The 56331-nt window shown below is 49.6% G+C and carries 66 protein-coding genes and 1 tRNA gene (2 of these 67 only partly in view); 59 read left to right on the top strand and 8 right to left on the bottom strand.

Annotated elements, in window-relative coordinates; all coding sequences use genetic code 11:
- The 4 genes from MCJ35_RS29460 to MCJ35_RS29475 form a co-directional block, all read left to right on the top strand.
- A protein-coding gene (locus MCJ35_RS29460; protein WP_025483922.1) for a DUF1848 domain-containing protein crosses the window boundary here: on the top strand, positions 1 to 781 show its 3' portion. 146 nt of this gene lie to the left of the window's left edge; 781 of the gene's 927 nt are visible here — the last part of the coding sequence; its start codon lies beyond the left edge, outside the window; the stop codon is at positions 779 to 781.
- A gap of 16 nt (positions 782 to 797) precedes the next feature.
- Positions 798 to 1706, top strand: coding sequence for a glycerophosphodiester phosphodiesterase (locus tag MCJ35_RS29465; protein WP_025483920.1), 909 nt, complete (start codon positions 798 to 800; stop codon positions 1704 to 1706).
- A 163-nt stretch (positions 1707 to 1869) separates the two neighbouring features.
- Entirely contained in the window at positions 1870 to 2523 is a 654-nt protein-coding gene (locus MCJ35_RS29470) for an undecaprenyl diphosphate synthase family protein (RefSeq protein WP_025483918.1), read from the top strand.
- Between the two features lie 255 nt (positions 2524 to 2778).
- Positions 2779 to 3510, top strand: coding sequence for a LytR/AlgR family response regulator transcription factor (locus tag MCJ35_RS29475; protein WP_008726325.1), 732 nt, complete (start codon positions 2779 to 2781; stop codon positions 3508 to 3510).
- 166 nt (positions 3511 to 3676) lie between these two features.
- On the opposite strand, the gene MCJ35_RS29480 is transcribed toward MCJ35_RS29475, so the two are convergent.
- A complete protein-coding gene (locus MCJ35_RS29480) occupies positions 3677 to 4033 on the bottom strand; it encodes a LytTR family transcriptional regulator DNA-binding domain-containing protein (protein ID WP_162158527.1) in 357 nt (118 codons plus the stop codon).
- Between the two features lie 20 nt (positions 4034 to 4053).
- Between MCJ35_RS29480 and MCJ35_RS29485 the strand changes: the two genes are divergently transcribed.
- The 6 genes from MCJ35_RS29485 (at position 4054) to MCJ35_RS29510 (ending at position 8271) form a co-directional block, all read left to right on the top strand.
- A complete protein-coding gene (locus MCJ35_RS29485) occupies positions 4054 to 4230 on the top strand; it encodes a hypothetical protein (RefSeq protein ID WP_162158526.1) in 177 nt (58 codons plus the stop codon).
- Between the two features lie 362 nt (positions 4231 to 4592).
- Positions 4593 to 4802, top strand: coding sequence for a hypothetical protein (locus MCJ35_RS29490; RefSeq protein WP_008726332.1), 210 nt, complete (start codon positions 4593 to 4595; stop codon positions 4800 to 4802).
- 103 nt (positions 4803 to 4905) lie between these two features.
- Positions 4906 to 6705 carry a phage tail sheath family protein gene (locus MCJ35_RS29495; protein ID WP_025483914.1) on the top strand — a complete coding sequence of 600 codons (1800 nt, stop codon included), beginning with the start codon at positions 4906 to 4908 and terminating at the stop codon, positions 6703 to 6705.
- A gap of 436 nt (positions 6706 to 7141) precedes the next feature.
- Positions 7142 to 7570 carry a phage tail protein gene (locus MCJ35_RS29500; RefSeq protein WP_025483913.1) on the top strand — a complete coding sequence of 143 codons (429 nt, stop codon included), beginning with the start codon at positions 7142 to 7144 and terminating at the stop codon, positions 7568 to 7570.
- A 267-nt stretch (positions 7571 to 7837) separates the two neighbouring features.
- Entirely contained in the window at positions 7838 to 8011 is a 174-nt protein-coding gene (locus tag MCJ35_RS29505) for a hypothetical protein (protein ID WP_165642847.1), read from the top strand.
- 14 nt (positions 8012 to 8025) lie between these two features.
- On the top strand, positions 8026 to 8271 hold the full coding sequence (locus MCJ35_RS29510) for a spore coat protein (RefSeq protein WP_008726341.1): 246 nt from the start codon (positions 8026 to 8028) through the stop codon (positions 8269 to 8271).
- Between the two features lie 56 nt (positions 8272 to 8327).
- On the opposite strand, the gene MCJ35_RS29515 is transcribed toward MCJ35_RS29510, so the two are convergent.
- From MCJ35_RS29515 to MCJ35_RS29525, 3 genes are all read right to left on the bottom strand, one after another.
- Complete coding sequence (locus MCJ35_RS29515) at positions 8328 to 8933, bottom strand: cytidylate kinase-like family protein (RefSeq protein ID WP_025483912.1); 606 nt, start codon at positions 8931 to 8933, stop codon at positions 8328 to 8330.
- Between the two features lie 116 nt (positions 8934 to 9049).
- Positions 9050 to 9496, bottom strand: a complete 447-nt coding sequence (locus tag MCJ35_RS29520) for a hypothetical protein (protein ID WP_025483911.1) — start codon at positions 9494 to 9496, stop codon at positions 9050 to 9052.
- 183 nt (positions 9497 to 9679) lie between these two features.
- Positions 9680 to 11044, bottom strand: a complete 1365-nt coding sequence (locus MCJ35_RS29525) for an N-acetylmuramoyl-L-alanine amidase family protein (RefSeq protein ID WP_025483910.1) — start codon at positions 11042 to 11044, stop codon at positions 9680 to 9682.
- 281 nt (positions 11045 to 11325) lie between these two features.
- On the opposite strand from MCJ35_RS29525, the gene MCJ35_RS29530 reads away from it, so the two are divergent.
- The 12 genes from MCJ35_RS29530 (at position 11326) to clpX (ending at position 28877) form a co-directional block, all read left to right on the top strand.
- A complete protein-coding gene (locus MCJ35_RS29530; protein WP_025483908.1) occupies positions 11326 to 13389 on the top strand; it encodes a thiamine pyrophosphate-binding protein in 2064 nt (687 codons plus the stop codon).
- Positions 13390 to 13460: 71 nt separating this feature from the next.
- On the top strand, positions 13461 to 14588 hold the full coding sequence (locus tag MCJ35_RS29535; protein WP_240299746.1) for an NAD-dependent epimerase/dehydratase family protein: 1128 nt from the start codon (positions 13461 to 13463) through the stop codon (positions 14586 to 14588).
- Positions 14589 to 14601: 13 nt separating this feature from the next.
- Entirely contained in the window at positions 14602 to 15735 is a 1134-nt protein-coding gene (locus tag MCJ35_RS29540; protein WP_025483905.1) for a class I SAM-dependent methyltransferase, read from the top strand.
- A gap of 114 nt (positions 15736 to 15849) precedes the next feature.
- Complete coding sequence (locus MCJ35_RS29545) at positions 15850 to 16017, top strand: hypothetical protein (RefSeq protein ID WP_155858422.1); 168 nt, start codon at positions 15850 to 15852, stop codon at positions 16015 to 16017.
- Between the two features lie 5 nt (positions 16018 to 16022).
- On the top strand, positions 16023 to 17072 hold the full coding sequence (locus MCJ35_RS29550) for an NAD-dependent epimerase/dehydratase family protein (RefSeq protein ID WP_275891649.1): 1050 nt from the start codon (positions 16023 to 16025) through the stop codon (positions 17070 to 17072).
- Between the two features lie 6 nt (positions 17073 to 17078).
- Positions 17079 to 18086 carry a glycosyltransferase family 2 protein gene (locus tag MCJ35_RS29555; protein ID WP_025483902.1) on the top strand — a complete coding sequence of 336 codons (1008 nt, stop codon included), beginning with the start codon at positions 17079 to 17081 and terminating at the stop codon, positions 18084 to 18086.
- Positions 18083 to 20296, top strand: a complete 2214-nt coding sequence (locus tag MCJ35_RS29560) for a glycosyltransferase family 2 protein (RefSeq protein WP_240299747.1) — start codon at positions 18083 to 18085, stop codon at positions 20294 to 20296. Before MCJ35_RS29555 ends, MCJ35_RS29560 begins: the two co-directional genes overlap by 4 nt.
- A gap of 7 nt (positions 20297 to 20303) precedes the next feature.
- On the top strand, positions 20304 to 21314 hold the full coding sequence (locus MCJ35_RS29565; protein WP_025483899.1) for a glycosyltransferase family 2 protein: 1011 nt from the start codon (positions 20304 to 20306) through the stop codon (positions 21312 to 21314).
- Positions 21315 to 21425: 111 nt separating this feature from the next.
- Positions 21426 to 22844: an undecaprenyl-phosphate glucose phosphotransferase gene (locus MCJ35_RS29570; RefSeq protein ID WP_008726389.1), complete on the top strand. Its 1419-nt coding sequence runs from the start codon at positions 21426 to 21428 to the stop codon at positions 22842 to 22844.
- A 92-nt stretch (positions 22845 to 22936) separates the two neighbouring features.
- The gene (locus MCJ35_RS29575; protein ID WP_240299748.1) at positions 22937 to 25717 is read left to right on the top strand and encodes an LCP family glycopolymer transferase; all 2781 of its coding nucleotides are present in this window, start codon (positions 22937 to 22939) and stop codon (positions 25715 to 25717) included.
- A 162-nt stretch (positions 25718 to 25879) separates the two neighbouring features.
- A complete protein-coding gene (locus tag MCJ35_RS29580) occupies positions 25880 to 27310 on the top strand; it encodes a S1C family serine protease (RefSeq protein WP_025483895.1) in 1431 nt (476 codons plus the stop codon).
- Between the two features lie 148 nt (positions 27311 to 27458).
- Positions 27459 to 28877 (top strand): ATP-dependent Clp protease ATP-binding subunit ClpX, encoded by a 1419-nt coding sequence (clpX, locus tag MCJ35_RS29585; RefSeq protein WP_025483894.1) that lies wholly within the window; start codon positions 27459 to 27461, stop codon positions 28875 to 28877.
- Positions 28878 to 28916: 39 nt separating this feature from the next.
- Here the strand turns inward: clpX and MCJ35_RS29590 are convergent, their stop codons facing one another.
- Positions 28917 to 30680 (bottom strand): S8 family peptidase, encoded by a 1764-nt coding sequence (locus MCJ35_RS29590; protein ID WP_008726399.1) that lies wholly within the window; start codon positions 30678 to 30680, stop codon positions 28917 to 28919.
- Between the two features lie 119 nt (positions 30681 to 30799).
- Here MCJ35_RS29590 and MCJ35_RS29595 point away from each other — a divergent pair, with 119 nt between their 5' ends.
- A complete protein-coding gene (locus MCJ35_RS29595; RefSeq protein WP_008726401.1) occupies positions 30800 to 31288 on the top strand; it encodes a signal peptidase II in 489 nt (162 codons plus the stop codon).
- Positions 31289 to 31458: 170 nt separating this feature from the next.
- Here MCJ35_RS29595 and MCJ35_RS29600 read toward each other — a convergent pair whose 3' ends face one another.
- Positions 31459 to 31818, bottom strand: coding sequence for a TIGR04086 family membrane protein (locus MCJ35_RS29600; protein ID WP_008726403.1), 360 nt, complete (start codon positions 31816 to 31818; stop codon positions 31459 to 31461).
- A gap of 152 nt (positions 31819 to 31970) precedes the next feature.
- Here MCJ35_RS29600 and scfA point away from each other — a divergent pair, with 152 nt between their 5' ends.
- The 5 genes from scfA to MCJ35_RS29625 all read left to right on the top strand — a co-directional run bounded on the left by scfA (position 31971) and on the right by MCJ35_RS29625 (position 35839).
- Positions 31971 to 32117: a six-cysteine ranthipeptide SCIFF gene (gene scfA / locus MCJ35_RS29605; protein ID WP_002566540.1), complete on the top strand. Its 147-nt coding sequence runs from the start codon at positions 31971 to 31973 to the stop codon at positions 32115 to 32117.
- Positions 32118 to 32256: 139 nt separating this feature from the next.
- Positions 32257 to 33657, top strand: a complete 1401-nt coding sequence (gene scfB, locus MCJ35_RS29610) for a thioether cross-link-forming SCIFF peptide maturase (protein WP_008726404.1) — start codon at positions 32257 to 32259, stop codon at positions 33655 to 33657.
- Positions 33658 to 33661: 4 nt separating this feature from the next.
- A complete protein-coding gene (gene tgt, locus MCJ35_RS29615) occupies positions 33662 to 34807 on the top strand; it encodes a tRNA guanosine(34) transglycosylase Tgt (RefSeq protein WP_025483893.1) in 1146 nt (381 codons plus the stop codon).
- A gap of 48 nt (positions 34808 to 34855) precedes the next feature.
- Positions 34856 to 35137: a preprotein translocase subunit YajC gene (gene yajC / locus MCJ35_RS29620; RefSeq protein WP_008726406.1), complete on the top strand. Its 282-nt coding sequence runs from the start codon at positions 34856 to 34858 to the stop codon at positions 35135 to 35137.
- An 87-nt stretch (positions 35138 to 35224) separates the two neighbouring features.
- The gene (locus tag MCJ35_RS29625; RefSeq protein WP_008726407.1) at positions 35225 to 35839 is read left to right on the top strand and encodes an HAD family hydrolase; all 615 of its coding nucleotides are present in this window, start codon (positions 35225 to 35227) and stop codon (positions 35837 to 35839) included.
- 1048 nt (positions 35840 to 36887) lie between these two features.
- Here MCJ35_RS29625 and MCJ35_RS29630 read toward each other — a convergent pair.
- Positions 36888 to 36961, bottom strand: a tRNA-Val gene (locus MCJ35_RS29630).
- Between the two features lie 243 nt (positions 36962 to 37204).
- Here MCJ35_RS29630 and ade point away from each other — a divergent pair.
- Positions 37205 to 38929 carry an adenine deaminase gene (gene ade, locus MCJ35_RS29635; protein ID WP_275891745.1) on the top strand — a complete coding sequence of 575 codons (1725 nt, stop codon included), beginning with the start codon at positions 37205 to 37207 and terminating at the stop codon, positions 38927 to 38929.
- Positions 38930 to 39039: 110 nt separating this feature from the next.
- Positions 39040 to 39933, top strand: coding sequence for a S8 family peptidase (locus MCJ35_RS29640; protein WP_008726421.1), 894 nt, complete (start codon positions 39040 to 39042; stop codon positions 39931 to 39933).
- A gap of 70 nt (positions 39934 to 40003) precedes the next feature.
- Here MCJ35_RS29640 and MCJ35_RS29645 read toward each other — a convergent pair whose 3' ends face one another.
- Positions 40004 to 40864 carry a class I SAM-dependent methyltransferase gene (locus MCJ35_RS29645; protein WP_025483891.1) on the bottom strand — a complete coding sequence of 287 codons (861 nt, stop codon included), beginning with the start codon at positions 40862 to 40864 and terminating at the stop codon, positions 40004 to 40006.
- Between the two features lie 297 nt (positions 40865 to 41161).
- Here MCJ35_RS29645 and MCJ35_RS29650 point away from each other — a divergent pair, with 297 nt between their 5' ends.
- The 29 genes from MCJ35_RS29650 to rpsM all read left to right on the top strand — a co-directional run.
- On the top strand, positions 41162 to 42520 hold the full coding sequence (locus tag MCJ35_RS29650) for a cell wall-binding protein (RefSeq protein ID WP_025483890.1): 1359 nt from the start codon (positions 41162 to 41164) through the stop codon (positions 42518 to 42520).
- A gap of 376 nt (positions 42521 to 42896) precedes the next feature.
- Entirely contained in the window at positions 42897 to 43214 is a 318-nt protein-coding gene (gene rpsJ, locus MCJ35_RS29655) for a 30S ribosomal protein S10 (RefSeq protein ID WP_002566515.1), read from the top strand.
- A gap of 204 nt (positions 43215 to 43418) precedes the next feature.
- The gene (gene rplC / locus MCJ35_RS29660; protein ID WP_025483887.1) at positions 43419 to 44054 is read left to right on the top strand and encodes a 50S ribosomal protein L3; all 636 of its coding nucleotides are present in this window, start codon (positions 43419 to 43421) and stop codon (positions 44052 to 44054) included.
- 28 nt (positions 44055 to 44082) lie between these two features.
- Entirely contained in the window at positions 44083 to 44703 is a 621-nt protein-coding gene (rplD, locus tag MCJ35_RS29665) for a 50S ribosomal protein L4 (protein WP_008726425.1), read from the top strand.
- A complete protein-coding gene (rplW, locus tag MCJ35_RS29670) occupies positions 44703 to 45002 on the top strand; it encodes a 50S ribosomal protein L23 (RefSeq protein ID WP_008726426.1) in 300 nt (99 codons plus the stop codon). The genes rplD and rplW overlap by 1 nt, the downstream gene beginning before the upstream one ends.
- A gap of 242 nt (positions 45003 to 45244) precedes the next feature.
- Positions 45245 to 46090, top strand: a complete 846-nt coding sequence (gene rplB / locus MCJ35_RS29675; protein ID WP_008726427.1) for a 50S ribosomal protein L2 — start codon at positions 45245 to 45247, stop codon at positions 46088 to 46090.
- 20 nt (positions 46091 to 46110) lie between these two features.
- Positions 46111 to 46395 (top strand): 30S ribosomal protein S19, encoded by a 285-nt coding sequence (rpsS, locus tag MCJ35_RS29680; RefSeq protein WP_008726428.1) that lies wholly within the window; start codon positions 46111 to 46113, stop codon positions 46393 to 46395.
- Between the two features lie 31 nt (positions 46396 to 46426).
- Positions 46427 to 46813, top strand: coding sequence for a 50S ribosomal protein L22 (gene rplV, locus MCJ35_RS29685; protein WP_008726429.1), 387 nt, complete (start codon positions 46427 to 46429; stop codon positions 46811 to 46813).
- 9 nt (positions 46814 to 46822) lie between these two features.
- A complete protein-coding gene (gene rpsC, locus MCJ35_RS29690; protein WP_008726430.1) occupies positions 46823 to 47479 on the top strand; it encodes a 30S ribosomal protein S3 in 657 nt (218 codons plus the stop codon).
- Positions 47479 to 47916, top strand: coding sequence for a 50S ribosomal protein L16 (gene rplP / locus MCJ35_RS29695; protein WP_008726431.1), 438 nt, complete (start codon positions 47479 to 47481; stop codon positions 47914 to 47916). The genes rpsC and rplP overlap by 1 nt, the downstream gene beginning before the upstream one ends.
- Positions 47906 to 48109: a 50S ribosomal protein L29 gene (rpmC, locus tag MCJ35_RS29700; protein ID WP_025483884.1), complete on the top strand. Its 204-nt coding sequence runs from the start codon at positions 47906 to 47908 to the stop codon at positions 48107 to 48109. The genes rplP and rpmC overlap by 11 nt, the downstream gene beginning before the upstream one ends.
- Positions 48109 to 48381 carry a 30S ribosomal protein S17 gene (rpsQ, locus tag MCJ35_RS29705; protein ID WP_008726433.1) on the top strand — a complete coding sequence of 91 codons (273 nt, stop codon included), beginning with the start codon at positions 48109 to 48111 and terminating at the stop codon, positions 48379 to 48381. Before rpmC ends, rpsQ begins: the two co-directional genes overlap by 1 nt.
- Positions 48382 to 48406: 25 nt before the next feature.
- Positions 48407 to 48775, top strand: coding sequence for a 50S ribosomal protein L14 (gene rplN, locus MCJ35_RS29710; RefSeq protein ID WP_008726434.1), 369 nt, complete (start codon positions 48407 to 48409; stop codon positions 48773 to 48775).
- Between the two features lie 13 nt (positions 48776 to 48788).
- Positions 48789 to 49094 (top strand): 50S ribosomal protein L24, encoded by a 306-nt coding sequence (gene rplX / locus MCJ35_RS29715; RefSeq protein WP_008726435.1) that lies wholly within the window; start codon positions 48789 to 48791, stop codon positions 49092 to 49094.
- A gap of 23 nt (positions 49095 to 49117) precedes the next feature.
- Positions 49118 to 49657, top strand: coding sequence for a 50S ribosomal protein L5 (rplE, locus tag MCJ35_RS29720; RefSeq protein ID WP_007869322.1), 540 nt, complete (start codon positions 49118 to 49120; stop codon positions 49655 to 49657).
- A 17-nt stretch (positions 49658 to 49674) separates the two neighbouring features.
- On the top strand, positions 49675 to 49860 hold the full coding sequence (locus MCJ35_RS29725) for a type Z 30S ribosomal protein S14 (RefSeq protein ID WP_002604691.1): 186 nt from the start codon (positions 49675 to 49677) through the stop codon (positions 49858 to 49860).
- A 130-nt stretch (positions 49861 to 49990) separates the two neighbouring features.
- Positions 49991 to 50392 (top strand): 30S ribosomal protein S8, encoded by a 402-nt coding sequence (rpsH, locus tag MCJ35_RS29730; RefSeq protein ID WP_008726436.1) that lies wholly within the window; start codon positions 49991 to 49993, stop codon positions 50390 to 50392.
- Positions 50393 to 50550: 158 nt separating this feature from the next.
- Positions 50551 to 51093: a 50S ribosomal protein L6 gene (gene rplF, locus MCJ35_RS29735; protein ID WP_008726437.1), complete on the top strand. Its 543-nt coding sequence runs from the start codon at positions 50551 to 50553 to the stop codon at positions 51091 to 51093.
- A gap of 17 nt (positions 51094 to 51110) precedes the next feature.
- On the top strand, positions 51111 to 51479 hold the full coding sequence (gene rplR / locus MCJ35_RS29740; RefSeq protein WP_008726438.1) for a 50S ribosomal protein L18: 369 nt from the start codon (positions 51111 to 51113) through the stop codon (positions 51477 to 51479).
- Positions 51480 to 51494: 15 nt separating this feature from the next.
- On the top strand, positions 51495 to 52004 hold the full coding sequence (gene rpsE, locus MCJ35_RS29745) for a 30S ribosomal protein S5 (RefSeq protein WP_008726439.1): 510 nt from the start codon (positions 51495 to 51497) through the stop codon (positions 52002 to 52004).
- A 15-nt stretch (positions 52005 to 52019) separates the two neighbouring features.
- Positions 52020 to 52202: a 50S ribosomal protein L30 gene (rpmD, locus tag MCJ35_RS29750; protein ID WP_008726440.1), complete on the top strand. Its 183-nt coding sequence runs from the start codon at positions 52020 to 52022 to the stop codon at positions 52200 to 52202.
- Between the two features lie 25 nt (positions 52203 to 52227).
- Complete coding sequence (rplO, locus tag MCJ35_RS29755; protein WP_008726441.1) at positions 52228 to 52668, top strand: 50S ribosomal protein L15; 441 nt, start codon at positions 52228 to 52230, stop codon at positions 52666 to 52668.
- Positions 52668 to 53984: a preprotein translocase subunit SecY gene (secY, locus tag MCJ35_RS29760; RefSeq protein WP_008726442.1), complete on the top strand. Its 1317-nt coding sequence runs from the start codon at positions 52668 to 52670 to the stop codon at positions 53982 to 53984. The genes rplO and secY overlap by 1 nt, the downstream gene beginning before the upstream one ends.
- A gap of 99 nt (positions 53985 to 54083) precedes the next feature.
- Positions 54084 to 54728 (top strand): adenylate kinase, encoded by a 645-nt coding sequence (locus tag MCJ35_RS29765; protein ID WP_008726443.1) that lies wholly within the window; start codon positions 54084 to 54086, stop codon positions 54726 to 54728.
- A gap of 3 nt (positions 54729 to 54731) precedes the next feature.
- Entirely contained in the window at positions 54732 to 55478 is a 747-nt protein-coding gene (map, locus tag MCJ35_RS29770; RefSeq protein ID WP_008726444.1) for a type I methionyl aminopeptidase, read from the top strand.
- A 13-nt stretch (positions 55479 to 55491) separates the two neighbouring features.
- Entirely contained in the window at positions 55492 to 55755 is a 264-nt protein-coding gene (locus MCJ35_RS29775; RefSeq protein WP_008726445.1) for a KOW domain-containing RNA-binding protein, read from the top strand.
- 14 nt (positions 55756 to 55769) lie between these two features.
- Positions 55770 to 55988, top strand: a complete 219-nt coding sequence (gene infA, locus MCJ35_RS29780) for a translation initiation factor IF-1 (RefSeq protein ID WP_008726446.1) — start codon at positions 55770 to 55772, stop codon at positions 55986 to 55988.
- A gap of 186 nt (positions 55989 to 56174) precedes the next feature.
- Entirely contained in the window at positions 56175 to 56288 is a 114-nt protein-coding gene (gene rpmJ, locus MCJ35_RS29785) for a 50S ribosomal protein L36 (RefSeq protein WP_003497809.1), read from the top strand.
- Between the two features lie 26 nt (positions 56289 to 56314).
- Positions 56315 to 56331, top strand: partial view of a 30S ribosomal protein S13 gene (gene rpsM, locus MCJ35_RS29790; RefSeq protein ID WP_008726447.1) — the 5' portion only. Its footprint extends 352 nt past the window's final position; only the first 17 of its 369 coding nucleotides appear in the window; it begins with the start codon at positions 56315 to 56317; its stop codon lies beyond the right edge, outside the window.

Here is a 56331-nt window from a genome sequence, read left to right on the forward strand (position 1 = left end):
GGACTGCTTTGTGTTCTGGACCAAGAATCCGGGGCCTATGATGGACCGGCTATCCATGCTGGATGATATGGGGTATCCATATTATTTCCAGTTCACACTTACTGCTTACGGAACAGACCTGGAACCAGGGGTCCCGGATAAGGATGAGATGATAAAGGTATTCCGTCGGCTGTCCCGGCGTATAGGGCAGGAGCGTGTTGTGTGGCGTTATGACCCTGTTTTGCTTGGCGGAAACTATACAATCCAGTACCATATGGAGTGGTTTGAGAAAATGTGCAGGGCTCTCTGCGGATATACCGGCTCCTGCGTAATCAGCTTTCTCGACATGTATTCCAGGATAAAAAAGAATATGGAATATCTGGGGGTTTTACCTCTGGGACAGGAGGATATCCGCCTTCTGGCATCTGTTTTAGGACCGGTTGCAGCCAGGTACGGTATTAAAATCAGCACCTGTTCAGAGGAAATGAATCTGGAAGAATATGGAATACAAAATGGAAAGTGCATTGATGACCGCCTTATCACATCGATTACGGGGCATCAGCTGGATGTAAAAAAGGATGATACACAAAGGGCCTCATGCGGCTGTGTGAAGAGCGTGGATATCGGAACGTACCATACCTGCGCACATTTCTGCAGGTACTGCTATGCGAACCTGAGCCCGCGTCAGGTGGAGGAGAACAGGAGACAGCATGATCCTGATTCGCCCTTTTTGATTGGCAGCCTTCGCGGGGACGAGAAGATAACGCCCCGGGTTATGAAGTCCGTGATAAAAAAGAGATAGATTGGAAAGACATTATATGAAGATGAATATCAGACAGATAACAGCTGCCGTGGTGTGCGGACTGATGATTGCGGGTGAGACTTCCATAGCCGCATGCGCAGCGGAACCCTGGAACGGGAATGTGGAAAACTGTAACATAAGTTCAGACGGAAGGAATACAAATGCGCAAATTCGGAGCGAAGATGCGCAAATCCAGAATGGGAATATGGAAAGCTGGGATGAAAATGTGGAAATCACAGCCCACAGAGGAGATTCATCAGAGGCACCGGAGAACACAATACCAGCATTTAAGGCGGCCATTGAAAGCGGGGCCGACTGGATTGAACTGGATGTGGGCGTTACAAAGGATGGCATCCTGGTGGTACTCCATGATGAGGATTTAAAGCGGGTTGCAGGCGATTCCAGAAAAATAGGGGAACTGACTTTTGAGGAGGTGCGCCGTCTGGATGTAGGCAGCCGCTTTGGCCCCAGCTTTAGCGGTATTGGGATACCCTCACTGGAGGAAGTTCTGGATTACTGTAAAGGCAGGATCATGTTGAATATTGAGATTAAATACAGGAAGGGTCAGGACCTGGCATTCATTCCCCGCCTGGTGGATTTAATACGTCAACGGGAAATGATGGACCAATGCATGATAACCTCCTTTAATTATGGCTGTCTGCAAATGGTGAAAATATTTGAGCCAGAAATCAAGACCGGTCTTATCAGCTCAAAACCCATTGCGCAGCCGGAGATTTATACGAGTGCGGATAATTTTGTCCTCAGCATTGAGCTGATTGAACCGGATACCGTGAACCGTATTCATGAACTGGGTAAGGAAGTCATTGCCTGGACGGTTAATGACCAGTTTTCCGTGGAGAAATGCAGGAAGGCTAGAACCGATAATATCATTACGGATTATCCGGATGCTATTATCTCGGATTGATTGGAAATGGCAGAATGCTGCTTTCAAATGAATTACCAAGACTACAATGATATACTATACGGACCACCATACCCGCATTCGCGCCCCATCAGGTATATATTTTCCATAAAAGCCCATACTATCCATATATTACCGGCAGTCCGCCGGAAATGGAGGAGAGATTATGAGATTACCGAAGCATATTGGGATCATACCGGATGGGAACCGCAGGTGGGCCCTGGACCGGGGAATGGAAAAAAAGGACGGATACAGACACGGTATTTCACCGGGGATGACGCTATATCATATGTGCCGTGAACTGGGGATTGAGGAAATGTCTTTTTATGGATTTACCGTGGATAACACCCAGCGTCCCAGCACCCAGCGCCAGGCGTTTACAAAAGCATGTGTGGCAGCTGTGGAGGAGTTGTCAAAGGAGGATGCCAGCCTGCTTGTGCTGGGAAATACCCAGTCCCCTATGTTTCCGCCGGAACTCCTTCCTTATACCAGGCGCCACGATTTCGGGGCTGGCGGAATGAGGATTAATTTTCTGGTTAATTACAGCTGGGAGTGGGATGTGGGATTCAAACCGGATAATTCAGGGAAAGCGCCGGCTGCTTCCGCTGCAATCGGACCGGTACTCAGAACAGCCGATGTTTCCCGGATTGACCTTGTAATCCGCTGGGGCGGCCGTCGCAGGCTGTCGGGATTCCTTCCGGTCCAGTCTGTGTATTCGGATATATATGTGGTGGATGACTACTGGCCGGATTTCAGGAAAGAACATGTGGAGGCTGCGTTAAAGTGGTATTCGGATCAGGATGTTACATTAGGAGGGTAAAAATGATAAGCGTGTGACAATGCAGGGATGCATGGTTGGCAGAGGGAATTTTTCAAATATAACCGTGAACAGCGCTTGGAAATGTATCTGCAATTCATCTGGATTGGCAGCGTATACATGTCCAGGCGCTGTTGTATATTAGCAGAGGAAAGTGAAATTTCTACAATAAAGCGACTGTTTTCAACATATATGGACAAAATGGTACAGGGGGGTGTAAAATATCATAAATAAATTTAGCAGTACGGGGAAAGTATTATGATACATATAGCAATTTGCGACGATGACATACAGCTATGTAACCAGCTGGAAGATTATATAAGGAAATGGAGAAAAGAAGGAAGGAAACTGGAGGCAGAGGTATTCAACACAGGGAAGGAATTTGAAAAGGCTCTGAAGGAACGGTATTTCGATTTGATTTTTCTGGATATCATCATGAAGGACTGCAGCGGGATTGAGTTGGGGCGGTTTATCCGCGAAGAGCTTAATAATGACAGCAGCATGATTGTATATATGTCCGGATATGGAGACGAATACGCTCTGGAGCTGTTTCAGTTCCAGCCCTTTCATTTTTTAAAGAAGCCGTTTAAGATTGAGGAATTTCAAAGCATTTTCTGTAAGGCGTGTGAGAGGATACAGGGAGATACGGGGATTTTTGAGTTTAAGTCCAGCCGGACCGTGTATCGGGTCCCGTTAAAGGATATCCAGTATTTTGAGGGTGATAACCGAAGGGTTAAAATTGTAACCGACACACACACGTATCATTGTTATTCTACCATCGAAAATCTGTTTTCCAAAATTGACATGGAGAAGGCGGGATTCATCCGGCTGCATAAGTCCTATGCAGTAAACCTGCGGTATGTGGCAACGTTCAGCGTCAGGATGGTAACCTTGTTTGACGGGGAGGAGTTTACGGTCAGTGCGCCGTTTAAGGAAAATGCTCAGCGGCAGTATGAAATTTACAGCGAAAAGATTGGCCGGACGAAGTGATTCTGTCGGATGGAGTGATTCTATAGGACGAAAAATGATTGAACGGAAGATACGCAGATATGGACAGGGAGCCTGCACGGGTTGATATAGTGCGGGCTTTCTGGCGTTTTGATGTATATGGGCCTGTCCGCAAATCCGTCCTATGTCTTCAGCCAGCACACCACCTTCATACACGGCCTTTCTGGAGTCGGAAGCTGTGTCCCATTGCTCTGCTCCAGCCTATATCATATCGGTAGATATGCCGCACATACTGTTGGTTTACAATGAAACTGTGGTGGGTGCGCATGAAATAGGAAGGAAGATGTTTCTCCATACTGCTGACGGACTGGCTGGCCAGTATCCGGCCAGAACAGCAGCACATATTGCTGTATGTGTTGGACGCCTCGATGTACGCGATATCTTCAGTGCATATGTGGTATACTTCGGCATGACGGCCGGATATGGAGAGGAACCCAATGGAAACAGAAGTGGATGAAGCGGGTGATATGTGTACACATACCAGCTTCAGATAACCCTGGTACATGTTCCGGATGGTCCTGGTACATGTTCCGGATGAAACTGGAACAGTATGGATGCTCCGGTTCGTTCTGGGAAGGAACATTGTATTCACAGATTACAGCAAAGGCGTCCGGGGTCAGGGACATGAGATGTCTGTGGCTGAAGGTAATCCGGTATTGCTGCGGTCTGGGCATTTTAAACAGGCTGGAAGAAACGCTGTAATATCCGTAGGGATACTGACGGGTCAGGTTGTTAATCCATATGATATCACTGTAATCTGTTCCAAAATCAGGGAGGGCCTACCCCGATAAAAGGAACGGATGAAGGAACGCATCTTGTTAATGATTAGCCGGTCATTTTGTCTGGATATTGAAATCCCCTCTTATTTATTTATAATTTATAATGTATGGCAATGCTTATTCCGCCTGACTTTGTAAATAAAGTCATTGGCCTTAAAATATGGGTTATTGGTTCGATTCTATTGAAAAGGGTGACATTTTCAATAGAATTGTATTATATTAGAGTTAAAGCGGAATATAAGACGTTCAATCTGATGTAAGTTAAGAAGGGAGGTTATACTGGGAATGCAGGAGGAATATAAGCAGGCGAAGTTTCAGACCCATGCCCAGGGCGGGCAGATATTTCTTGGTGCGGGACAGGAAATGCACCCGGGGCATGAACTTGGGCATGTTGTTCAGCAAAAGCAGGGCAGGGTGCAGGCCACAGAGGCGGTCAGGGGACAGGCTCTTAATGATGACAGGAGCCTGGAACAGGAGGCGGAACGGTTTGGATGAAGGATAGGGGGATAGGGGGCACCAGAAGTATCCGTCCGACCGTGATATGGAAACAGATAACTTAGCAGTCTTTCAGACTGTGCCATTATAAGGGAGGTATTTCATGGCAGAGTATTTATCACCGGGAGTATATGTGGAGGAGTTCGACTCAGGAGGCAAACCCATGGAGGGAGTGGGGACCAGCACGGCAGGCTTCATAGGAATGGCGGAGCGGGGACCGGTGGAAGGGCCTCCGCGGCTGGTAACCAATTTCGCGGATTTTAAGCGGATTTATGGGGGATATCTGTCGGCTGATGAGTACGGGGACTACCGGTTCCTGTCGTATGCGGTGGAGCATTTCTTTATCAATGGAGGTGCCAGGGCATTTATTGCCAGGGTGGCGCCGGGGGATGCGGCTTGTGCAAAGGGTGCGCTTCCAAACAGGGAACATCCGGTGCTGGTGATGACGGCCAGGAACCCGGGAATGTGGGGAAACCGCCTGAAAGTTGTGATTTCCTCTTCCAGCAAGGCTAAGACACAGATAATGGAGGTTCTGGAGACATCAACCGGCCGGTGTTATGCGGTGAAGAATGGAGCCGGCTTCTGGGCCGGGGATGTGGTGGAATTCTCGGACGGGGAACAGTCGGTTTATAACCGGATTGTAAAGAGTGAGGACAATATCATCTTCTTTGAGAAGGAGTTTGATATGGATGTGACGGACAGACAGCTTTTGCCGGAAAAGGTCATCACTACCTGTGAGTTTAACATGGAAGTGCGGTTTGAGGATATCGTGGAGAGGTATGATAACCTATCATTTAATATCAACACTGCAAATTTTGTGGAGAAGAACACAGCCAAATCAGATTTGATTTCAGTGGCCATACAGTACGGGAATGCAGGGAGCGGCACGGCCGGAGAGGGCGGGGACGGATCCGATGTCAGCGGGGAAGGCGCAGGCGGTACTGGGAAATTCATCCCTCCTTTCAAACAGCTGGCCGATGGCGGTGCTGCCTTGGTATCTGTTGATTTTGAGGGAGGCAGCAACGGCAATGCCCTTGGCATGACCGCCACTGAGTTCATAGGTGTTGACAACGGAGCCGGACGGCGTACCGGTATCCAGGCTTTTGTGGATAATGATGTGGTATCCATTATAGCGGTCCCCGGGATTACGGATTCCAATGTGCAGCTTTCTCTGGTGTCCCACTGTGAGAACCTGGCCAGCCGGTTTGCGGTGCTGGATATTCCCAGGGAATCCAGAAAAGTGCAGGATATCCTCAGCCACAGGAATATTTTCGATACTACCTACGCGGCTCTTTATCATCCGTGGCTTACTGTATTTGACCCATTGGACAAGCGGAATATTTCCATACCGCCATCAGGTTCCGTGATGGGCATCTATGCCAGGAGCGATAACACCAGGGGCGTGCACAAGGCCCCCGCCAACGAAGTGGTGCGGGGCTGTGTGGGACTGGATGTGCAGTTTGACAAAGGTGAGCAGGATATCCTGAATCCTAAGGGTGTGAACCTGATACGCGCATTTCCGGGGCAGGGTATCCGGGTTTGGGGCGCCAGGACAGCCAGCAGCGATGGAAACTGGAAGTACATCAACGTCCGCAGGCTGTTTATTTTCATCGAGGAAACCATTAAGGCCAATACGGACTGGGCTGTATTTGAACCCAATGACGAGGTGCTGTGGGTAAGGGTACAGAGGACCATAGAGGTGTTCCTGACCAACCTGTGGAGAGGCGGTTCCCTGGTCGGGACATCGCCAGATCAGGCGTTTTTCGTGAACATCGGACGCGCTACCATGAGCCAGGATGATATTGATAACGGAAGGCTGATTTGTATCATCGGCGTGGCTCCTGTGAAGCCAGCTGAATTTGTAATCTTCAGAATCACCCAGAAGACCAGGGAAGTCCAATAATCGATGACAGCGGATTCCGGGAAGTGTACAGACGCATATCTGGAAGCATACAGACGCATATCTGGAAGCATGCAGACGCATATCCGGAAGCATGCAGACGCATATCCGGAAGCGTATAGACTCAGACCCAGAAGCGTACAGACGCATATCTGGAAGCATACAGACGCATATCTGGAAGCATGCAGACGCATATCCGGAAGCATGCAGACGCATATCCGGAAGCATGCAGACGCATATCCGGAAGCGTACAGACGCATATCCGGAAGCATGCAGACGCATATCCGGAAGCATGCAGACGCATATCCGGAAGCATGCAGACGCATATCCGGAAGCATGCAGACGCATATCCGGAAGCATGCAGACGCATATCCAGAGGCGTACAGGCGCATACCCGGAACCGGACATCATCACTCAAGAGCAGGAGGAATCATAATAAATGGCAGGATATCCAAGAGTGGAACTCCGCTTTAAATTAGAAATAGACAGACTGGACGCGGGCCGTTTTACGGAAGTGTCCGGGTTTGACGCCACCATAGAACCTGTTGAATATAGGGAAGGCGACATGGCTTCAGAGACGCCGCTCAAAGTGCTCGGACTGAGAAAATATGGAAATATAACACTGAAAAAAGGCATTATCGAGGGACCGGTGCTGTACGACTGGCTAATCAAGGGACTTACAGGGGCAGTGGAGCGTAAGACGGTTACCATCAGCTTGTTAGACGAGACACAGACGGCGGTCGCATCTTGGCAGGTCATCAACGCATGGCCAGCCAAGTATGCGGCCCCGGATTTTAACGCCACTCCCAATGAGGTTGCCATTGAGACACTGGAACTGGCCCATGAGGGTATGACAAGGACTTTATAAATGTAGTAGAGGGGAGCAGGATATGGAATGGGCGAACTTTTAACCAACCAGCATTTTACCGTATATGTGGAAATGGATGCCTGCGGTTTTGCCAGGGTTTCTAATATAAGCGCTGAACTAGAGTAGGAATCCAGTGTTGAGGGCGGCCGCACTGACCAATGATTCCAGACTCATGTGCAGCTGGGGCGGCGTCATACAGATAACATTTCCGGGAACCGTGAATATACAGTGCTGGGCCGGCGCATACTAATCCCGGAGGTGATATGAATGAGTCCGAAGGAATTAAATTATATTGAGGATGCCTTAGGCCATGAGCAGTTTTTAAAAACCCAGTGCCAGGAGGCTATCCAGAACCTGCAGGATCCGACCCTTAAGAATCAGGTCCAGCAGATGACACAGAAGCACCAGCAGATTTTTGACAACTTTTATAATCTTGTATAAGGAGGAAGAATAGAATGGATGACAAGTGTATCATGGAGAACCTTCTCCTGACAACCAAAGGCGTATGCGATTTGTACATGCACGGCACCATCGAAGCTTCCACCGCCAATGTGCATCAGACCTTTAACCAGGCTTTAAATGATAGTCTGTGCATGCAGGACGATATTTATAAGGAGATGTCAGCAAAAGGCTGGTATCAGATGGAGCAGGCGGAGCAGCAGAAGATTATGAAGGTGAAGAACCAGTTTGCCGGCATGTAATTGGATATCTGTATAAAACGGGAGCGCTTCCTTCAGCGCTCCCGTTCAAACCATAATCATTCGGCCTCATACATATCCTTAATCATCCGTACCGTCCTGTCCATGCCAAGGCGGCTTATATTGAGGAGCATCTGATGGGAATCAATGCTGCCCCATTTGCGTTTGGTATAGTTTTCGTAGTAGTTCTTCCTGCGGCGGTCCGTGGACTTGATGGCGGCGACCGCATCCTTTTCGGAGAAATTATAGCGTTCCATGATGCGGCGTACCCGGTCATCCATGGAGGCGCAGATGAATACGTCAATCAAATCCGGATAATTGCGCAGTACGTAGTCGCCGCACCGCCCTACGATGATGCATGGCCCCTTTTTGACCAGGGCTTCAATGATGATGGTCTGGGCCACGTAAGTACTGTCGTTCAGGGAAAGGCCGTATCCGGTAACGGAATTAGGTTCCTTTGGAATCTGATAGTTGGCTAAGAAGGTAGAGAGGGCGGATTCATCAACCTTTTCCACGCTGACAGGAGAATGTCCCATCTTTTCAGCGGCCATCTCCACCAGGTTCCTGTCATAGAGAGGAATCCCCAATTGGTCTGACAGCCTTTGGGCTACTTCGTGTCCTCCGCTTCCGAACTGACGGGCTATAGTGATAATCTTATGGCTCATAGTCCCACTCCTTTCCAACTCAAAGAGTATAAATGTACGAATAAGTTGCTATATATATTATTATAACGCACTATTTATACAATTGATATAAAAAGTTTGAAAATTTTTGCTGTTTTTTATTCATCAGTCCCATCCTTGCTATCCGCAGCCGAAGTCCCATCCCCCACATCTGTAGCCGCTGCTTCATCCCGGGCCAGCGCCCGCTTTTCATGCATCAGATCCCAAATGGTATCATGCATCCATTTTACTGTGTCGTTCAGGATTTTGTTTTCCGTGTCCAGGTTCATGATGACGTTGTTCATTTCCGCAATGATCTCGCGGCTGTTGTAGCGCTTGTGCGGGGCGGTCAGCCGCTCCACAAGGGACGGGTTGGTCTTCAGTATCTCCTTTGAAAGGAATTCATCCCGCTCATCGCAGGACATCCTCATGAATTCCGTGTAATGCATCCGCACCATATACATGGCTTCCTCACAGCCGCACTTCGGGCACTGGGGATGGCGGGAGGTCTGGTAGTAAGCATAGTGCCCGCATTTGGGGCAGTAAAATACAGCAAGTTCTCTCATATTCGTCCTCTCCTGATACAGTCCTAATTATATAGATAGCGTTTCAGAAGGAAAAATATACCACTTTTTCACATAAAAAGTGTAATTTCGGCAAAATGCACAAAAAAACGGCAGACTAATTAGCTAGTCTGCCGTGTATATGGCTTTGCCTTATGGGTGAACGGATGATGGCAAATCCTTTTCTTACTGGATTACACCTTCGGTGTTTACGGTCCAGATTTTATCATTTTCGTCTTTAAAGTCCTTGAAGCCATTGCCCAGCTCTGGTTTTGCCGTGGACTTGGAGGAGGATCCTGCCTTCTGCACGGTGCCGTTGGCATTTACCAGGTACTGCTTGTCGTCTAAGGTTACAGGGGCAAAGCGCAGGTCCTTGTCAGCTTCCTGACGCAGGCCGTATACATACAGCACGTTGTCCTTGATGCCATGGTAACCCTGTCCCTTTCTGGAACCGTCTGTGTGGAAGTACCAGTTCTGTACCTCGCCTAAGTCCTCATCAAAGATGGACTGCTTACCGGTCTTCATCACGCCTTCCTCGTCAAAGTAGAAGTTGGCAATGGAACCATTTTCAATGTTGACTACCTGCTTGCCGGTCTGCATTTCACCCTTTGTGTTAAATGCAAACTTCTTGGAGTCGATAGTGAACAGTTCCAGACCTTTTTCTGCATGGTATGGCTGGCCTTTCTTAAAGTAGAAGCGGTAAAGTTCTGCCTCTTCGCTGATGCCTTCAACGCCTTCGATGGTTCTCCAGCCGTCAGCGCGCTTGCCGTCCTCATCATAGTACTGATAACCAGCTACGGTTACCTCTGTCTGTGCGGGAGCTGCCTCTGAAGGGGTTGCCTCGGCTGCGTTTTCCACAGCAGCTGTCTCAGATGCAGGAAGCTTGAACCATCCTGTCTGCATACGTCCGTCTACAAATGTATAGTAGTCGCCGTTTATCTTCTTGTCTACTTCATTTTCAACCCTTTTTCCTGTATTGTCAAAGAAGAACCATGACTCAAGGTATTCAGGATCATCGGTTTCATCTTCCAGAAGAACCCATCCTGTTTTTCTGCTGCCGTCCTCACCCAGATAATAGTTGAAGCCGTCAACTGTAATGGAACCGGTCTGCATGATACTGTCTTCATTAAAATAGTACCACTGGCCGTTAATGGATGCCCACTTGGAGGTCAGGGCCTTGCCGTCCCTTCCGTAATAGTAGTACAGATGCTCCTGTGCGTCATCCTCGTTCCAGAAATCTTCATTTTCCACGGAAACCCATTTCATGCTCACACGTTTTCCGTCTTCTCCTACGTAATACTCATCAATCTGCATGTTGGAGGCGCGGACTCCGTCAGAATCCAAGTAGTACCAGTCATCTCCGTTTTTCTTCCAGGTATCGGTTACTGCATCACCATAGGAATCATAGTAATACCAGTTTCCGTTTTCCTCTGTCCAGCCCACGCTTTTCGCAAAAGCAGTGGAAGCGGTTGTTGGGAAGAAAGCAGGGGTTACTGCTGCCATCAGCATTGCAGTGGATAATACAGCCAGAACTTTAGTCTGTTTTTTCATAATATTGAATCTCTCCTTTTTGATATGTGTTTTTGTCTGTGGCCGAAAATCCGTCGTTGCATTACATGGTTCATTATAGCGGACAGATATGTGGAATGATAGTGATGGTTGCTGGAAGTTCTGGAATCCGCTGGGGGCAGGGGGGACACCCCTTTCTCCCTTATTATGCATGCCTTATCGTAAGAGAAATTTAGTATTATTTTCCCCTGTTTTATGCTATACTCTCGATATATGTACATTTTTGCAGCAACGGAATTAAGAACAGGGAGGGAGACCGCAGGATGAAAATCAAGATTTCCAATTATATAGCAGCCAGGCTGGTGGAGGCAGGAATCTGCCAGGCGTTCATGGTGACCGGAGGAGGCGCCATGCACCTGAACGATGCGCTGGGCCATCAGGAAGGGCTGCACTGTATCTATAATCATCACGAGCAGGCCAGCGCCATGGGGGCAGAGGCTTATGCCAGGATCCATAACAGGATTGCCGCCCTCTGTGTCACCACTGGTCCTGGGGGAACCAATGCCATTACCGGCGTGGTAGGGGGATGGCTGGATTCCATTCCCATGCTGGTGCTGTCCGGCCAGGTGCGCTATGACACCACGGCACGGTTCTCTGGGGTGGGAATCAGGGCCATGGGTGACCAGGAATTTGATATCTGCAGATCCATTGACTGCATGACAAAGTATTCCGAGATGGTAACCGACCCCATGCGTATCCGTTACTGTCTGGAGAAAGCCCTGTATCTTGCAAAGTCAGGCCGTCCCGGACCGTGCTGGCTGGATATCCCGCTGAATGTCCAGGGGGCATTTGTGGAAGAAGGGGAACTGGTGGGATTTGACCCCGAGGATTATGAGGCTGGCGGGGATGGCTGGGCAAAGGACGGCAGTATGGAGGACGCAGATGGAGGCGCTGGAAGCACAGAGGCCGGACATGGGGACGGCCTCAGCCACAAAATCCTTCAGGACCAGGCCGGGCATGGAGAACACCGCCAGGTGCTTCCGGGTAAGGTAAAGCCGTCGGTTGCACAGGAAATCATCGACAGGATAAGAAAGGCCAGCCGTCCGGTTATCAATGCGGGCAATGGAATCCGCATTGCAGGCGCCCATAAGGTATTCATGGATGTGGCGGAAAAGCTGGGAATCCCGGTCATTACCGGATGGGACAGTGAGGACTGTATGTATGACACCCATCCCCTGTATGTGGGACGGGCCGGCAACATGGGGGACAGGCCTGGCAATTTTGCCATCCAGAACAGCGACCTGGTGCTGTCCATAGGAAGCCGCTTAAGCATCCGTCAGGTGGGGTATAATTATAAGACCTGGGCAAGGGAGGCATTTGTGATTGTCAATGATATAGATGAGGAGGAACTGAAGAAGCCTTCCATCCATGCGGACATGCCTGTCCATGCAGATGCGAAGGATCTGTTGGAACAGCTTGACCTTGTGCTGGATGATGTGCTTGCAACAGAGGCGGACCGTCTGCCTGAAAGCCTGAGCCGCCCCGGTAGGAAGCAGGTATTTGAAGGAGGAAAAGGCCTTAGGGAAATGAACTGGAACCAGACCTGCGCCATGTGGAAGGAACGCTATCCCGTTGTCCTGCCTAAGCATTTTGAGCATGGGGATGAGGAGCCGGCCAATGTATATGCATTTATTAAAGAAGTGAGTAGCCGTCTGAAGGAAGGCCAGATAACCGTGGTGGGCAATGGCTCTGCCTGTGTGGTGGGCGGACATGCATATGTGCTTAAGAAGGGACAGCGTTTCATTTCCAATTCAGCCATCGCGGCCATGGGATATGACCTGCCTGCAGCCATCGGGGCCTGGGCCGCATCCAGGAAGAACCAGTGCTACAGCATGGGAAGCGATAAGACCGGGGATGACCTGATACTGGTCACAGGGGACGGTAGCATTCAGATGAATATCCAGGAACTTCAGACCATCATCCATCACAGGATGAATATAAAGATTTTCGTGATTAACAACGGTGGCTATCATTCCATCCGCCAGACCCAGAAGAACTTCTTTGGGGAGCCGCTGGTGGGAATCGGTGTGGACAGCGGGGATTTAAGTTTCCCGTGCCTTGAGGAACTGGCCCATGCCTATGGATATCCATACAGGGCAGCCAGGCATAACAGCCAGCTGTCCCGGGCAGTGGAGGAGACGCTTGATCTGGAAGGACCGGTCATATGCGAGGTGTTTGTTTCCATGGACCAGAACTTTGAACCCAAATCATCTGCCAAGAGACTGCCGGATGGCACCATGGTATCCCCGCCCCTTGAAGATCTGTCCCCGTTCCTTCCGGAGGAGGAGATGGATAGGAATATGATTATCCCAAGGATTAGGGAATGACAGGGATTAAGGGATTCCTGCCTGGAAACACGGATTCCGGTTCGGAAAATTAACAACAGGAGTGAAGGATTATGCGGATAGTGGTGACCGGAGCCACCAGTTTCATCGGGCTGGCGGTTATAGAGGAATTGCTTCACGGCGGCCATGAAGTGTTTGCCGTGGTGCGCCCTGATTCACCGGGGAGGAAAAAGCTGGAAGGAAGGAAGGGAATCCATATCCTGGAGTGCGGGCTGGATTGTATCGGGAAGCTGGCGGATTCCCCGGTCCTGGCAGATTCCCCGGTCCTGTCGGACTCCCCGGCCCTGTCGGACTCCCCGGCCCTGTCGGACTCCCCGGCCCTGTCAGACTCCCCGGCCCTGTCAGACTCCCCGGCCCTGTCAGACTCCCTGGCCCTGGCGGGCCGGACAGATGTGGTGGACTGGAAAGACATGGCGGGCCGGACAGATGTGGCAGGCCGGACAGACGTGCCTGGCGGATCCAATCCTGTCAGGGGGGCGGACGCATGGCTTCACCTGGGCTGGGAAGGCGCAGGCAGTGCCAACCGCCAGAACCCCCAGCTTCAGGCCCGCAATATCGGTTATGCCCTGGAAAGCCTGAGGACAGCGGCAGCCATCGGATGCACCAGGTTCCTGTTCAGCGGTTCCCAGGCCGAGTACGGTATCTACCGTACGGTCATGAAAGAGGAAGGCGCATGCAGTCCTGTGTCAGAGTATGGCAAGGATAAGCTTGAGGTGTGCAGGCGTGCTGCACAGGAAGCAGAGGGGCTGGGCATTACCTATATCCATGCAAGGATTTTCAGCGTATATGGTCCCGGGGACCATCCCTGGTCCCTGGTTTCTACCTGTATCGATACGTTTCTAAAGGGCGGCCATATGGAGATGGGCGCCTGTACCCAGATGTGGAACTTCCTGTATATAACGGATGCGGCCAGGGCTTTGGCAGGCCTTTTGCTTGCCAAAGCCCCCGCTGGCGTGTATAATGTGGCAGGGGAAGATACCAGGCCCTTAAAAGAATATATTGAAGAAATCCATGGTCTCTGTGGTGGAAAAGGCACGTATGAATATGGAAAGCGCCTGCCCAATGCAGAAGGGGTGGTGTCCCTGATGCCGGATATCAGCAAGCTTACAAGGGCGGCTGGTTTCAGGCAGGAAGTATCCTTCAGGAAAGGAATCAGGGAAATGCTTAAATTAAGGTATTAAAGGAGACAGACGTATGAAACGATGCATTGCCTGCGGTGCCCCGTTATGGGAGACGCCGTTACTTACGTTAGATAATATGCCGGCCTGTGCCCAGCATATGCCGGATGCCGAAGGGCTTGTTGATGACCAGGGGCTTACGCTGGATTTGTGCCAGTGTATGGGCTGCGGACTGGTTCAGTTTGACTGCGAACCCGTGGACTATTACAGGGATGTAATCCGGGCGGGCGGTTTTTCCAAAACCATGGTGGAACTGCGCAGATACCAGTACCGGAACCTGATACAGAATTATGATCTGGAAGGAAAGAAGTTCATCGAGGTGGGCTGCGGACAGGGAGAGTTCCTGAAAGTACTGTCGGAATTCCCGGTAGAGGCCCATGGGATTGAACATGATGCCCGTCTGGTGGAGCTTGCCAGGGCCCAGGGACTGAATGTGACCCAGGGATTCACTGAGACAGAGGATACCCGGTTCCCGGGCGGTCTTTATGATGCGTTCCTGTCCTTTAATTTCCTGGAACACCAGCCGGATCCGGGAACCATGCTCCAGGCCATCTACCGCAACCTGGAGGATGACGCGGTAGGCCTGATTACGGTTCCAAGCTTTGAATATATCATGGACCACAGCAGTTATTACGAGCTGATTCGGGACCATATTGCATATTATACATTTGAAACCCTGACCCCTCTTCTGGAACGCAATGGGTTCCTGGTGGAAGAGTGTGAGGTCATTAACAGGGATACCCTGTCCGTGATTGTGAAAAAACGTCCGCAGATGGATACGGACAACCTACTGGAATGCTATGTGAACCTCCGCAGGGAGATGGAGGGATACATGAAGTATCTGGAAGCATGGAATAAGAAGGTGGCCATATGGGGGGCCAGCCATCAGGGCTTCACCCTGGCCGCCACCACGAAGCTGGGGGAAAAGGCCCAGTATATCATAGATTCCGCGCCGTTTAAACATGGTAAGTTTGCTCCATCATCCCATCTTCCTATTGTGCCGCCGGATTACTTCACGGACCATCCGGTGGATGCCATCGTAATCACGGCCCCCGGCTATACGGATGAGATTGCGGCCAGTATACGGGAGAAGTTCGGCAGGAACGTGGAAGTCAGGGCCATGCGCTCCAACCATCTGGAGCTGATATAAGGATTTGGATGGAATATGGAAATACTACAGGGAGGGCGGTGGATGTGATGCGGACAGATATTGGAGGACGACCAGGCGATGAAGTGCAACCGGGTACCGAAGTACGGCCAGGCGATGAAGTGCAACCGGGTACTGAAGTACGGCCAGGCGATGAAGTGCAACCGGGTACCGAAGTACGGCCAGGCGATGAAGTGCAACCGGGTACCGAAGTACGGCCAGACGATGAAGTGCAACCGGGTACTGAAGTACTGCCGGAAGCTGAATTGCATCTGGAAACTGTAGTGCAAATGGATACAGGAGTACAGCCAGATGCGGAAGTGCAAACGGATACGGGAGTACAGCCGGATGTGGAAGTGCAAACGGATTCGGGAATACAGCCGGACGACATAACACAGCCGGACCCCTCTGGCGGGGTGGTTGTCATAACCGGCGCCACTGGATTTATCGGAAGCAACCTGGCCAGGGTATTCCTGGAGCACGGCTCGGTTGTTTACGCCCTGGTACGCCCTGGTTCTAAGAACAGGACTGCGCTTCCTGTACATGAAAACCTTAAAGTTGTGGACTGCGGCCTGGAGCACGTGGAGGACTGCATACCTGTCATTGGACATGCAGATGCATTTTTCCATCTTGCCTGGGGCGGGGTGAACCGGGAAGAAATTGACTCGCCGCAAGTACAGGCCCGTAACGTGGCAGGTTCCCTGGAATGTGTGCGCACGGCAGCCAGGCTGGGGTGCGGCATTTTCATGGATGCCGGTTCCAGGGTGGAATATGGGGCCGTGGACGGAATAATGCAGGAAGATGTGGAATGTCATCCCATTAACCAGTACGGCAAGGCCAAATGGGAATTCTATCAGAAGGCCGCCCCCCTTTGCAGGGAACTGGGGCTTAATTATTTCCATCTGCGGTTTTTCAGTGTGTATGGTTACGGGGACCATCCGTGGTCCATCATCTCCACATTGGTCCGGGATCTGAGGCAGGATAAAAAGGTATCCTTAAGCGCCTGCCGCCATCAGTGGAATTTTATGTATATTGAGGACGCGGTACAGGCAGTATATGAGTTATACAGGCATGGAAGGGCGGATGGAGCGCCTTACAGCCATATTGTGAACATCGCGGGTTCGGATACAAGGCCCCTGCGCTCCTTTGTGGAGGAAATCCATGAGATTGCCGGGGGCAGAGGCGAACTGGAGTATGGCACATTTGTCCAGGCCAAGGAAGGCGCGCTTTCCATACGGCCGGACATCACCAGGCTGTACAGGCTGACCTGCGGTGAATGGAAGGAGCGGTATACCTTCCGCCGGGGCATTGAAGAGACTATAGAGAAAGAAGAAGCGTAGAAAGACATGAAGAAAATCAGCGTATTGATTCCCTGTTATAATGAAGCGGAGAATGTAGGCCCTATCAGTAAGGCAGTGACGGACATCATGGAACGTGAGCTGCCCCAGTATGATTATGAACTGGTATTTATTGATAATGATTCCACGGATGGGACAAGGGATATCCTCCGGGATTTGTGTTCGGCCAATCCAAGGATTAAGGCGATTCTCAATGCACGTAATTTCGGACAGTTCAACTCGCCGTATTACGGAATGCTTCAGATGACAGGCGACTGCGTCATTGAAATGGTGGCAGATTTCCAAGACCCGGTGGATATGATCCCAAAGTATGTCCACGAATGGGAAAAGGGCTATAAGATTGTCATCGGCATCAAGACCAGCAGCAAAGAGAACCGTATGATGTACTGGCTCAGAAGCTGCTATTATAAGACAATCAAAAAACTGTCGGATGTGGAGCAGATTGAACATTTTACAGGCTCAGGGCTTTATGACAGGGAATTCATCGAGGTATTGAGGAATCTGGATGACCCCACACCGTTCCTTCGCGGTATTGTGGCGGAACTGGGATACAGGCGCAAGGAAATCCCTTATGAGCAGCCCAAACGCCGGGCAGGCAAGACCCATAATAACTTTTACCGCCTGTATGACGCGGCCATGCTCAGCGTTACTTCCTATACAAAGGCGGGTCTGCGCCTGGCAACCATATTCGGAAGCATCTGCGCTGTCATAAGCATGCTGGTGGCCCTGGTATACCTGGTGATGAAACTCATTTGGTGGGACCGCTTCCCTGCAGGCATGGCGCCTATGCTGATTGGGATGCTGTTCCTGGGTTCCGTACAGCTGTTTTTCATTGGATTTTTAGGCGAATACATCATGAGCATTAACCAAAGGGTGATGAAGCGCCCGCTGGTCATTGAGGAAGAGCGGATTAATTTTGACAAAGAGGTTAGCGGCGAACAAAGTAAAGGCAAAGAAGGTAAAGCCAAAGAAGATAAGGGTGGTGCAGAAGCATGAAGTATAAGATAGATGTTGTGCGCATCAGGGAGAATTCCATCACATTGAACGGATGGACCATCGGTAAATCCCCTGAAAGCCGCGCTACCTTCCGGGTGGAGGATGAGAAGCGCCAGCCGGTCAAATTTAAACATGTTTCCACCCGAAGGGATGATGTTAGCCAGATATATTATAAGGCTGTCCATGACCGGGAGTTTGGTTTTGATATCCAGTTCCCCTATGAGCGGGGGAAAAGCTACTACCTGCTCATACGGTGCGAGGGGAAGCAGGCCAGGATTAAGTTCAATGAGGAGCTGATTGCGAAGCGGGCCAGCGTGGCACATAAGCGGATGGAGAAGATAAAGGACCTTATGAACATGGAGACAGTCCATGTGGCCATGGATTTCTGGAAGGAACACGGCCTTAAGGCGCTGGTGCTCAAGTCAAAGCACAAACTGCAGGGCATTGACAATGATTATGATTACAGCGAGTGGTATGACCTTACCAGGCCCACGGATGAGGAGCTGGCGGCCCAGCGCCAGAAGATATTTGAATTTGAACCCCTGCTGTCCGTGGTGATTCCCGCTTATAAGACGCCGGAGCGCTATCTCAGGGAAATGCTGGATTCCATTGTGGACCAGACGTACACTAACTGGGAGATATGCATTGCGGACGGCAGTCCCAGGGGGCAGGGTCTGGAGCGTGTCCTTAAGAAATACGCGGACAGGGATAAGCGCATCCGCTATGAAATCCTGGGGAGCAACCGGGGGATTGCGGGCAATACCAATGCTGCCTTGGATATGGCCCGGGGGGATTTCGTGATTCTGGCGGATCATGACGACACCCTTCCTTCCCATGCTTTTTATGAGGTGGTGAAGGCCATTAATGAACATCCTGGCTGTGAGGTCATTTACTCGGATGAGGACAAGCTGGACATGGATGGGAAGGCCCTCTTTGACCCCCATTTCAAGCCGGATTTTAACCGTGACCTGCTTACCAGCGTCAACTATATCTGCCACCTCTTTGTGGTGAGGAAGGATCTGCTTGAGACGGTTGGTGGATTCCGCCAGGAGTTTGACGGGGCCCAGGATTATGATTTCATATTCCGTTGTACGGAAGCGGCTGGGGAAGTTTACCATATTCCCAAGGTGCTGTATCACTGGAGATGCCATCAGGATTCCACCGCCAGCAATCCGGAGAGCAAGATGTATGCCTTTGAGGCCGGTTCCAGGGCCATCATGGCCCACTATGAGCGCATGGGAATCCAGGCGGAGCGGGTGGAAAAGGGAGTGGACTACGGCATTTACCATACGGTTTTCAAACTTCAGGCACAGCCCCTTGTATCCGTTATCATCCCCAATAAGGACCACGCCGGGGACCTGGATGTGTGCGTTAAGTCGCTGATGGAAAAGTCCTCCTACCAGAACCTGGAATTTATTGTGGTGGAAAATAACAGCACGGAAAAGGAAACCTTTGATTATTACGGGAAAATGCAGGCAATGCACAGCAATTTCCATGTGGTGACATGGGAAAAGGGCTTTAATTATTCCGCCATCAATAACTTTGGGGCAGGTTTTGCAAAGGGAGAGTACCTTCTCCTTCTGAATAATGATACAGAGCTTATAAATCCGGACAGCATCCAGGAAATGCTGGGATTCTGCCAGCGGGAGGACGTGGGGATTGCAGGGGCCAGGCTTCTGTATGCGGATGACACCATCCAGCATGCCGGCGTCGTGATTGGATTCGGCGGCATTGCAGGACACACGTTCATCGGTCTTCACAAGGCGGAAAACAGTTATTTCCACAGGGCCATGTGCGCCCAGGACTACAGCGCGGTGACCGCTGCATGCCTGATGACGAAAAAGTCCGTGTTCGACGCGGTGGGCGGCTTGAGTGAAGAACTGGCAGTGGCATTTAATGACATCGATTACTGCATGAAAGTGAGAGCCCTGGGGAAACTGGTAGTATATGCGCCCTATGCATGCTTCTACCATTATGAATCCAAGTCCAGGGGCCTGGAAGATACGCCTGAGAAGGTGAAACGGTTTAACCGGGAAGTTGCTATTTTCATTAAAAAGTGGCCGGATATCATCGTGAAGGGGGACCCCTATTATAATCCTAACCTGACCCTGCGCAAATCCAACTTTGCCCTCAGGGACCTGCTGAAGGAAAAGATAGGGGAACCGTACGACCTTAAGATTTATGAGCAGTTTGCTCCGGAGGATAAGTAGAGTTTACATGAGTGACACCAGAAATAACCCTAAGGGTAACCATAAGAAGGTGACCATTGTCATCCCTAATTACAACGGGCTGGTTTTCATGGAGCCGTGTTTTAAGGCGCTGGAGCTTCAGATATGCAGGGATTTCCAGGTCCTGGTTGTGGACAACGGTTCCACGGACGGAAGTGTGGAGTGGCTTAAGGAACATGATATACCTTCCATTTTCCTGGACAGCAACACCGGGTTTTCCGGTGCCGTGAACCGTGGGATCCGTGCGTCTTCCACCCCTTATGTCATACTTTTGAACAATGATACGGAACCGGACTGCCACTATGTGGGGGAAATGATCAAGGCCATTGAGCGTTCCCCTAAGATATTTTCCGTCAGCTGTAAAATGATACAGCTGTATCACAAGGAACTGATGGATGACGCAGGTGATATGTACAGCCTGCTTGGCTGGGCATACCAGAGGGGCGTGGGACGCCCTTCCTCCGGTTATAACAAGGCGTGCCGCATCTTTTCCGCCTGTGCGGGCGCGGCCATCTACCGCAGGGAAGTATTCGGGGAGATAGGATATTTTGATGAGATGCATTTTGCTTATCTGGAGGATCTGGATGTGGGATACCGGGCCAGGATTGCGGGATATGACAACATCTACTGCCCGTCCGCAGTGGTCTTTCATGTGGGGAGCGGCACCAGCGGTTCCAAGTATAATTCATTCAAGGTCCGCCTTGCTGCCCGCAACAATGTATACCTGAATTATAAGAACATGCCCGCGGCCCAGCTGGCCGTGAACCTGGTGCCCATCCTGGTGGGAGTGGTGCTTAAGTATATGTTCTTCAGGAAACGGGGCTTTGCCAGGGACTATGTGGATGGCCTGATGGAGGGCATTGCAACTGCGGGGAAATGCAGGAAGGTGCCATACCGTCCCCAGAATCTGGGGAATTATCTGGCCATAGAATGGGAATTGTTTACAGGCACCCTGATTTATATTTATGAGTTCACGGCCAGGCAGCTGGCCAAATTATGAAGTTTTTCGAAATTAAGAGAAATGTTATAGAATAATGCCGTTTTATCATGTATAATAACAACGATATTTACGGTATTAAGGGGAATCCCTGAGAAACCAAGGTGATATACAATGATAAAAGATAACCAGAAAAGGCTGAACCGCCTTCACATTCTGCTGGATATTTTGGTCACGTCTGCAGCCTATGCCCTGGCATGGTTCATTGTGGTCAGCGGCAAGGTACTGCCGGTGGACGTCGGGGTGCTGAAACCCCAGATATATTTCATGGCGCTTGTCTTCATAGTGCCGGTTTATCTGGTTCTGTATGCCAGTTTCCACCTGTATGTACCCAAGCGGATACAGGGACGGCGTTCGGAATTTGCCAATATCTGTAAAGCCAACGTCATTGGCCTGATGATTTTTACATTCGTGCTGTTTGGAGCGCGTAGGTTCATCCAGCATAATGAATATTTCTCCACCAGGATGCTGCTGGCATTTTTTGTTTCCAATATTATCCTGATGGAAACAGAGCGGATGTGCATACGGCTGTTCCTGCGTTCCCTGCGGACCAATGGGTACAACCAGAAACATGTCCTGCTCATCGGTTACAGCCGTGCGGCAGAGGGATTCATTGACAGGGTCAGTGTGAACCCGGAGTGGGGATACCATGTCCAGGGAATCCTGGATGACCATCAGAAACCGGGATATGCATACAGGAAGGTTCAGGTCCTGGGACCCACGGACCATCTGGAGACATTCTTAGCTTCCAATACACTGGATGAAATCGCCATTACGCTGAGCATAAAGGAATATGCCAATCTGGAGCAGATTGTGGCAGCCTGCGAGAAGTCGGGCGTGCATACAAAGTTTATTCCCGATTATAATAATATAATACCAACCATACCTTATATGGAAGACCTTCAGGGACTTCCGGTTATCCATATCCGCAGGGTGCCCCTTACCGGGGTGTTCAATGCCACCATGAAACGGATTGTGGATATCGTCGGCGCCTTGTTTGGTCTGATTGTATTTTCACCGGTCATGCTGCTGACGGCAATGCTGATTAAGATTACTTCCCCTGGCCCTGTGTTCTTCAGCCAGGAACGGATTGGGCTTCACAATCATCCTTTTAAGATGTACAAGTTCCGTTCCATGGAAGTGCAGGACCCCAGTAAGGAGAAGAAGCAGTGGACCACCCCGCATGACCCGAGGGTGACGCCGGTGGGACATTTCATACGCAAGACCAGTATCGATGAGACACCGCAGTTCTTCAACGTCCTCATAGGGGATATGAGCCTGGTGGGTCCGCGTCCGGAACGGCCGCTTTTTGTTGAGAAGTTCAAGGAGGAAATCCCCCGCTACATGATTAAGCATCAGGTCCGCCCAGGTCTGACTGGATGGGCCCAGGTGAACGGATACCGCGGGGATACATCCATTACCAAGAGAATTGAACATGATTTGTATTATATTGAGAACTGGAGTATTGGTTTTGACTTTAAGATTATGTTTTTAACCGTATTTAAAGGATTTATTAATAAAAATGCATATTGATATGCATGCCGTATACGTTTAAAATACTCCTATGAAGCATGGCGTGGTATGGAACACGCCCCGGTGCTCCATGAGGGAATGAGGATGGACGAATGAATCGTGATTTAGAAAATGGATTTGGACAGGAAGATGAAAGATTGAGAAGCCGCAGCAGGCAGCGCCGGGACAGCGCTGGCGTTGGGGCTGATTCAGATACAACGTTTCCCAGACGTTCCAGAACCGGGGCAGAAGGCGGCAGTACAGGCCGTCCGGCCGGAGCCGCAGGACGGCCGGGGCCGTCTGTCAGGGGCAGGGATGAACAGGACGGGTATACGGGCCAGGAAACGGGAGGCCGTGCAGCCGCGGGAAACCGTGCAGCGGGAGAAAACCAGATGGCGGGAAGCCGTACAGCGGGGGAAAGCCGGATGGCGGGAAGCCGTGCAGCAGTTGGGAACCGGGTGGCAGGAAGCCGTGCAGCAGGGGAAGACCGGATGGCAGGAAGCCGTGCAGCGGGGGAAGACCGGATGGCAGGAAGCCGTGCAGCGGGGGAAAGCCGGATGGCAGGAAGCCGTACAGTAGGAGAAAACCAGGTGGCAGGAAGCCGTGCAGCGGGGGGAAGCCGGATGGCGGGAAGCCGTGCAGTAGGAGAAAACCAGGTGGCAGGAAGCCGTGCAGCAGTTGGGAACCGGATGGCGGGAAGCCGTACAGCGGGGGAAAACCAGGTGGCGGGAAGCCGTACAGCGGGGGAAGACCGCATAGCCGGAACCCGTACAGCAGGCCAGATGGCGGGTAGTCCTGTTCCAGGCCGCCGTGTGGCCGGGGATTCCGGAGCAGCCGGTGGACGTGCGGCCGGGAGCCGTGCATCCATTGACGGTTCTGTGCCGGGAGGCCGTGGACCTGCGGATGGCCGTGTGACCGGAAACCGTGGAGCAGCAGATGGTCGTGTGTCAGGAAGCCGAGCAGTGGCAGGCAGCCGCGCGGCGGGAAACCGTGCAGCGGCAGATAACACTGTGGCAGTAAGCCGTGGAACCACAGATAACCGTGGAACCGCAGATTACCATGCAGCCGGGACCAGACAAAGCCGCATCTACACGCCGGAGACCGACCTGGGTGAAGACAGGGGGCGCGGGGGCAGGGAGAATGCATTCCGCAGGAATGATAAGGATGGACCGGATGGTCCGGGCAGGAAATCGGCCCGGGAGGCCGCGGCAGCGGATTCCTCAGGAAACGGCGGCAGAAGGAAAGCAAGGACCATTGCAGCCTTGATTGTAGCGGAAGTGTTCGCGCTGTTAGTTATATTTGGCGCCAGATATGTCCTTCAGCAGGCGAACCGGATTCAGAGGGATCCTAATTTCAAGATAGAAGATGAGACCAACCCGTATCTGGCAGTTGATAAAGTGGAAAACATGGAAGGATACTGGACGGTAGCTCTTTTTGGAGTGGACAGCCGTGACAATTCCCTGGGTAAAGGGAATAATACGGATGTCATCATCATTGCCAACGTAAACCAGAAAAACGGCGAGATTAAGCTGGTCAGCATTTTCAGGGATACGTACCTGAACCTGGATGATGACGGTACCTATAATAAGATTAACCAGGCATATGCCAGAGGAGGCCCTAAACAGGCAATCAAGGCCCTGAACAAGAACCTGGATATCCAGATTGACGATTACGCCACCTTTAACTGGAAGGCGGTTGCGGATTCCATTAACATATTAGGGGGCGTGGATATAGAACTGAGCAAGGCCGAGTTTTACTATATCAATGCATATATCACAGAGACCGTTGAGGCCACCGGAGTTGCATCCCAGCATCTGAAATCAGCCGGCATGAACCATCTGGACGGTGTTCAGGCAGTGGCCTATGCAAGGCTTCGTAAAATGGATACGGACTTTGCCAGGACGGAGCGCCAGAGGGAGATTATCCAGCAGTGCTTTGGCAAGCTGAGACAGGCGAATTTCTCGGTAATCAACAATGTGATGGAAGTTGTGTTTGAGCAGATCCTTTCCAGCGTGACCCTGAATGATATCATTCCGGCCGCCAAGAACCTGACAAAATATACCATCGTGGATACCATGGGATTCCCCAAAGCCAGAAGCGATGCCAATATGGGCAAGAAAGGTGACTGTGTCATCCCGCAGACTCTGGAGAGCAACGTGATTGAGCTTCATAAATTCCTGTTTGACGAGGAGGATTACCAGCCCAGTGACATGGTAAAGAAAATCAGCGCAAAGATATCGGCTGATTCAGGTCTGTATAAGGAAGGAAAGCCGATTGAAAGCGTAGGGACAGACGGCGGCTATATACCAAAGCCCACTGAACCATCCAAGAGCACGGAAGAATCCACCACGAAGAATGGGACAGATGAGTCTGAATCCAGCACATCGGAGACGGATGAGGGCGTTCTTGACTATGAAAATGAGTGGGACCTTGAGACGGATGAATTTGGCAATGTCATAGACCCGCCGGAAGATTATTATCCCGGAGGTACCAGGCCATCATCCGGCAACCGGCCTGGAGGAGGCACCTCAGGCACAATCCCTTATCCTGGATACACCACGGCGCCGGCGGATGAATCCAATGGAAACCTGACTTATCCTGGTTCCCCAACATCCCCGGGGGACAGCAGTACAGGACCGGGAGCAGTCACCCAGCCATATCCGGGAAGTACCAACGGAACCACGGCAGCTTACCCCGGTAGCACCAAGGCCACTACGGCAGCCTATCCCGGTAGCACCAAGGCCACCACGGCGCCATACCCGGGAAGCAACAACGGGACCACGGCGCCCAGCCCGGGAAGTACCAACGGAACCACGGCGCCGAGTCCTGGAAGCAACAGCGATGAATATGTACCAGGCGGGCCAGGCTCCATCATTATCGGGCCGGGACTTTAGCAACAGGAATCAACAGGGACCAGCAGGAATGTTACGGTATGGTAGCATGTCAACCTGCTGGTCCTTTTTATTACTATATTTAGAAAATGGTCACATTTTTATCACAAATCACTGCTACAGTATAATCGTAATACTTGTGAGGATGAGAAAGGGGATACACAGATGTACGATAACGATCAGGAATACGGATGGAAGTCTTACGACAACCAGGGATATGATGACCGTCAATATAATGGGGCGCAGACAGGGCCGGGCTTTTCTGGCGGACAGGGACCGTTCCGTAACCAGGGACCTGATTATGACCAGCGCCCTCCAAAGAAAAAAGGAGGCCTTTTGAAAAAAGCAGCCCTCATAACGGCCGGGGCAATCCTGTTCGGCGCGGTGTCGGGCGGAGTCATGGTGGGGGTTAATGTGGCTGCCTCCAGGTATCTGGATATCTATGCATCAGCTGATGCCCAGGCCAGCCAGGAGACTAACCCGCCTGCGCAGGAACCTGACCAGGGGCAGAACGTGCAGAAGGACCAGGGCAACAGCGGCTCCCAGCAGAAGTCAAGGGCGGCAGTGGCGGATGTATCGGATATTGTGGAAGAGGCCATGCCCACCGTGGTGGCAATTACCAGCACCACTGTATATCAGAACAATAATTTTGGTTATGGCTGGTTTTTCGGGGGACCGCAGACTTACGAGGTTCCCAGCAGCGGTTCGGGGATCATTGTAGGGGAAAATGACAAGGAACTTCTGATTGTTACCAACAATCATGTGGTGGAAGACTCCACCTCCCTGAAGGTTGCGTTTATTGATAATGAGGTGGTGGATGCCACCATTAAGGGAACCGATGCAGAGACGGACCTGGCAGTCATATCAGTGCCGCTGGAGCAGATTAAGACAGATACCAGAAGTAAGATTTCCATTGCCAAGCTGGGGAATTCAGATGACCTGAAGGTGGGGCAGGGTGTCATAGCCATTGGCAATGCCCTTGGGTACGGACAGTCCGTCACGGTGGGATATGTGAGTGCGCTGGACCGTGAAGTCCGTGTGTCTAATAACTCCACAAGGACCCTGCTGCAGACAGATGCAGCCATCAATCCTGGCAACAGCGGGGGCGCGCTTCTTAACATGAAGGGCGAGGTGATTGGAATCAATGCAGCCAAGTATTCCTCCACGGAGGTGGAGGGCATCGGCTATGCAATCCCCATTTCCAAGGCACAGGATATCATGAGCCAGCTTATGAACCGGAAGACCATGAATCCGGTGGCGGAGGAAAAACGCGGGTATCTGGGAATCCAGGGCACCAGCGTGGACGAGGAAGCCGCCAGTTCGTTCGGAATGCCCAGGGGCGTCTACATTTACAAAATCCTGGGTGACGGGGCAGCGGCTGTGTCGGACCTGCGGGAAAAGGATATCATCACAAAGGTGGACGGACAGTCTGTCAAGACCATGACCCAGCTCCAGGAACTGCTGGCCTGCTATGAACTGGGAGAGCAGATTGAACTTACGGTCCAGACCCAGGTGGACGGTCAGTATAAAGAACGGACCGTTCAGGTGACCCTTAAGGCAATGCCTGAGGAATCCAGCCAGAATGTACTTCAGTAAAATGAAATTTTTCAAAACAATATGAAATGAAAATGCTTCCTCTTGTTTGGGGAAGCATTTTGTTATATACTTATGCCAATGGCATGAACATGCCAGCGTGTTTCCGCATATTGGCGGGAAGGCCTTTTAACAGAGAGGAGAACTGACTTTGAGCGATAAAGACAATAACCAGGATGTGAACCCATCCGGTCCGGATATAGAGGAACCAAAGGACGATGAACATTACGAGAAGGTCTGCTATATGTGCCGCAGGCCGGAGAGCAAGGCAGGACAGATGATATCCATGCCCGGCGGCATGAACCTGTGCCATGACTGTATGCAGAAGGCATTTGATTCTGTCACAAAGGGCGGCATGGACTTTTCAAAGCTGGGTAATATACCATATATGAACATGAACCTCAGTGACCTGAACACAACCCCTCCCGCCATGGAGATACCTAAGAAGCAGAAGATTAAGAAGAAGACCCAGGAACAGCCGGTCCTTACCATGAAGGATATCCCGGCCCCGCACATTATAAAGAGCAGGCTGGACGAGTATGTCATTGGACAGGAAAAGGCAAAGAAGGTGGTTGCCGTGGCTGTCTACAACCATTATAAGCGTGCGTTCCTGGATAACAGGCCGGCACAAGGGGATGCGGCGCCGGATGAGGATATTGTGATTGAGAAGTCCAATATCCTGATGATCGGACCCACTGGAAGCGGCAAGACCTATCTTGTGAAGACACTGGCCCGCCTCTTAGATGTGCCCCTGGCCATTGCAGATGCAACCTCGCTTACAGAGGCAGGATACATCGGCGATGATATTGAGAGCGTGGTGTCCAAGCTTCTGGCGGCAGCTGACAATGATGTGGAGAGGGCGCAGCGTGGTATTATCTTCATTGATGAGATTGATAAGATTGCCAAGAAGAAGCAGACCAATACCAGGGATGTCAGCGGTGAGTCCGTGCAGCAGGAGCTTCTTAAGCTTTTGGAGGGGAGCACGGTGGAGGTGCCGGTGGGTTCCAACCAGAAGAATGCCATGACCCCCATGGCAACGGTCAACACGGATAATATACTGTTTATATGCGGAGGGGCCTTCCCGGACCTGGAGGAGATCATAAAAGAACGCCTTAAGAAGAAATCCTCCATGGGCTTTGGTTCAGTCCTCAAGGATACATATGATAATGACCCTGATATCCTTAAGCATGTGACCAACGAAGACCTGAGGGCATTCGGCATGATTCCGGAATTCCTTGGAAGGCTGCCGGTGACGGTGACCCTTCAGGGGCTGACTGAGGATATGATGGTGCGTATTCTGAAGGAACCTAAGAACGCCATTACCAAGCAGTATGAGAAACTGCTGTCCATGGACGAGGTGAAGCTGGTGTTTGAGGATGATGCGCTCCGCTGGATTGCCGAGGAGGCGGGAAAGCGTGGAACCGGCGCCAGGGCGCTCCGGGCAATCTTAGAGGAATTCATGCTTGATATCATGTATGAGATACCCAAGGATTCCAACATCGGTTCCGTGGTGGTTACCCGTCCGTATCTTGAGAAGAACGGAGGCCCCCTGATACAGATGAGGGGGTAGCATGTTACAGCACAAATAAACTGCCTGCATACTGCCTGTTCATTCCCTTAGACGAAGGAATGTTTCATATAAATCCAGTGCCCCGTATCCCCATTCACGGTTGGGATATGACAGCGCTGGATTTCTTCTTGCCCCGCGGATCAGATATGCTTTGATGGATGCCTCGCTCATGGTGATGTTATGTCCCTCCACAATTCCCCAGCTCAGAAGGTTTGCAACAGCCCCGGCCACATGGGCAGCTGCCACGGAGGTGCCTGTGCGGGTGGTCATGGGTACTGCGGCAGCTCCGGCAGGCCCAATCCCCCGCCCGACAGCAGGTCCTGCAATATTGACCCCGGGAGCAGCGATATCGGGTTTGACCAGCCCGCCCACGGTATAGCCCCGGCTGGAATGGATGTAAATACTGTTATTTAAATGATTATAAGCCCCAACCGTAATGGGAGAAGCCGTATTGCCTGGCAAGGTGATGGTGGTATATGGGTTTGGGGAAAGGAATACGGTCTCATCGGATATCAGGCCCTGGGATGGAAGCCACAGATGGAACTGTCCGGTCAGGTACTGCGTATTGAATACACGTATTTTCCAGATTCCGGTAGTGGGAGCCTGGAAACGCATGAAAATCAATTGTTTTCCGGAGCCAGCTTCAATCAGCTGGTAATTCACGGTAATGACCGTGGGTTCCAGCAGGAAAGGGATAGAGGTTTCATTTCCGGCAATAATAGGAATACGGCTTATGATTTCTCCGCTGGGGGAAATGAAGCCGACCGAGTAGGTATCTGCGGTGGAAGCCCACAGTTCCACAACGAATCCCAGTTCTGATTCCGGCTGTCCCACACGTATCTCCACGTCATCCCATTCCTGTCCGCTGGGAATGGTACCTTCATAGTGGTGTCCCAGCCCGGTTTCATTGCCCGCCGCAATGACAGTTGCCGCGCCCAGGCTCCGGCTGATATCCTGAAGCGTAATACTTAAGGGTGAGGTCCCTTCGTGGCTTCCAAGGTTGGAACCCAGGCCCAGAAGGATGACCATGGGTTTCCTCAGGCGGTAGGCTTCCACGCGCAGGTATTTGATCCCCATCATGATGTCATTTTCCTGATAGGCATCCGCGTCACTTCGGACAAGATAAAAGTCACGGAGATACTGTTTGGCTGGTTTCAGTTTCACCACCACCAGTTCGCTTTCAGGCGCGGCCCCGGTAAAATCCTGGGCCGGCAGCTGACCGCCTGCTGCAATGCCTGCCAAGAAGGTCCCGTGCCCATTGGTATCAGTGGAGGGGACCAGGGCCAGCGGGGTGTCAGAGGCCAGGGCAGCATTAATCTGTTCCCGCGTATATTCAGTCCCATAAGACGCGCCGCTGCCTGGATAACGGTCAGGTACACCGGGAGGAAGGATGTCCTTGTCTTCAGGCAGGCTCTGGTCCCAGATGCTGTTTATCCTGGTGGTGCCGTCCGGGTTTTGGAACAGGGGATTGGTATAATCGATACCTGTGTCTATCAGGCCGATGAGTACGCCGCGCCCGCGGTTGCCCAGGGCAGGAGAGGCAAATGTGGAAGTAATGCCGGATACTTCCATGCTGGAACTGTCCAGGAGACTGAACAGCCCGGGCACACTGTAGTATGAATATTTGCGCAGGGAGATAGGCAGCACTGTGTCTAAAGGCGTATAGATGATGTTGTAATCCGGGCTGACATAATCTATACAGGGAATATCAGCCGCGTTCCCTACAATCTGCTGCTGGCTTCCATAGCGATAGATAAAATCTGCGATTGATTCTGAGGCTGAATTGAATGGGCAGTCTGCCATGACACACCTCGTACAGGACATTTGATATTAGTATATGCTGATTTTTAGAAACCTTTCACTGGACGGCTGTGTGAAACCATAGTAAAATGAAAGAAAAGCGTGGAAAGGAAGGCTGGTTTATGATATATGGCTGGATAATAGGCGGTCTGACAGCACTGGACCTTGGGATAAAAAGTGTGGTAGAAGGGCAGGAGGATGGGACATTTCCAAGGGAGCTGCCAAACTCCCGGGGGATGATTAAGCTTCATAAGAACCATAATTCCGGTTTCCCATTTGGATTTCTCAAGGAACGGCCGGAACTGGTAAAGGTGGTCCCGCTGATGGTCATATCCGCCATGGCAGGCGCATTGTGCTCCCTTTTGCAGGGAAAAGGAAAGACAGCACAGAAGCTGGGGCTTTCCATCATCATAGGAGGCGCCCTCAGCAATCTCTATGACCGTCTGGTGCGCGGGTATGTGGTGGATTATTTTTCCATAGAGTGGAACCGGCTTAAGAAAGTGGTATTCAACCTGGGGGACATGTTCGTGTTCCTGGGCAGCGCTGTCATCGTGGCGGAGCAGGTGGTGCTAAGCCTGGCGGAGACAGCGGGAAAGGTCAGGAAAAAGTAATCCCTGACTGGTGGATTAGCAGAAGATGATTGGATTCCGGAATGCTTCCGGATAAGGGGAACAGGCGCCTGCGGCAAAGCGGGCGCCTGTTCCTGGTTTAACGGCAGGTTTTGGCCGTGGGTTGTGGTTTTGGACCTGTTTAAACTGATTTTAGCTGATTTGAACTGTTTTTAGCTTATCATCCCGCCGATGGTCCCGCCCAGCGCGCATACACCCATGACAGTGACAGAGCGTTCCATGTCAATGGGAGAGCCCATGTTCATGGCCCAGGATACGGCAAACAGGACCACAAAATAAAACAGGCCGGACAAAAGCCCCCAGAAGAACCGGCGCTGGCGGATTCCCTTTCCGGCCAGCAGGCCGCCGGCCAGGCAGGTGACGAAGTACACTGCAAATACCATGAGATTTACCTGTCCCTCTTTCAGATGCAGTTTATACAGGGCAAATGCCAGGGCGGCCAGGAGGATTCCGGACAGCACATAGGAGATGAGCAGGGAGCGGATCATGGGTTTTACGATGCCATTTTCCATAGGATTGTTCTCCTTCATAAGAATCTATGTTGAAGTATATTCCCGGGGGCGCCATTAATATGACAAACCTTTATAATTTACCGTTGCAAGGGGCTTTAACCTGTGTTATAATTTCAAGGAATTATATTTTGGATAAGAGGAGGTGCCGTAATATGAAGCACGTTAAGACATTGAATACGAATACCTTAAAAGACACCATGAAGAAGGGTGGCTGCGGCGAGTGCCAGACTTCCTGCCAGTCAGCATGTAAGACATCCTGCACGGTTGGCAACCAGAGCTGTGAGAACGCGAACCGCTGATACACAGGTGTGTATGGCGCAGTACTGATTTGAGATACGTACAGGAATTTGGTAGAAAGCCCCTATGGTCGATGGGATTATAGGGGCTTTGCCACGCAAAGGAGTTGGGGCTTGCCCCTTAGAAAGAGAGAGTAGATCCGTGATTCATCAATTTATAAATAATGGTTACCATATCATACTGGATGTGAACAGCGGTTCCGTCCATGTGGTGGACCCGGTTGTGTATGATGCTGTGGAAGTGGTATCAGGGCTGGTTCCTGAGATGGAAAAGCCGGAGCCCCTGTCAGCCAAAGTCAAATCAGATGTATTTGACCGCCTGTGGGGCAGATATACCCCTGAGGAGCTGGGGGAGGCGCTGGAGGATATCCAGGAGCTGATTGATATGGAACAGCTTCTGACAAAGGACATTTACCATGATTTCGTGGTGGATTTTAAAAAGCGTAAGACCGTGGTCAAGGCATTGTGCCTCCATATTGCCCATGACTGTAACCTGGCCTGCCGCTACTGTTTTGCAGAGGAAGGCGAGTACCATGGCCGCCGCGCCCTGATGAGCTATGAGGTGGGGAAAAAGGCCCTGGATTTCCTCATTGCCAATTCCGGTAACAGGGAACACCTGGAGGTGGATTTCTTTGGCGGCGAGCCGCTTATGAACTGGGACGTGGTAAAACGCCTGGTGGAATACGGCCGTTCTAAGGAAGAGGAGTTCCACAAGAAATTCCGTTTTACCATCACCACCAACGGTGTGCTGCTTAATGACGAGATTATGGATTTCTGCAATAAGGAAATGAGCAATGTGGTCATGAGCCTGGATGGACGCAAGGACGTCAATGACAGGATGCGGCCCTTCCGCAATGGAAGCGGCAGCTATGAACTGACGGTCCCCAAGTTCCAGAAGTTTGCAAAGAGCAGGGGCCAGAAGGATTACTATGTCCGCGGGACATTTACAAGGAACAACCTGGACTTTGCGGCAGATGTGCTCCACTACGCGGACCTGGGCTTTGAGCAGATGTCCATGGAACCGGTTGTTTCTGACCCGGCTGAGGATTATTCCATCCGCCAGGAGGATATCCCGGCCATCCTGGCTGAGTATGATAAGCTGGCCCTGGAGTATATCAGGCGTAAGAAGGAAGGAAGGGGATTTAATTTCTTCCACTTCATGCTGGATCTGACAGCAGGTCCCTGCGTTGCCAAGCGCATGGCGGGATGCGGTTCCGGCACCGAGTACCTGGCAGTCACGCCATGGGGGGATTTCTATCCCTGCCACCAGTTTGTGGGTCAGGAGCAGTTCCTTATGGGCAACGTGGACACGGGCATCGTGAATACGGATATCAGGGATGAATTCAAGACGTGCAATGTGTATGCAAAGCCGGGCTGCAAGGACTGTTTTGCAAGGTTCTACTGCAGCGGCGGATGTTCAGCCAATGCATACAACTGCAGCGGTTCCATTAACGGCGCTTACGAAATCGGCTGTGAGATGCAGAAAAAGCGTATTGAGTGCGCCATCATGATTAAAGCTGCACTTGCAGATGACGAGGCTTAATGATATGAAATATCAGGTAATAACAAAGGACGGAAAGGCAAAACGGGCCAGGATGGAGACAGTCCACGGCGTCATTGAGACACCGGTATTCATGAATGTGGGGACGGTGGGCGCAATCAAGGGCGCTGTGTCCACGGATGATCTGCGTGAAATCAACACCCAGGTGGAACTGTCCAATACCTACCATCTTCACGTCCGCACAGGCGACAAGCTGATTAAGGAATTTGGCGGCCTGCACAAATTCATGAACTGGGACAGACCCATCCTTACGGATTCCGGCGGTTTTCAGGTATTTTCCCTGACCAAGCTGCGCAAAATCAAAGAGGAAGGCGTTTACTTCAATTCCCACATAGACGGCCATAAGATATTCATGGGGCCGGAGGAAAGCATGCAGATACAGTCCAATCTTGGCTCCACCATTGCCATGGCATTTGACGAATGTCCTCCCAGCCATGCAAGTGACGAATATATCCGCCAGTCCGTGGACCGCACCACAAGGTGGCTTCACAGGTGCAAGGAGGAGATGGCAAGGCTTAATTCCCTGCCGGATACCGTGAACCGTGAACAGCTTCTGTTCGGCATCAATCAGGGCGGTGTTGTGGATGAAATCCGTGTGGAACATGCCAGGACCATCCGGGAGATGAATCTGGACGGCTATGCGGTGGGCGGGCTTGCAGTGGGCGAGAGCCATGAGGAAATGTATCACATCCTGGATGTGACGGTCCCCCATCTGCCGGAAGAAAAGCCGGTCTATCTTATGGGTGTGGGAACGCCGGCCAACATCCTGGAGGCAGTGGACCGGGGAGTGGATTTCTTTGACTGTGTCTATCCATCCAGGAACGGACGGCATGGCCATGTGTACACCAACCACGGCAAGCTGAACCTTTTCAACCAGAAATACGAACTGGATCCAAGACCCATTGAAGAGGGCTGCGGCTGTCCGGCCTGCCGTTCCTACAGCAGGGCCTACATCCGCCATCTGCTGAAAGCAAAAGAAATGCTGGGAATGAGATTATGTACCTTGCATAATTTGTATTTTTATAATACAATGATGAAAGAGATTCGCGACGCCATCGAGGAGCACCGCTACGCAGAGTACAAAGCGGCCAAGCTTGCAGGCATGGAAAGCTCCGCCAAGGCTAATGAATAATAAACTACTGTGGCGAGGCGGCAGTAGGTATGAAGGAGGAAAATAAGAATGAATACAAGTAGTCCGATCTTCTGGATTCTCTATATTGTTCTTCTGGGTGGTATGTTATACTTCATGGCAATCCGTCCTCAGAAGAAGGAGAAGCAGAGACAGCAGCAGCTGCTCAACAGTGTTGCAGTAGGTGACACCATACTGACCAGCAGCGGATTTTACGGCGTCATCATTGACATGACGGATGATACCGTAATTGTCGAATTCGGCAACAACAAGAACTGCCGTATTCCTATGCAGAAGGCTGCCATTGTTCAGGTAGAGAAAGCGGAAGCCTGATCATGACACGAAACCCGGGGCCCTGTCCCGGGTTTTCTGATATATATCGCATTATTTCATATCAATGCCTGACAGGAGGAAAACTGGATGATTAAGAATATAGTCTTTGACATGGGGCAGGTGCTGGTCAGCTATGTGGGGAACCTGGTGTGCCAGATATACATAGAGGATGAGCAGGAGAGGAAGGATGTAAGCACATCCGTATTTGTCTCGCCGGAATGGATTCTTCTGGACATGGGCGTCATGTCCGAGGAAACAGCCCTTCGGAAGATGCAGGAGCGCCTGGACACGGAGCGCAAGCGCGAACAGGCTGAATGGTGTTTCCGGCACTGGCATGAGTATAACATGAAACCCAAAGAGGGGATGGCGGAAGTGGTACAGTGGCTTAAATCCATGGGCTATGGCATTTACCTCTGTTCCAATGCATCGGTCCGTCTTCTTAATTGCTACAAAGAGGTAATCCCGGCCATTGACTGTTTTGACGGCGTTCTGTTCTCTGCAGAGGTGCAATGCCTGAAGCCGCAGAAGGAGATGTACCAGCACCTGTTTGACCGTTTCCATCTAAATCCGGAAGAGTGTTTCTTTGTGGATGACCTGAGCCTGAATATCGAAGGCGCCCGCAAGTGCGGGATGGACGGGTATTGCTTTGAGGATGGGGACGTGGATAAGCTGAAGACGGTCCTGGCATCCCTCAACCGGTAGAAGGCCGGTGCGCAGTACCTACATATATGTATAGAGGAAGTTAGACTTGGAAGAGTATGTAGATAGAAGAGTATGTAGATGGAAGAGTATGTACATAGAATAATCCATAAGGGATACATAGAAAAAGCTCCGCACCTTTCGGTACGGAGCAATTTTCTTAGGATTTCGGATTTTCAAAAAGGGTTGAAGGATAGTTGTTAAATATTCGTGCATCTCTTATGTACTTAGTATAGCATGCAATCCTCCAGAATGTTTGAATGTTCCTTGAATAGATTATTAAGAAATTCTTAAAATTGGCCTATACGCCGTAAAGCCTGAAATTACGTCATGTTATGCACACTGACAGTATTTTCGGGTATTTTTTTGCGGAAAATCAGTATTATCAGGAAAAGACAGGTAATGTTTATGGATAAGATGGGAAATTTGAACAGTGGATAATCAGATGAAGATATTTGAGATAGGAGGATATGGGATGAACGTGGAGGGGTGGATTTAGGGCAGGGAAATATAGGACAGGGTAGTATAGGATAGGGAAATATAGGATAGGGAAATATAGGACCGGGTAGTATAGAAGAGGGAAATATAAAATAGAAAAGTATAAGAATAGAAAGGTTAAAGATAGAAAAATATGAAACAGAGAGAGGATTAACAAAAAAGCCAGGGGATTGACCCTGACATAAGTTACCATGAGTATAGCTCCCTTGTCATGTGCCTGCTCATCACTTGGCCCATAAACGGGGGGATGGCCCGGTCTGGTCCGCCCTTATGAGCGCCAGTACCGGGCCGCGTCATCTCTGACTGAAACCAATATATCATAGTTTGGGTTGAAACTCAATAGAAGTCAGATAATCGTAATGAAGCGTAATATTTCTTACAAAAAAGGTGGGACATTGCGAAAGAAAGTATGAAGGAAAGATAGCCTGCAGACGGGACTGACACTTACAGAATAAAATACTTACAGAATAAAACATTTACGGAATAAAATACCTGAAAAACAAGAAACCCACCGGATACATCAGTACCAATGTATCCAGGTGGGTTTTACCAGTGGAAGTAATGGGGCTCGAACCCATGACCTTTCGCGTGTGAGGCGAACGCTCATCCCAGCTGAGCTATACTTCCGTCCATGAGAATATTATAGCACGATAAGGCGGAATTACAAGAGGATATTCCCACAAATGTAAAAAATTTGCAGACTAACGGTTTTATCCTGACTGGAGTCAGGACAGATAATTTGCATAAAAATTTTATGATTTCTGAATATTGTACTTTCTGCTATATTATAGTATTATGATATCAAATCAATTGGGGGATAAAAACAAAAAAGGAGGTATTTCTGTGCAGCGTTTTGAAGATTTGAAAAAGATGATGGATGTGGCTTCCGGACGGAGGAAGGCATCTTTGGTCCTGAAACACGGGACAATCGTGAATGTCTTTACTGAGAAGACAGAGGTGGCCGATATAGCCATTGAGGACGGATACATAGCAGGAATCGGGGAATATGATGGGGAAGAGAATGTGGACATGACAGGCCGATATATATGCCCGGGGTTCATTGACGGACATATCCACATTGAGAGTTCCATGGTGTCCCCTCCGGAATTTGAAAAGGCGGTACTGCCCCATGGGACAACGGCAGTCATTGCCGACCCTCATGAGATTGGCAATGTGGCGGGCTGCCAGGGCATTGATTATATGCTGGAGGCAACAGCCGGTCTGGATCTGGACGTATACATCATGATGCCTTCCTGCGTGCCTTCCACGGGACTGGATGAATCAGGGGCAGTGCTGGGGGCGGCTGATATAAAACCATATTATGACAACCCGCGTATACTGGGACTGGCTGAGGTGATGGACTCCGTGGGTGTGGTTGGGGGATTGAAGGACCTTCTGGATAAGATAGGGGAGGCTGCGTACCGGGATAAGGTGATAGACGGTCATGCGCCCTTCCTGGGAGGAAAGGCGCTTAACGCATATGTCTGTTCCGGCGTCCTGTCGGACCATGAATGTTCTGACATCAGTGAGGCCCTTGAAAAGCTGGGTCGGGGTCAGTGGATCATGATAAGGGAGGGAACGGCAGCCAGGAACTTAGAGGCCCTGATGCCGCTTTTTGAGGCGCCCTACTATGAGCGCTGTATGCTGGTGACGGATGACAAGCATCCAGGCGACCTGATTTCCATAGGACATATTGATTATATCATCCGGAAGGCGGTTTCCCTTGGCGCGGACCCCATAAAGGCCATAAAGATGGGAACTTATAATGCTGCGCGGTATTTTGGGCTGAAGGACAGGGGCGCCGTGATGCCGGGAATGCGTGCGGATCTGGCTGTACTGGAAAATCTCGTTGATTTTTGCGTGACCCGCGTATATAAGGATGGTATACTGGCAGCGGAAAACGGAAGATGCCTGCATGAAAAGCCGGATAGAAGCCGGGAACTGGAACAGGCCTATCCTGCTGTATTCGATTCCTTCCATATGGATGAGGTTATGTTAAACGATATTGCATATGAAAAAAAGGGGAATATGCAGAGGGTAATCCAGTTCAAGCCCCATGAGCTTCTGACGGAAGAGCGGATTGTGCCATGGCAGGAACATACGGAGGGAACCGCGCCGGGAGTCAGTTTAAAGTCCGATATAGTAAAGGCGGCTGTTTTTGAACGCCACCTGCATACGGGACACACAGGAATCGGTTTTATCGGCGGATACGGTCTTAAAAACGGTGCGGTAGCCACCAGCGTGGCCCATGACTCCCACAATCTGATTGTCATAGGAACCAATGATAATGACATGGTCCTGGCGGCCAACACGGTCAGACGGAATAAAGGCGGCCTTGCCGTTGCAGTGGACGGACAGGTGGCAGGGGAACTGGCCCTTCCGATCGGAGGCATCATGACCGGGGCATCGGTCCATGAGGTGGAGGAACAACTGGAGAACCTGAAGCAGAAAACACTGGAGTTAGGAATCAGCGCGGATATAGATGCGTTCATGACATTGGCCTTCGTCAGCCTGCCGGTCATCCCGAAACTCAGGATTAATACATATGGGGTGATAGATGTGGAGCGGCAGGAGGTTGTGGAGGCGTCCTTCTGATCAGGCATCCTTTTATTTGTTAGCGGTATTTTCCCAGGCTATCCCCGGCCACAGTGGAACCGAATCCATTTCCGGAGAATATCCTAATAAAAAAAGGAGAATATCGTGATGTGAATCAGGCAAGAGAAGACATAAATTGTGACATCGTATATTCCATGGGAATCACGGGGAAAGGGGTTGGTGTCGCGGTCCTGGACACCGGCGTTTATCTCCATGAGGATTTTAAAGATAGAGTAACAGCGTTTGCTGATTATGTAAACCATAGGACCCAGCCTTATGATGACAACGGGCATGGGACCCATATATCAGCCATTATAGGAGGGAGCGGCGTTTCCTCCGAGGGAAAGTACAGGGGGGTGGCGCCTGGGAGCAGCATCATATCAGTCAAGGTGCTGGACCACAAGGGAAATGGATATGCCTCCGATGTACTGGCAGGATTAAAATGGATAAGGGAACACAAAGAGGAATACGGTATCCGTATTGTGAACATTTCCGTGGGGTCCCTTTCCAGACGGGATATGACAGAGAACTCCATATTGGTGCGGGGAGTCAATGCGGCCTGGGATGATGGGCTGGTTGTTGTTGTGGCAGCCGGGAACCATGGTCCGGGCCGTATGACCATTACCACGCCTGGCATCAGCAGGAAGGTCATTACGGTGGGATGTTCAGACGACCATAAGGAGGTGGATGTGATGGGCAGCCGGATGGTGGATTATTCAGGCCGCGGGCCGACCCTGGCATGCGTGTGCAAGCCGGATATCGTTGCCCCTGGTTCCGGTATCGTCAGCTGCTGCAATGAACCGGGGCGGTATTTCTCAAAATCAGGGACCAGTATGTCCACGCCCCTGGTATCCGGGGCAATCGCCCTCTTACTGGAAAAGCACCCGGAAATGAGCAATAAGGATGTGAAGCTGCGCATCCGGGAACGGGCCGTGGACCTGGGCCTGCCCCATAACCAGCAGGGATGGGGCAAGCTGGACGTGGCGCGGCTGCTGGAAGACTGAAGAAGGGCAGGCCGGATGCGGCGCTGCTTTTGACAGACTGAGGGATGGATATGCGGAGGCGGGGGATTCCCTACGCCTCCCAGCGTCCCGATGCCCCGCAGGGCAGCACCAGCCCGGTCCTGGTTACCGGAAGCCCTACTTCCTGGGCATTGACCGCACCGCCAAAGCGCGGGATTACTTCCACGCCCAGCATGTAACTCAGGACAGCAGGTGCAAGCCCTGTGGTATAGGAATTGATTAAAAAGAACAGCGGCCTGTCTGAGAGTAGCTGCACGCACAGCTTGACAAGCGGATGGATGGCATCCTCTATCTTCCAGATTTCACCCTTGGGCCCGCGTCCGTAAGACGGCGGGTCCATTATGATTGCATCGTAGTGGTTGCCTCTTCTGATCTCGCGTTCCACAAACTTTACACAGTCATCCACAATCCAGCGGATGGGGGCGTCTGACAGGCCGGAGGAAGCTGCATTTTCCTTGGCCCAGCCCACCATGCCCTTGGAGGCGTCCACATGGGTGACGCTGGCGCCGGCCTTGGCAGCGGCCAGGGTTGCGCCTCCTGTATAGGCAAAGAGGTTAAGGACCTTAACCGGTCCTGCGGCCTTCCTTATCCTGTCACCGAACCAGTCCCAGTTTGCGGCCTGTTCCGGGAACAGCCCTGTGTGCTTGAAGCTGAAGGGCTTCAGGTTAAATGTAAGCCCCTTGTATCCAACGGACCACTGCTCCGGTAAATCAAAAAATTCCCACTCGCCTCCGCCTTTGCTGCTGCGGTGGTAATGGCCGTTCATGTGCTTCCAGCCTTTGTGGTCCTTAGGGGTATCCCAGATAACCTGAGGGTCTGGCCGGACCAGCAGATATTTCCCCCATCGTTCCAGTTTTTCGCCCTGTGAGCAGTCTATCACTTCATAATCCTTCCAATCATCGGCAAGCCACATAGTATTCATAACCTCATTTCCTTTTAATATCAGATCTAACAACATATTACAGAGTATAGTCTAAATCATGCGGCTGCGTCAAGCATGGACAGAAGCTATTTGCAGGCATTTTCATGTTAAAAGAAAAATTAAAGCCTATCGTAAATAAATTGAAAGATAAATAAGGTTGAATAATTGAGGGAGCCTTGATACAATATACCTTAGGATTGCCGGAATATCGGACGGGGTGCCGGCATGGCTGGAGTGGGTTGAAGGTTGATTTCCGCACCAGAGCACATGGGAAGAGGAGCTGAGCATATGAGAAAACAAACAGTGGCAGTGTGGGTACTGGCAGCGGTGCTGTCTTTCGGTACGGCCACAATTTCAGCCCTGGCAGCAGAAGGTTGGGCTCAATCAGGAAGCAGCTGGGTATATTATGATTCCAATGGAAACCAGGTATATAACACATGGAAAAAGGGCGCGGACAACCAGTGGCGTTACGTCAACGGGGAAGGCGTCATGGCAACTAATGCCTGGGTTGATTCCGACTATTACGTGGACAGCAACGGCATCATCCTGACTGATAAGTGGTTAAAGCTTACCAGCGATGAGGGTGAATATGAGTGGTATTATTTTGGAAGCAGCGGTAAGATGATGACCGATGCATGGAAGAAGATTGATAACAAGTGGTACCATTTTTCCGGGGACGGCCGCATGGAACTGGGTTGGATACTGGATGATATGTATTACACGGGAACGGATGGCGTCATGAGGACGGGATGGCAGAAGTTAGAGCCTCCGGATGAGGATGACGATAACCGCAACAAGGTGACTCCTGGAATTGACAGCGTGACGGATGATGACGGCAAGTACTGGTTCTATTTCTCCTCCAGCGGCAAGAAGTTCGTGCCTGACAGCTCAGACGGCGATTACACGGCCCGCAAGATAGACGGTACCTATTATTGTTTTGATGAAGTGGGAGCCATGCAGACGGGCTGGAAGAAGGTGTGCTCCACCTCTTCTGATGATACCATTGAGGATTACATGTATTTCGGGGCCGATGGAAAGGCAAGGATTGGATGGTACTCCATTGAACCGCCGGAGGATTTAGAAGGGTATGAAGGCGATGTGGAGTGGTTTTATTTTACCAACAGCGGAAAGCCCAGGGCTGCTGATTCCGAGCGCCTGACCACCAATGACATCGTGAAACTGAATGGTAAATCCTATCTGTTCAACCACCTTGGCAATCCGGTCTATGGCCTGAAGAAAGTATACCTTGGCTCAGGAGATGACAACTGGACCTCCTTCTACTTTGGCGACAAAGAGAAGAGCTGTGTGCAGAAGGGGAAGATTAAGGTTACGGAGGATGACGGCAACAAGTCTGATTTCTATTTCTCAGACAATGGCCGCGGCTATAATGGCGTAAAGGATAACTACCTATATTATAAAGGAAAGCTTCAGAAAGCCACGGATGGACAGAAGTATGTGTGCTATGAGGTGGATAACAGGAATTACGTGGTCAATTCATCCGGTAAGGTCATGAAGAATGCAAAGGTAAAGAACAGTGACGGTGTTAAGTTTGTTACCAATGCCAGCGGACAGCTGATGTCTGCGGATGAGGATACGGATGTGGATGCTTATGCAACAGAACCCATGGAACCATATTGCACGGAATGATTAATATAATAAGACCAGGAAAGACTTCTGATTATACAGAGGTCTTTTCTTTTGGCTCTTTTATAAAAAAGGTTATAAAAAAATGCATGAATAAAAAATAAAAAAGTACTTGCATTTATAAAAGAAATGTGCTAATATAACAAGGCTGTGGCATGATAGCGTTGAAGCGAGAGGTTGCTGCCCACAAAGTGAGGCAGGTTTTCCGTGGAGCGAATGTCAAGTTAGGAAACTGGCGACAAGTCACTGTACCAATTAAAGAAACTGCAGGATAATCAGCAGAATCAGTGTGGAGTTCTTTTAGGACACACACGGAAACGTGTACAGTCACCGCTTGTCGTACTTGGTTTAAAAGTGCGAAAAGGAGGCGACTTTTTTTATGGCAAGTCAAGTAATGAGAATCACTTTAAAGGCTTATGATCATCAGTTAGTAGATCAGTCTGCCGGCAAAATCATCGAGACTGTAAAGAAGACAGGATCACAGGTGAGCGGACCGGTGCCGTTACCAACCAAGAAAGAGGTAGTAACCATTCTGCGTGCTGTTCATAAGTACAAAGATTCCAGAGAGCAGTTCGAACAGAGGACCCACAAGAGGCTCATCGACATCACTGCTCCGAGCCAGAAGACAGTTGATGCACTGTCCAGACTGGAAATGCCGGCTGGCGTGTACATCGACATCAAGATGAAGACCAAATAAGGTCGGACAATGTTTATATCCTGAAGGGTTTAAATATAGAAGCAACACTGCATTTCCTGTTGAGGAATCAACATACCGCACCTTTTGCCTGTGAAGGCAGGGGGATGACCCAGAAGCGGTTCATAGTGTTCCACGTATATTAAGACTGTTCTAGGATGAATGCGAAAGCATTCCGCTGTAGATCATGAAACAGGAGGTAAGACAATGAAGAAAGCGATTTTAGCAACAAAAGTCGGAATGACCCAGATCTTCAATGAGAATGGTGCGTTAGTTCCGGTAACCGTACTTCAGGCAGGACCTTGTGTGGTAACACAGGTTAAGACAGCTGAGAACGATGGTTACAAAGCAGTACAGGTTGGTTTTGTTGACAAGAGGGAAAAACTGGTCAGCAAGCCACTGAGGGGCCACTTTGATAAGGCCGGAGTTTCTTATAAGAGATATGTAAGGGAATTCAAGTTTGAGAATGCAGAAGAGTATTCTGTAAAGGATGAGATTAAGGCAGATATCTTCGCTGCAGGCGATAAGATTGATGCAACCGCTATTTCCAAGGGTAAAGGCTTCCAGGGCGCCATCAAGAGATATGGACAGCACAGAGGACCCATGGCTCATGGTTCCAAGTTCCATCGTCATCAGGGTTCCAACGGTTCCGCTACCACACCAGGCCGCGTATTCAAGGGCAAAGGTATGCCAGGCCACATGGGCAGCAAGAAGATTACCGTCCAGAACCTGGAGGTTGTTAAGGTTGATACCGATAATAACCTGATTCTGGTGAAGGGCGCAGTACCAGGACCTAAGAAGAGCCTGGTAACAATCAAAGAAACCGTTAAGGTTGAAAGGTAAGCTTTTATAGGAAAGGAGGAACACACAGATGGCAAACGTATCTGTTTACAATATGGAAGGTAAAGAAGTTGGCACATTAGAACTGAACGATGCCGTGTTCGGTGTAGAAGTTAACGAGCACCTGGTACATCTTGCAGTTGTTGCACAGCTTGCTAATAAGCGTCAGGGAACACAGAAAGCAAAGACACGTTCTGAGGTTTCCGGCGGCGGCAGGAAACCGTGGAGACAGAAAGGAACCGGTCATGCAAGACAGGGTTCAACCAGGTCTCCTCAGTGGAAGGGCGGCGGCGTGGTATTCGCTCCCACACCAAGGGATTACACAATCAGACTGAACAAGAAGGAAAAGAGGGCAGCACTTAAGTCCGCACTCACAAGCCGTGTTCAGGCTAACAAGTTCATTGTTGTAGATGAGCTGAAGTTTGATGAGATCAAGACCAAGAAGTTCCAGGGCGTAATGGACAGCCTTAAGGTTAACAAGGCGCTGGTTGTGCTGGCTGACAATGACCAGAACACAGTATTATCCGCAAGGAACGTTGCAGACGTTAAGACTGCACAGGTTGACTCCATCAATGTATACGACATTCTGAAGTACAACACAGTAGTGGCAACCAAGGCTGCTGTTGCATCCATCGAGGAGGTGTACGCATAATGGCAGATATTAAGTACTATGACGTCATTTTAAAACCAGTTATTACTGAGAAGAGCATGAACGCCATGACAGACAAGAAGTATACTTTCATGGTCCATGTAGATGCCAATAAATCCATGATTAAAGAAGCTGTTGAGAAGATGTTCCCAGGCACCAAGGTTGAGACTGTGAACACCATGAACTGTGAAGGAAAGGTCAAGAGAAGAGGAACCACCTTCGGCAGGACAGCTGCTTCCAAAAAGGCAATCGTAAAGCTGACAGAAGACAGCAAGGAAATAGAGATTTTCCAGGGGCTGTAAGCACTTAGTGAGGTATCTCACGAACTTAGTGTGAACGCCGTTCCCGAGACTTAGCGAGGTCTTTTCGAGCTTAGTCGAGCGGAACCCGCTCCCCGTTGGATGCACCTTAATCCAACAAACCCAAAACCCGCCGGGCATCCCCGGCCGGAGAACTTATACGGCATCCCATTCACAGGGGACATCCCAGATATCCCGTCCAGAACCGCATGCCGTGAAAAGAAAATGAAAAGGAGTAAAATGTCATGGGAATTAAGAAGTATAATGCTTATACACCTTCCAGAAGACATATGACCGGCTCTGATTTCAAGGAAATCACCAAGACCACCCCAGAAAAGTCTCTGGTAGTTTCCCTGAACAAGAACGCAGGTCGTAACAATCAGGGTAAAATCACTGTCCGTCACAGAGGCGGCGGCAGCAGAAGAAAATACAGGATCATTGATTTCAAGAGAAACAGCAAGGATGGTATCCCGGCAACCGTTATCGGTATCGAGTACGATCCAAACAGAACCGCCAACATTGCACTGATCTGCTACGCAGACGGTACCAAGTCTTATATCCTGGCTCCACAGGGCTTAACTGATGGAATGAAGGTTGTAAGCGGCGATACAGCAGAGGCAAAGCTTGGCAACTGTATGCCGCTGTACCACATCCCGGTTGGTACACAGGTACACAACATTGAGTTATATCCTGGCAAGGGCGGCCAGTTAGTCCGTTCCGCCGGTAATGCAGCACAGCTGATGGCTAAGGAAGGCAAGTATGCCACCTTACGTTTACCTTCAGGTGAAATGAGAATGGTTCCAATCATCTGCCGCGCAACAATCGGTGTTGTTGGCAATGGTGAACACTCCCTGATCAACATTGGTAAAGCTGGTAGAAAGCGCAACATGGGTATCAGACCAACAGTCCGCGGTTCCGTAATGAACCCTAACGACCATCCACACGGTGGTGGTGAAGGTAAGTGTGGTATCGGACGTCCAGGTCCATGCACACCATGGGGCAAGCCTGCTCTGGGTCTGAAGACCAGAAAGAAAAACAAGCAGTCTAACAAGTTGATCGTAAGAAGACGTGATGGCAGAACCATCAAATAGTTAAAGGAGGTTAAGAACACATGGCTCGTTCACTGAAAAAAGGACCATTTGCAGACGCGCATCTGTTAAAGAAAGTAGACGCAATGAATGCAGCAGGACAGAAGCAGGTAATTAAGACCTGGTCCCGCCGTTCTACAATCTTCCCACAGTTTGTTGGTCATACAATTGCAGTTCATGACGGTAGGAAACACGTTCCGGTATATGTAACCGAAGATATGGTAGGACATAAACTGGGCGAATTCGTAGCAACCAGGACCTACAGGGGTCACGGAAAAGACGAGAAGAAATCCGGCGTGAGAAAGTAATTCACGGGTAAATTGAAAGGAGGTTTTACCAATGGCAAAAGGACATAGATCCCAAGTCAAGAGAGAGAGAAATGCCCAGAAGGACACAAGACCAAGCGCAACACTGTCTTACGCTAGAGTGTCTGTCCAGAAGGCTTGTTTCGTATTAGATGCCGTTAGAGGCAAAGATTTAGAAACCGCACTTGGTATTGTAACTTACAATCCCAGATATGCTTCCAGCTTAGTTAAGAAGTTACTGGAATCAGCAGCAGCAAATGCTGAGAACAATAACGGAATGGATAGGTCAAAACTTTACGTAGAGGAATGCTACGCAAACCAGGGCCCAACCATGAAGAGAGTCAGACCGAGAGCTCAGGGACGTGCTTACAGGATCGAGAAGAGAATGAGCCACATCACTGTTGTTCTGAATGAGAGATAGGAGGCAAATATGGGACAGAAAGTTAATCCACACGGCTTAAGGGTCGGTGTTATTAAAGACTGGGATTCCAAGTGGTATGCAGAAGCTGATTTTGCTGACTGCCTGGTTGAAGATTATAATATTAGAAAGTTCCTGAAGAAGAGACTGTTCAGTGCCGGTATTTCCAAAATCGAGATTGAGCGTGCTTCCGACAGGGTGAAGGTCATCATCTATACCGCTAAGCCAGGCGTGGTTATCGGTAAGGGTGGTTCTGAGATTGAGAAGTTAAAGAAAGAAGTCCAGAAGCTGACTGATAAGAAACTGTTTGTAGACATCAAGGAAATCAAGCGTCCGGATAAGGATGCACAGCTGGTTGCAGAGTCCATCGCATCACAGCTTGAGAACCGTGTTTCCTTCCGCCGCGCAATGAAGTCCACCATGGGCAGGACCATGAAGGCTGGCGTTAAGGGCATCAAGACTGCTGTTGCTGGCCGTCTTGGCGGTGCAGATATTGCACGTACCGAGTTCTACAGCGAGGGTACAATCCCGCTTCAGACATTAAGAGCAGATATTGACTATGGTTTCGCAGAAGCAGATACAACCTACGGCAAGCTTGGCGTTAAGGTTTGGATCTACAAGGGCGAAGTACTTCCTACTAAAGGAAACAAGGAAGGGAGCGATAAATAATGTTAATGCCTAAGAGAGTTAAGCGTCGTAAACAGTTCCGTGGATCTATGGCCGGTAAAGCTTTAAGAGGCAATACGATTTCTAACGGTGAGTTCGGTTTAGTCGCTACTGAGCCATGTTGGATTAAGTCAAACCAGATTGAGGCAGCCCGTGTTGCCATGACCCGTTACATTAAGCGTGGTGGTAAAGTCTGGATTAAGATTTTCCCCGATAAACCTGTAACAGCAAAGCCAGCAGAAACCCGTATGGGTTCCGGTAAAGGCGCTCTGGAGTACTGGGTAGCAGTTGTAAAGCCAGGCCGCGTATTATTTGAAATCGCTGGTGTACCAGAGGAAACAGCTAGGGAAGCTCTGCGTCTTGCAATGCACAAGCTGCCATGCAAGTGTAAGATTGCTTCTAAAGCAGATTTAGAAGGCGGTGATAACAGTGAAAACTAATAAGTTTGTAGAAGAATTAAAGAATAAGTCAGCAAACCAGCTGAATGAAGAGTTAGTAGCTGCGAAGAAGGAACTGTTCAATTTAAGATTCCAGAATGCAACCAATCAGTTAGATAACACATCCAGAATCAAGGAAGTACGCAAGAATATTGCCAGGATCCAGACTGTTATCACTGAGAAGGCTAATGCTTAATGAAAGGAGAACTTACCGTGGAAAGAAATTTAAGAAAAACCCGTACCGGTAAAGTGGTTAGCAATAAAATGGACAAAACCATTGTTGTAGCAATCGAGGACCACATTAAACACCCACTGATCGGTAAGATCGTTAAGAAAACCGTTAAGTTAAAAGCTCATGACGAGAAGAATGAATGCGGCATCGGTGATAAAGTTAAAGTAATGGAAACAAGACCACTGTCCAAGGATAAGAGATGGAGACTTGTTGAAGTTATCGAGAAAGCAAGATAATTGAGATGAGGAAGGAGTAACAGGTATGGTTCAGCAGGAAACAAGACTTAGGGTTGCCGACAATACCGGTGCAAAAGAACTTCTCTGCATCCGTGTATTAGGTGGTTCAACCAGAAGATATGCCAATATCGGTGATATCATCGTTGCTTCCGTTAAAGATGCAACACCAGGCGGTGTTGTAAAGAAGGGCGATGTTGTAAAAGCTGTGGTTGTGCGCACGAAAAAAGGCGCCCGTCGTAAAGATGGTTCTTACATCAAGTTTGATGAGAACGCAGCAGTAATTATTAAGGATGACAAGACTCCAAGAGGAACTCGTATCTTTGGGCCTGTAGCAAGAGAATTAAGAGACAAACAGTTCATGAAGATTGTCTCCTTAGCTCCAGAAGTATTATAAGGGGGTGTCCACTGTGCATAAAATCAAAAAAGACGACTTAGTAGTCGTAATCGCAGGTAAAGATAAAGATAAGCAGGGTAAAGTAATCTCTGTTGATACAAAGAAGAATAGGGTTCTGGTTCAGGGCTGCAATATGATTACCAAGCACACAAAGCAGGCTCCTGGCAATCCACAGGGCGGCATCGTGAATCAGGAAGCTCCTATTGATATCTCCAATGTAATGCTGGTAGTTGACGGCAAGGCAACCAGGGTCGGCTTTGAAGTAAAAGACGGCAAGAAGGTTCGCGTGGCAAAGAAGACTGGCAAAGTGATTGATTAATTCAGGAGAGGAGGAAATAAACGTTGGCTAGATTAAAAGAACAGTATCAGAGCGAGATGGTAGACGCACTGATGAAGAAATTTGGATATAAGAACGTTATGCAGGTGCCGAAGCTTGATAAGATTGTTATCAACATGGGCGTAGGCGAAGCAAAAGAAAATGCCAAGGTCCTGGATTCAGCTGTAAGAGATCTGGAAATCATCTCCGGTCAGAAGGCTATTACCACCAAGGCTAAGAAGTCCATCGCTAACTTCAAACTCCGTGAAGGCATGGCAATCGGCTGCAAGGTAACCCTGCGCGGCGAGAGGATGTATGAATTCCTTGACCGTCTGGTAAACCTGGCACTGCCTCGTGTACGTGACTTTAGAGGTGTTAACCCTAACGCATTTGATGGCAGAGGAAACTATGCGCTCGGTATCAAAGAGCAGCTGATTTTCCCTGAGATTGAGTACGACAAAGTTGACAAGGTAAGAGGTATGGATATTATCTTCGTTACCACCGCTAAGACTGACGAAGAAGCTCGTGAACTTTTGACATTATTCAACATGCCGTTTGCAAAATAGTTAGGAGGAAACTTTTCATGGCTAAGACTTCAATGAAGATTAAACAGCAGCGTCCGGCTAAATTCTCTTCCAGAGAGTACAACCGCTGCAGAATCTGCGGCCGCCCACATGCTTATTTAAGAAAATACGGTATCTGCCGTATCTGTTTCCGTGAGTTAGCATACAAGGGTCAGATTCCCGGCGTTAAGAAAGCTAGCTGGTAGGCATTGAGCACTTAGTGAGGTCTTTCACGAGCTTAGTGCGAAAGCCCGTCCCGAGACTTGGCGAGGTTTTTTCGAGCCTAGACGAGTGGACGAAGCAAGAGAATATTTATAGAGAAGGAGGCATTTTAAAATGACAATGAGCGATCCGATTGCAGATATGCTTACAAGAATCCGTAATGCAAACACTGCAAAACATGATACAGTAGACGTACCTTCATCCAAGATGAAATTAGCTATCGCTGATATCCTGGTAAAAGAGGGTTATGTTGCAAAGTACGACATGGTAGAGGACGGCGGTTTCCAGACCATCAGAATCACCCTGAAGTACGGTAAAGATAAAAACGAGAAAATCATTTCCGGTATTAAGAGAATCTCCAAACCAGGCCTGCGTGTATACGCAAACAAGGAAGAGCTTCCCAAAGTACTGGGTGGACTTGGCACCGCAATCATTTCCACCAACCAGGGTGTGATTACGGATAAAGAAGCACGTCAGTTAGGCGTTGGCGGCGAAGTGCTGGCATTTGTATGGTAAGGAAACTTCGATGCTGCTAAGCTCGAAAAGACCTCGCTAAGTACCGCGAAGTGCTTTCACACGTAAGCGCCTAGAGAACAGGCGCCAAGTGTTCAATGCAACTGAAAACAGAAGGAACGCCTAAGTTCCTTCCGAAAATTTAAGTAGGAGGTAAAGGCATGTCACGTATCGGTAGAATGCCAGTTGCGGTTCCGGCAGGTGTTACTGTCACAATCGCAGAAGGAAATAAAGTGACTGTAAAAGGTCCAAAAGGAACATTGGAGAGAGAACTCCCAGTAGAGATGTCCATCGAGCAGAAGGATGGACAGATAATCGTAAGCAGACCAAATGATTTAAAGAGAATGAAATCTTTACATGGCCTGACCAGAACCCTGGTTAACAACATGATCCATGGTGTTACGGAAGGGTATGAGAAGGTCCTGGAAGTAAATGGTGTCGGTTACAGGGCAGCTAAGCAGGGCAAGAAGCTTACTCTGAACCTGGGCTATTCCCATCCGGTGGAGATGGAAGATCCTGAAGGTATCGAGACTGTCTTAGAAGGACAGAACAAGATTACCGTTAAAGGTATCAGTAAAGAAAAAGTTGGCCAATACGCTGCTGAAATCAGAGACAAGAGAAGACCTGAGCCATACAAGGGCAAGGGTATCAAGTATGCTGACGAAGTGATCAGACGTAAAGTTGGTAAGACTGGTAAGAAATAATTAAGGAGAGTGTAAAAATGGTTAACAAACAGTCAAGAAGCGAAGTTCGCGTAAAGAAACACAACAGAATGCGTAACCGTTTTGCTGGCACAGCAGAGAGACCGCGTCTGGCAGTGTTCAGAAGTAATAATCATATGTATGCTCAAATTATCGACGATACGGTTGGTAACACTTTAGTTGCTGCTTCCACAGTTGAGAAAGAAGTTAATGCTGAACTGGAGAAGACAAACGACAAGGCAGCTGCAGCATATGTAGGTACAGTAATCGCAAAGAGGGCCCTTGAAAAAGGTATCAAGGAAGTTGTTTTCGATAGAGGCGGCTTTATATATCAGGGCAAAGTTCAGGTATTAGCAGACGCAGCCCGCGAGGCTGGTCTGGATTTCTAAGAGAGGAGAACAAGCATGAAGCGTACAATTATTGATGCCAGTCAGATGGAACTGAATGATAAGGTAGTGGCAATCAAGAGAGTATCCAAGACTGTTAAAGGTGGACGTACCATGAGATTTTCCGCTCTGGTAGTAGTTGGTGATGGTAACGGCCATGTCGGCGCCGGTTTAGGCAAGGCAGGCGAGGTTCCTGAAGCCATCCGCAAAGGTAAAGAAGCCGCAATTAAGAATCTGGTAGAAATTCCAGTTGATGAGAATAAGAGTATCCCACATGATTTTATTGGTAAATTCGGAAGTGCAGCTGTTCTGTTAAAGAAAGCTCCGGAAGGTACCGGTGTTATCGCAGGAGGTCCTGCGCGTTCCGTACTTGAGATGGCAGGAATTAAGAACATCCGTACAAAGTCCTTAGGTTCCAACAACAAGACGAACGTAGTCCTGGCAACCCTTGCTGGCCTGACTTCACTGAAGACACCAGAAGAATTTGCAAGACTGCGCGGCAAATCTGTGGAAGAAATTGTAGGCTAATAGGAGGAGAAAGACATGGCAGAGAAATTAAAAATCACATTAGTCAAGTCCCCTATCGGTGCTGTTCCAAAGCAGAAGGCAACTGTTGTGGCTCTTGGCCTGAACAAGATGCACAAGACAGTTGAGATGCCAGATAATGGCGCTGTCAGAGGCATGATTGCAAGCGTAAGACATTTAGTAAAAGTTGAAGAAATCTAATCAGATAAAGTAAGGAGGTGCAGTCATGGAATTGTCAAATTTACAGCCTGCTGCAGGTTCAAAGCATAGCGATAATTTTAGAAGAGGCCGTGGCCACGGTTCAGGTAATGGTAAGACCGCTGGTAAGGGCCACAAAGGTCAGAAGGCCCGTTCAGGGGCAACAAGACCTGGCTTTGAAGGCGGACAGATGCCTTTATACAGGCGTATCCCAAAGCGTGGTTTCACCAATATGAATTCTAAGACTATTGTAGGTATTAACGTAAGCGCACTGGAGCGGTTCGACAATGATGCTGAAGTTACAGTTGAGACTTTAATCGAGGCCGGCATTGTTAAGAATCCAAGAGATGGTGTTAAGATCCTTGGAAATGGAGAATTAACCAAAAAGCTGACCGTTAAGGTTAATGCATTCAGTGAAGGTGCAAAATCTAAAATCGAAGCTTTAGGTGGAACCTGCGAGGTGATCTAATGTTTAAAACGATCAGAAATGCATTTAAGGTAAAAGAGCTTCGGGCTAAGATCCTCTATACCTTTATGATGCTGGTAGTCATCCGTTTTGGATGCCAGCTTCCGATTCCGGGAATACAGACAACATTCTTTGCGGATTGGTTCGCGAAACAGACAACGGATGTGTTTGGCTTCTTTAATGCCATGACAGGTGGTTCATTTTCATCCATGTCCATCTTTGCACTGAGCATTACGCCATACATCACATCTTCAATCATCATCCAGCTGCTTACCATAGCCATTCCTAAACTGGAAGAGCTGCAGAAGGACGGTGAGGACGGAAGAAAAAAGATTCAGGAATACACCCGATACACCACGGTGGCCCTGGCGCTGATTGAATCAAGCGCCATGGCTATCGGCTTCGGCCGGCAGGGACTTCTCCTTGATTACAATGCCTGGAACATCATCATCGCCATCGTCACCATGACAACGGGCAGTGCCCTCTTGATGTGGATTGGTGAGCAGATTACTGAAAAGGGCGTTGGAAACGGTATCTCAATCGTACTGTTATTCAACATCCTCTCCAGCGTGCCCAATGACGTAAGAAGCCTTTATTACCGCTTTATCTTTGGACAGACCGTACTCAGGGCAGCGATTGCCATTGTACTGATTGCCCTTGTGATCCTGGCCATGGTTGTCTTTGTCATTGTGTTAAATGATGCAGAGCGGAGAATCCCGGTCCAGTACTCCAAGAAAATGGTTGGCCGTAAGATGGTTGGCGGACAGGCTTCCAACATCCCGCTGAAGATTAATACGGCGGGTGTCATGCCGGTAATCTTTGCATCTTCCATCATGTCATTCCCAGTTGTGATTGCCCAGTTCTTTACGGTGGATTACAGCTCAATCGGAGGCAAGATCCTGATGGTGCTCAATTCCGGCTCATGGTGCAGACCTGACGCTCCTGAGTATTCCATCGGTCTGGTGATTTATATTGCATTGCTGATTATGTTTGCTTACTTCTATACGTCCATTACCTTTAATCCGTTGGAAGTGGCTAATAACATGAAAAAGCAGGGAGGCTTCATACCGGGTATCCGTCCTGGCAAGCCAACCAGCGATTATTTAAATAAGATTTTGAATTATATTGTTTTCATTGGTGCATGCGGCCTGATTGTGATTGCGATTGTCCCGATCCTTGCGTCTGGTTTACTCAATGTGAGCCATATCTCATTTTCCGGAACATCCTTAATCATCATCGTGGGCGTTGTGCTTGAGACAATCAAAGCAGTAGAATCTCAGATGCTTGTGCGTTATTATAAGGGATTTTTGAACGATTAACAACCACAGTTGAATTAATCAATCTGCCTTTGTGGTATTCCACAAGGGCGGATTGATTGCGTTATAAGAAACTTAAAGGTTTTGGAGGAGGATCGGTCTATGAAAATCATCATGTTAGGCGCTCCGGGTGCAGGTAAAGGCACCCAGGCAAAAAAGATTGCAGCAAAGTATCAGATACCCCATATTTCCACCGGAGATATTTTCCGTGCAAACATTAAGAATGGAACGGAACTGGGTATGAAAGCAAAAGCATTTATGGATGCAGGCGGACTTGTACCGGATGAGATAACCATCGGCATGCTGCTTGACCGCATCCATGAAGCTGACTGTCAGGACGGATATGTACTGGATGGGTTCCCAAGGACCATTCCACAGGCAGAGAGCCTTACAACGGCCCTGGGCCAGATGGGGGAGTCCATTGACTACGCCATCAATGTGGATGTGCCGGATGAGGACATAATCAACCGTATGGCAGGACGCCGCGCATGCCTGGCATGCGGCGCGACCTATCATATTGTATATAACCCTCCAAAAAAGGAAGGCATCTGTGATGTATGCGGCCAGGAGCTGGTACTCAGGGATGATGACAAGCCGGAGACAGTTAAGAAGCGCCTTGATGTATATCATGACCAGACCCAGCCTCTTATCGAGTATTACCAGAAAGCAGGCGTTTTGGCTGAAGTAGACGGAACCATGGATATGGAAGATGTGTTCCAGGCCATTGCTAAGATTTTAGGAGCATAAAGAATGGTAACAATTAAATCAGAACGGGAAATTGAGTTAATGCGGGAAGCCGGGAAGATCCTTGCCAGCGTCCATGAGGAACTGGGCAAGGCAGTAAAGCCGGGCGTATCCACCAAAGAAATTGACCGAATCTGCGAAGAGATGATCAGGAGCCATGGATGTATTCCTTCCTTTTTAAACTATCAGGGTTATCCGGCTTCTGTGTGCATCTCCATCAATGACGAAGTAGTGCATGGAATACCGGATAAGCACAGATACCTGGAAGAGGGTGACATCGTCAGCCTGGACACAGGTGTCATATGGAAGGGTTACCAGTCTGATGCAGCCAGGACCCATATGATTGGGGAAGTGGATGCCCAGGCCAGGAAACTGGTAGAGGTGACAGAGCAGAGCTTTTTTGAAGGAATAAAGTATGCAAAAGCTGGCAATCATCTCAATGATATATCCAAAGCCATCCAGGAATATGCGGAAAGCTTTGGCTTCGGTGTGGTCCGTGACCTGGTGGGACACGGAATCGGGACAGAGATGCACGAAGCACCGGAAATCCCGAATTTTTCCCAGCGGCGCAAAGGCATAAAGCTGGCACCGGGAATGACACTTGCAATTGAACCTATGATTACTGCAGGTCGCTATGATGTAGCGTGGATGGATGACGGATGGACCGTTGTGACAGAGGACGGCTCACTGGCATCCCATTACGAGAATACCATCCTGATTACGGATGGAGAGCCTGAGATTTTATCGCTGTAGCAGAGGTGACCCTATGGTAGAGTTTAAAGAAGCCGGCCTGGTAAAAAGTTTGGCAGGTCACGACAAAGATGAACTGTATATCATAATCAGTGTCCAAGGGGAATATGTTAATCTGTCGGACGGCAGGAAACATCCCCTTAGTAAACAGAAACGCAAGAACAGGAAACACTTGCAGCTCACAAGTGAGTACGATGAAACCTTGAGGAAAAAGCTTACAGAAGGCGGGACGGTGAGCGACGGGGAAATAGCATCCTTTATCCGCACCCACAAGCAGTAGGAGGTAAAAAGAGAATGTCAAAAGCAGATGTAATTGAAATTGAAGGAACTGTAATCGAGAAATTACCAAACGCCATGTTCCAGGTCCAACTGGAAAACGGCCACCAGGTACTGGCACATATCAGCGGAAAGCTTCGTATGAATTATATCCGTATCCTGCCAGGCGACAAAGTTACCATTGAGTTATCCCCATATGATCTGTCCAAGGGAAGGATCATCTGGAGAGATAAATAAAGGCGGCAAGCCGCCACTACCCAAACGGAGCCGAAGGCGGAGTTCGGGTTTCCCGTTGGCACAGTGATACAGTGCACCAGCTTTCGGGAAAAACAAAAAAACATAGATAAAAAGTGCTTGCATTTATCCTGAATTTTTGGTATAATGCTTGAGCAACTTTGTTGGTCTATAGAAAGGAGAATTACTGTGAAGGTTAGATCATCCGTAAAGCCGATCTGCGAAAAGTGCAAGATCATAAAGAGAAAAGGCAGTATCAGAGTAATTTGTGAAAATCCAAAGCATAAACAGAGACAAGGTTAATTAAAATTAGGAGGTGTAATACACACATGGCTCGTATTTCAGG

The organism is Enterocloster sp. OA13, assembly GCF_022440595.1.
Lineage (GTDB): Bacteria > Bacillota > Clostridia > Lachnospirales > Lachnospiraceae > Enterocloster > Enterocloster hominis.

Bases quoted from the DNA above. Each gene is read 5' to 3' on its own strand.
- MCJ35_RS29465 (WP_025483920.1), top strand. From the start codon at position 798: ATGAAGATGAATATCAGACAGATAACAGCTGCCGTGGTGTGCGGACTG.
- MCJ35_RS29470 (WP_025483918.1), top strand. From the start codon at position 1,870: ATGAGATTACCGAAGCATATTGGGATCATACCGGATGGGAACCGCAGG.
- MCJ35_RS29475 (WP_008726325.1), top strand. From the start codon at position 2,779: ATGATACATATAGCAATTTGCGACGATGACATACAGCTATGTAACCAG.
- MCJ35_RS29480 (WP_162158527.1), bottom strand. From the start codon at position 4,033: ATGTACCAGGGTTATCTGAAGCTGGTATGTGTACACATATCACCCGCT.
- MCJ35_RS29485 (WP_162158526.1), top strand. From the start codon at position 4,054: ATGTTCCGGATGAAACTGGAACAGTATGGATGCTCCGGTTCGTTCTGG.
- MCJ35_RS29490 (WP_008726332.1), top strand. From the start codon at position 4,593: ATGCAGGAGGAATATAAGCAGGCGAAGTTTCAGACCCATGCCCAGGGC.
- MCJ35_RS29495 (WP_025483914.1), top strand. From the start codon at position 4,906: ATGGCAGAGTATTTATCACCGGGAGTATATGTGGAGGAGTTCGACTCA.
- MCJ35_RS29500 (WP_025483913.1), top strand. From the start codon at position 7,142: ATGGCAGGATATCCAAGAGTGGAACTCCGCTTTAAATTAGAAATAGAC.
- MCJ35_RS29505 (WP_165642847.1), top strand. From the start codon at position 7,838: ATGAGTCCGAAGGAATTAAATTATATTGAGGATGCCTTAGGCCATGAG.
- MCJ35_RS29510 (WP_008726341.1), top strand. From the start codon at position 8,026: ATGGATGACAAGTGTATCATGGAGAACCTTCTCCTGACAACCAAAGGC.
- MCJ35_RS29515 (WP_025483912.1), bottom strand. From the start codon at position 8,933: ATGAGCCATAAGATTATCACTATAGCCCGTCAGTTCGGAAGCGGAGGA.
- MCJ35_RS29520 (WP_025483911.1), bottom strand. From the start codon at position 9,496: ATGAGAGAACTTGCTGTATTTTACTGCCCCAAATGCGGGCACTATGCT.
- MCJ35_RS29525 (WP_025483910.1), bottom strand. From the start codon at position 11,044: ATGAAAAAACAGACTAAAGTTCTGGCTGTATTATCCACTGCAATGCTG.
- MCJ35_RS29530 (WP_025483908.1), top strand. From the start codon at position 11,326: ATGAAAATCAAGATTTCCAATTATATAGCAGCCAGGCTGGTGGAGGCA.
- MCJ35_RS29535 (WP_240299746.1), top strand. From the start codon at position 13,461: ATGCGGATAGTGGTGACCGGAGCCACCAGTTTCATCGGGCTGGCGGTT.
- MCJ35_RS29540 (WP_025483905.1), top strand. From the start codon at position 14,602: ATGAAACGATGCATTGCCTGCGGTGCCCCGTTATGGGAGACGCCGTTA.
- MCJ35_RS29545 (WP_155858422.1), top strand. From the start codon at position 15,850: ATGAAGTGCAACCGGGTACTGAAGTACGGCCAGGCGATGAAGTGCAAC.
- MCJ35_RS29550 (WP_275891649.1), top strand. From the start codon at position 16,023: ATGGATACAGGAGTACAGCCAGATGCGGAAGTGCAAACGGATACGGGA.
- MCJ35_RS29555 (WP_025483902.1), top strand. From the start codon at position 17,079: ATGAAGAAAATCAGCGTATTGATTCCCTGTTATAATGAAGCGGAGAAT.
- MCJ35_RS29560 (WP_240299747.1), top strand. From the start codon at position 18,083: ATGAAGTATAAGATAGATGTTGTGCGCATCAGGGAGAATTCCATCACA.
- MCJ35_RS29565 (WP_025483899.1), top strand. From the start codon at position 20,304: ATGAGTGACACCAGAAATAACCCTAAGGGTAACCATAAGAAGGTGACC.
- MCJ35_RS29570 (WP_008726389.1), top strand. From the start codon at position 21,426: ATGATAAAAGATAACCAGAAAAGGCTGAACCGCCTTCACATTCTGCTG.
- MCJ35_RS29575 (WP_240299748.1), top strand. From the start codon at position 22,937: ATGAATCGTGATTTAGAAAATGGATTTGGACAGGAAGATGAAAGATTG.
- MCJ35_RS29580 (WP_025483895.1), top strand. From the start codon at position 25,880: ATGTACGATAACGATCAGGAATACGGATGGAAGTCTTACGACAACCAG.
- MCJ35_RS29590 (WP_008726399.1), bottom strand. From the start codon at position 30,680: ATGGCAGACTGCCCATTCAATTCAGCCTCAGAATCAATCGCAGATTTT.
- MCJ35_RS29595 (WP_008726401.1), top strand. From the start codon at position 30,800: ATGATATATGGCTGGATAATAGGCGGTCTGACAGCACTGGACCTTGGG.
- MCJ35_RS29600 (WP_008726403.1), bottom strand. From the start codon at position 31,818: ATGGAAAATGGCATCGTAAAACCCATGATCCGCTCCCTGCTCATCTCC.
- scfA (WP_002566540.1), top strand. From the start codon at position 31,971: ATGAAGCACGTTAAGACATTGAATACGAATACCTTAAAAGACACCATG.
- tgt (WP_025483893.1), top strand. From the start codon at position 33,662: ATGAAATATCAGGTAATAACAAAGGACGGAAAGGCAAAACGGGCCAGG.
- yajC (WP_008726406.1), top strand. From the start codon at position 34,856: ATGAATACAAGTAGTCCGATCTTCTGGATTCTCTATATTGTTCTTCTG.
- MCJ35_RS29625 (WP_008726407.1), top strand. From the start codon at position 35,225: ATGATTAAGAATATAGTCTTTGACATGGGGCAGGTGCTGGTCAGCTAT.
- ade (WP_275891745.1), top strand. From the start codon at position 37,205: ATGATGGATGTGGCTTCCGGACGGAGGAAGGCATCTTTGGTCCTGAAA.
- MCJ35_RS29645 (WP_025483891.1), bottom strand. From the start codon at position 40,864: ATGTGGCTTGCCGATGATTGGAAGGATTATGAAGTGATAGACTGCTCA.
- MCJ35_RS29650 (WP_025483890.1), top strand. From the start codon at position 41,162: ATGAGAAAACAAACAGTGGCAGTGTGGGTACTGGCAGCGGTGCTGTCT.
- rpsJ (WP_002566515.1), top strand. From the start codon at position 42,897: ATGGCAAGTCAAGTAATGAGAATCACTTTAAAGGCTTATGATCATCAG.
- rplC (WP_025483887.1), top strand. From the start codon at position 43,419: ATGAAGAAAGCGATTTTAGCAACAAAAGTCGGAATGACCCAGATCTTC.
- rplD (WP_008726425.1), top strand. From the start codon at position 44,083: ATGGCAAACGTATCTGTTTACAATATGGAAGGTAAAGAAGTTGGCACA.
- rplW (WP_008726426.1), top strand. From the start codon at position 44,703: ATGGCAGATATTAAGTACTATGACGTCATTTTAAAACCAGTTATTACT.
- rplB (WP_008726427.1), top strand. From the start codon at position 45,245: ATGGGAATTAAGAAGTATAATGCTTATACACCTTCCAGAAGACATATG.
- rpsS (WP_008726428.1), top strand. From the start codon at position 46,111: ATGGCTCGTTCACTGAAAAAAGGACCATTTGCAGACGCGCATCTGTTA.
- rplV (WP_008726429.1), top strand. From the start codon at position 46,427: ATGGCAAAAGGACATAGATCCCAAGTCAAGAGAGAGAGAAATGCCCAG.
- rpsC (WP_008726430.1), top strand. From the start codon at position 46,823: ATGGGACAGAAAGTTAATCCACACGGCTTAAGGGTCGGTGTTATTAAA.
- rplP (WP_008726431.1), top strand. From the start codon at position 47,479: ATGTTAATGCCTAAGAGAGTTAAGCGTCGTAAACAGTTCCGTGGATCT.
- rpsQ (WP_008726433.1), top strand. From the start codon at position 48,109: ATGAAAGGAGAACTTACCGTGGAAAGAAATTTAAGAAAAACCCGTACC.
- rplN (WP_008726434.1), top strand. From the start codon at position 48,407: ATGGTTCAGCAGGAAACAAGACTTAGGGTTGCCGACAATACCGGTGCA.
- MCJ35_RS29725 (WP_002604691.1), top strand. From the start codon at position 49,675: ATGGCTAAGACTTCAATGAAGATTAAACAGCAGCGTCCGGCTAAATTC.
- rpsH (WP_008726436.1), top strand. From the start codon at position 49,991: ATGACAATGAGCGATCCGATTGCAGATATGCTTACAAGAATCCGTAAT.
- rplF (WP_008726437.1), top strand. From the start codon at position 50,551: ATGTCACGTATCGGTAGAATGCCAGTTGCGGTTCCGGCAGGTGTTACT.
- rplR (WP_008726438.1), top strand. From the start codon at position 51,111: ATGGTTAACAAACAGTCAAGAAGCGAAGTTCGCGTAAAGAAACACAAC.
- rpsE (WP_008726439.1), top strand. From the start codon at position 51,495: ATGAAGCGTACAATTATTGATGCCAGTCAGATGGAACTGAATGATAAG.
- rpmD (WP_008726440.1), top strand. From the start codon at position 52,020: ATGGCAGAGAAATTAAAAATCACATTAGTCAAGTCCCCTATCGGTGCT.
- rplO (WP_008726441.1), top strand. From the start codon at position 52,228: ATGGAATTGTCAAATTTACAGCCTGCTGCAGGTTCAAAGCATAGCGAT.
- secY (WP_008726442.1), top strand. From the start codon at position 52,668: ATGTTTAAAACGATCAGAAATGCATTTAAGGTAAAAGAGCTTCGGGCT.
- MCJ35_RS29765 (WP_008726443.1), top strand. From the start codon at position 54,084: ATGAAAATCATCATGTTAGGCGCTCCGGGTGCAGGTAAAGGCACCCAG.
- map (WP_008726444.1), top strand. From the start codon at position 54,732: ATGGTAACAATTAAATCAGAACGGGAAATTGAGTTAATGCGGGAAGCC.
- MCJ35_RS29775 (WP_008726445.1), top strand. From the start codon at position 55,492: ATGGTAGAGTTTAAAGAAGCCGGCCTGGTAAAAAGTTTGGCAGGTCAC.
- infA (WP_008726446.1), top strand. From the start codon at position 55,770: ATGTCAAAAGCAGATGTAATTGAAATTGAAGGAACTGTAATCGAGAAA.